Source organism: Streptomyces acidicola (genome assembly GCF_009377235.1).
In the GTDB taxonomy this organism is placed as follows: domain Bacteria; phylum Actinomycetota; class Actinomycetes; order Streptomycetales; family Streptomycetaceae; genus Streptomyces; species Streptomyces acidicola.
This window is the reverse complement of sequence record NZ_VMNX01000052.1, coordinates 1-45556: the sequence shown is the minus strand read 5'-3', so window position 1 is coordinate 45556 and position 45556 is coordinate 1. Positions and strand designations below refer to the sequence as shown.

Below are 45556 nucleotides of genomic sequence, written 5' to 3'. Positions count from 1 at the left end.
TCCCCCAGGGGCTCCGCCCCTTCGACCCCGGGCCGGCGGGGGAGGGTGCGCTGTTCTGGGACCGAGAGTGCGGGACCGCCCCATGGCCTGGATGGCGCCGCGATGCGGCGCGAGGTCCGTGCTCCGTAAGCCTTGGCCGGGGGAGTCTTGGGCTCCGTAGACGAAGCCGCACATGACGAAGACCGCGAGGCACCGTACGACATGTACGGTGCCCGCGGTCTTCGGTTGCGCTGTGTATGCCGCCCAACCCCCGCAGGGACTACGCGGACTTGCGGCTGTCCCTCGGATGTACCGCGATATTCATCGCACCGGAGCGGAGAACGGCCAAGCGCTCCTCAAGGACCTCTTCGAGTTCCTCGCGGGTACGCCGCTCCATCAGCATGTCCCAGTGCGTACGCGCGGGCTTGGCCTTCTTTTCCTCAGGGCCGTCGCCGTCCACCAGGAGTGCCTGGGCCCCGCAGACCTTGCACTCCCACTCCGGCGGGATCTCCGCCTCGACCGAGAAGGGCATCTCGAATCGGTGCCCCTTCTCGCATGCGTACTCCACGGCCTGGCGCGGGGCCAGGTCGATGCCGCGGTCCGTCTCGTAGCTGGTCACCACGAGGCGCGTGCCGCGAAGAGCTCGCTCACTCATGAATCGTGCCTCCCGGGCTTGTCGCCCACAGGACAGGTGTCGCTGTCGTCGTCATCCGGTCAACGTCCGGTCGGCGGTAAAGATTCCCGTTCCGTATCCCGTTCCGGGTCATGCGTCGCCGTCGTAGCCGCCCTTGTTGTACCCACCGGCGCCCGGTTTGTCACATCTGACAGCAGATGTCACCTAGCGTTTCGGCATCTTTGACGCGCAGTAACGGTACGCCTGGCAGGCCAAACGCGTACACTACAGCCCTTTCGCTCCGGGTGCTAAATCCGCTCCGGCGCGGGATTGCCCGCCTCGGTGATCGCCTGCCGCACCGGAACCCGTGCGAGCAGGGCGAATCCCAGGACGAAGAAGGCCACGAGCGAGATGATCGCGTCACGATAACTTCCGGTCAGTTGGTAGGTCAGACCGAACAGCAGCGGTCCCAGCCAGCTCATGCCCCGGTCGCTCATCTCGTACGCCGAGAAGTACTCGGCCTCTTTCCCGGGCGGGACGAGATGGGAGAAGAGTGAGCGGGAGAGGGCCTGGCTGCCGCCGAGGACGAGCCCGATCCCGGACGCCAGGACGAAGAACCAGACCGGTGCTCCCGCCGGAAGGAAGTATCCGGCTGCCAGCGTCAGCGTCCAGGCCACCAGCGAGCCCAGGATCGTGCGCTTCGCGCCGTACCTCCGCGCCAGCCGGCCCATGCCGAGAGCACCCGCCACCGCGAGTATCTGGACCAGCAGCACCGCCCCGATGAGCGTCGACTGCCCGAGGCCCAGCTCCTCGGAGCCGTACACCGATGCCTGGGAGATCACCGTCTGGATGCCGTCGTTGTAGACGAGGTAGGCGAGGAGGAATCCGAGCGTCAGGGGATGGCGGCGCATGTCCCGTACGGTGGCGACGAGTTGACGCAGGCCGGGGACCGTGGCCCTGGTCTCCGGAGCCCGGCGGTCGCGCAGCCTGCGCAGCGGTACGAGGGTGAAGGCGCCCCACCACAGGCCGGCCGAGGCGAGGCAGATGCGCACCGCCATGCTCTCCGAGACGCCGAAGGTGTCATGGGCGGTGAACAGCACCAGGTTCAGCACCAGGACCAGGGCGCCTGCCGCATAGCCGAAGGCCCAGCCCCGGGACGACACCGCGTCGCGCTCCTCGGGCGGTGCGATCTGTGGCAGGTAGGAGTTGTACAGCATCATCGCGACCGACTGTGCGGCGTTCGCGATGACGAGCAGGAGGCCGCCGAGAAGGTAGCGGTCCCCGTCCAGGAAGAACATGCCTGCCGTCGCCGCGGCTCCCACGTACGCGGCTGCCGCGAGCAGTGGTTTCTTGCGGCCCGTACGGTCGGCGGCCGCGCCCGCCAGGGGCATGACCAGGACGGCCAGGATCACCGACAGGGACACCGAGTACGCGAAGAAGGAGCCCGCGCGCACCGGGATGCCCAGTGGGTGGACATAGCCTTCCGTGTCTGCGGCCGACTCGGCGATCGCGGTGAGGTAGGGGCCCAGGAACACGGTCAGGACGCTCGTCGAATAGACAGAGCACGCCCAGTCGTAGAAGTACCAGCCGCGCTGTTCACGCCGCCGCCCGGCGGCCTCGTCGGCCGCGTCCGTCCGCACGGTGTCGGTGCCCACCCGTGTCTCTCGCTTCCCCGTGAACGGGCCGCGCGAGGGCTCAGACCCAGACCCCCCGGTCCTGAAGGACCTTGCGCAGCGTGTCGATGTGATCGGTCATGATGCCATCCACGCCGAGGTCAAGGAGCCGGTGCATGCTGTGCGGTTCGTTCACGGTCCACACATGGACGTGAAGTCCGCGTGCGTGGGCGGCGCGCACGAACCGACGGTCGACCACGGGGATGCCCGACTGGGACTCGGGCACCTGCGCGGCCACCGCCGAGGGGCGCAGGGTGGCCGGCAAGCCCCAGGAGCGCAGCCGGAGCCCGAGGACGCCCCGGGTGCCGTACGAGGTGGCCAGGCGAGGGCCGGCCAGGCGCTGGGCGCGGGCGACGCGCGCCTCGGAGAACGAGCCGACACAGACGCGGTCCCAGGCGCCGGTGCGGGCGATGAGGTCCAGCAGGGGACCGAGGGTCGGCTCCGCCTTCATGTCGACGTTCCAGCGCACCTCGGGGAACGTTTCGAGCAGCTCCTCGAAGAGGGGCACCGGTTCGACGCCCGACACGCGCGCGTGGCGCACGTCCTGCCAGGGCAGGTCCGCGATCCGGCCGGCGCCGTCGGTCACCCGGTCCAGGGTCGCGTCATGGAAGGCGACGAGTTGCCCGTCGGCCGTGGCGTGCACATCGGTCTCGATGTACCGGTAGCCCGCCTCGACCGCGCGCCGGAACTGGGCCACGGTGTTCTCCAGCCCGTCCGCCGCCCCGCCCCGGTGGGCGAACGCTATGGGGCCGGGATGGTCGAGGTACGGGTGGCGTGTCGGCGTGTTCACCTGGGAAGTATCGCTCGCGCGGATGGACCGGCGGCAACGACCGTGCTGCCGGATGCCGTGGGGACGGCGAACACCCGCAGGAACAGCTGGGACAGCGGGCCGATGGACAGCGCGTAGAGGATCGTGCCGACGCCGACCGTGCCTCCGAGGGCGAAGCCGGTCACGAGGACCGCCGCCTCGATCGCCGTACGGATCAGACGGATCGAGCGGCCGGTGCGCTGGTGCAGACCCGTCATCAGACCGTCACGCGGGCCGGGCCCGAAGCGTGCCGCGATGTAGAGACCGGTCGCCACACCGTTCAGGAGGATGCCGCCCGCGAGCAGAGGAACCCGTGCGGTCAGGGTGTGCGCGTCGGGCATCGCCGCGAGAGTGCCGTCCAGCGCGAGGCCGACCAGGAGGAAGTTGGAGATCGTGCCGAGCCCCGGCCGCTGGCGCAGTGGGATCCACAGGAGCAGCACCACCGCGCCCATGACGATCACGATCGTGCCGATCGACAGCCCGGTGAGTTCGGACAGCCCCTGGTCCAGCACGATCCAGGGCGCCAGGCCCAGGTCCGCCTTCACCAGAAGTGCCACGGACGCGCCGTACAGCACGAGACCTGCGTACAGCTGGATCAACCGTCGCCCGAGGTGGCGCCGCGTGGACGGGTCATTGGACAAGACGTGGTCATTGGACAAGACGTTCCCCCCTGAGGTGGTGGCAGTGGCCTGGCACATGACACCCTGTGGCTTGGCAGGACACGCCATCCATGGCCAATTCGGGGAAGGTGGACTGAAAACCATGGCTCAGTGGACTTCGGCAGTGGGTGCGGCTCAGCTCGCGCGGCTGCTCACCTCCCAACAGGAACGCCCGGCAGGCCCGGGCACCCGCCGACCGCCCGCCTATCGCGCGCTCGCCGACGGCATCCGGCTGCTGGTGCTGGAGGGTCGCGTGCCGGTCGCGGCCCGGCTGCCCGCCGAGCGGGAGCTCGCGCTGTCCCTGTCCGTCAGCCGCACCACGGTTGCGGCGGCCTACGAGGCCCTGCGCACCGAGGGTTTTCTGGAGTCCCGCAGGGGCGCGGGCAGCTGGACCGCCGTGCCCGCCGGGAATCCGCTCCCCGCGCGCGGGCTGGAGCCCCTGCCGCCGGAGGCGCTCGGCTCGGTGATCGACCTGGGCTGTGCGGCCCTGCCCGCGCCCGAGCCGTGGCTCACCCGGGCCGTGCAGGGCGCCCTGGAGGAACTGCCTCCGTACGCTCACACGCACGGCGACTACCCGGCCGGGCTGCCCGCGCTGCGCGCGATGCTCGCCGAGCGGTACACCGCGCGTGGGATCCCCACCATGCCCGAGCAGATCATGGTCACCACCGGCGCGATGGGTGCCATCGACGCCATCTGTCACCTCTTCGCCGGGCGCGGCGAACGCATCGCCGTGGAGTCGCCCTCGTACGCCAACATCCTCCAGCTGATGCGCGAGGCGGGAGCCCGGCTGGTGCCGGTCGCGATGGCCGAAGGGCTCGACGGGTGGGACCTGGACCGCTGGCGGCAGGTGCTGCGGGACGCGGCGCCCCGGCTCGCGTACGTCGTCGCCGACTTCCACAACCCGACCGGGGCGCTCGCCGGCGAGGACCAGCGGCGACGGCTCGTGGACGCGGCCCGGGCCGCGGGGACCGTGCTCGTCGTCGACGAGACGATGAGCGAGCTGCATCTGGACCCGGACCTCGACGGTGGCGCCGCGATGCCCCGGCCGGTCTGCGGCTTCGACCCGGCGGGCTCGACCGTGATAACGGTCGGCTCGGCGAGCAAGGCGTTCTGGGCGGGCATGCGCATCGGCTGGGTGCGGGCCGCGCCCGACGTCGTCCGCAGCCTCGTCGCGGCTCGCGCTTACGCCGATCTCGGCACCCCCGTACTGGAGCAGTTGGCCGTGAACTGGCTGATGAGCACCGGGGGCTGGGAGGACGCCCTGGACATCCGGCGCGACCAGGCCCGCGAGAACCGGGACGCGCTCGTCGCCGCCGTACGCCGGGAACTGCCGGGCTGGGAGTTCGAGGTGCCGCGGGGCGGGCTCACCCTGTGGGTGCGTACCGGGGGGCTGTCGGGCTCGCGGCTGGCCGAGGCCGGGGAGCGGGTCGGGGTGCGTGTGCCGTCGGGGCCGCGGTTCGGCGTCGACGGGGCCTTCGAGGGGTATGTGCGGCTGCCGTTCACCGTGGGCGGCGCGGTGGCGGACGAGGCCGCCGTGCGCCTCGCGGCGGCGGCGCGGCTGGTGGAGACGGGCGTGGGCGGGGGCGCGGAGGCGCCACGCACGTTCGTGGCCTGACCCGGTGGGTCAGCCCTCGGCGGCCACCGCCGCTTTGGCCGGGACCACGTCCTTGTCCATCCGTACCGGTTCGGTCTCGGCCGGAACCGGGTCGACCTCGGCCGACACCCCGTCGGCCTGCGCCGGCACCTCGTCCCCCGGAGTGGTCCGGACCGGAAGCAGATCGAGCACCGCCTGACGGAGGCTCTCGGTCGTGGCGTCGTCGTACGGGTCCGGGGTGGCCGGGATCTGGAGGCGGTGGACCGGGCCCGCGCCCAGGCGGGCATAGCCGCGGCCGGGCGGAATGTCCGGGGTGGGCGTGGTGCGCGGGCGCGCGCCCAGGACCCTCTCCAGTTGCTCCGGGGAGGCGGAACCGAGCAGCACGCGCGCGCGTGTGTGCTGCAGTACCGCGTCGGAAAGGGTGTCCAGACCGTCGAACTGTTCGGCCACGACGATCGTCACGTTCGCCGGGCGGCCGTGGCGCAGCGGCACCTGGAGCAGGGACTGCGGGTCCTGGCCGCCGTCCGCGGCGGCCACGTGGCCCAGCGCGCTCGGGCGGTCCAGCAGGATCCACAGAGGGCGCCTGGTGTCGTCCGGCGGCGGGTGGCCCGCCTGGCGGGCGCGGTTCGCGGCGATCAGCCGGCGCTCCGTCTCGTGCGCCGCCCACTCCAGGCTGGCCCGTGCCCCGGCGAGCCCGCACTCGACGGCCAGCATGCCGTCGCGGCCGGTCAGGCAGGCGTACTCGTCGGTGCCGCTGCCCTCGACGATCAGGACGTCGCCGTACTGCAGGGCCTGGATCGCGAGGGAGCGGAGCAGTGTGGTCGTCCCGCTGCCCGGCTCGCCCACCGCCAGCAGATGCGGTTCCGTTGAGCGGGTGCCCGTGCGCCAGACGACCGGAGGGACGTCGCGCTGCTCCTCGCGGTGTTCCACGGGCAGGGTGCGCTGGACATGGGTCGGGTCGGTGAAGCCGAGAACCAGCTCGCCCGGTGCCGTGACGAAGCGCTGGGCGGCGATGTCGGTGGGAAGTGGCGCCAGGACCGTGACCGTGAGTTGGTTGCCCTCCTCGTCCCAGTCGAACAGGTACTCGCGGCCGCGGCCCGACTTGGAGTGCACCACCCGCTCGATCCGCGTGCGGGACAGGGCCTCGCCGTCCGTGAAATACGCCGGGTAGTGGATCTCCAGCCGCTGGACGCGCCCGGAGTCGTCGAAGCCGTACTCCGTGAACGCTTTCTGCCAGTCGCCGCCGTGGGCGTAGAGGGGGTTGGGGTCCTCGGCGGCGGCGAAGTACGGCACGAGGGCCTCGTACAGCGATTGGAGGCGCTGCTTCTGCGCCTCGTCGGGGCCCGTGGGCGCCCCCGCACCCTCCCGGCCCTGCCAGGCTGCCGCCGCCATCAGTCCGATGACGGCGAGCAGCGGTCCGTACGGCACCAGGGCCACCACCAGCACCACCGACGCCACCAGAAGGAACAGCGATCCTCGTTTGTCCTTCGGGGTGTCGGCCCACTGGCGTCGCCCGGCGGCCGCCAGGCGACGCAGTCCACGGGTGATCGTGATCAGCGGGTGGAGGACGTCGGTGGCACCGTCGGCCGCCGTCTTTGCCAGCTCCCGGCTGCGGGCGAGGTGCACACTGCCGTTGCTCAGGATGCGGGGGAGGGGGCGGCGGGCCACTGAGGTCTCCTTGAGGTGCGTACGGGCGGGAGTGGGATCAGAACTTGATGCCGCCTAGGAGGCTCGCGAGGCTCTCGCCCCCTGCCTCGATGCTCGGGGCGATGCCCGTGCTGGCGAGGTAGAAGCCGAACAGCGTGGCCACGATGGCGTGCGAGGCCTTGAGGCCGTCCTTGCGGAAGAAGAGGAAGACGATGACGCCGAGCAGGACGACGCCTGAGATGGACAGGATCATGAGTGCTCTCCTGGTCGAGGGGGACAGTCACCATGAGTTCTTCCATCGTCACAAGATGTATCTATACGATAAAAGGCGCGAATGGGTGAATCACGGGCCTTTTCGCTCGTCTGGTGGAGCCGCTGCTGAGCTGTCCGAGGCGGGACGTTGCGCCTGACGGGGTCTGCTGTGAACTTTGCCTCGGGCGGCTCGGCTCATGTGTGCGCGGAGCCCAGTACTCTGGCGATTCACCCGTACGGCGGCACTGACCTGCCGTCGTACGCTCCCGAAGTCGTCCCCAGAGCCCTCCGGGCTCGTGCGCGCTCGCTGTGAGAGGCGGTCCGTCCCATGAGTGAAGCCCCCGACCCCGAGGTCGTGGAGCTCGCGACGAAGATCTTCGACCTGGCACGCCGGGGCGAGACCGAGGCGCTCGTGGCGTACGTCGACGCGGGCGTTCCGGCCAACCTCACCAACGACCGCGGCGACTCGCTCGTGATGCTCGCCGCCTATCACGGTCACGCCGAGGCGGTGCGCGCCCTCCTGGCGCGCGGCGCCGAGGCCGACCACGTCAACGACCGAGGCCAGACACCGCTCGCGGGGGCGGTTTTCAAGGGCGAGGAGGCGGTCATCCGGGTGCTTCTGGAGGGCGGCGCCGACCCGCTCGCGGGGACCCCGTCAGCCGTCGACACGGCGCGGATGTTCGAGAGGAAAGAACTGCTCGAACTGTTTGGCGCACACTGATCCAACCGTTCTGACCAGGCAGGACACGGAAGACGGGGGAGGCGGTACGGGGCCGCCGGAAATTTCGGTCGCGGCAGGAAGAACCAGCGAGTCATCATGACGTCGTGATTCACGGACACGATGGCTGGGCAGGTGTTGCCGCACCGCGTGGGCCGTGATGCGGTCCGCATGGGCCACCGACGAGAGGCAGAGGAAGATGGTCTACAGCAAGCAAGAGACGGCGGGCGCTCCGACGTGTTGTCACGCGGCCAGGTAGTGCGGATTCCCGGTTGCGTCGACGCTTGATGTGAGGCTGTTTCCCATGTTCGAACCGGTCATAGCGCCCAGCGGTACGCTGCTCGGCCTGCTCCAGCGGGGCCGCGGCGACGGCACGCTGCACGCGCTCACCGCCCCGCGGGCCGAAGCGCTCGCGGCACTGAACCACTGTGTGCTGAGCGACCCCCGCCACGACTGGCAGGTGGAGAACCGCTCCCTGTACTACGCCCGCCTCTACCTCGACCTGCACGGCGAACTGGACGCGATCGAGCGGCACCTCTTCGACGCCGAGGACGTCCTCGACACCTGCGAGTCGCGCACCGGACTCGCCCTCGCGGTCCTCGGGCACCTCGCCTCGTACGGCAGGCGGGACGCCCTCACCCTGCTGCGCAGGTACGCCGCCTCCGGCAGCAACTGGGCCTGGGCCCTCGACGAGCTGGCCCTCAGAGACGACGACGCCGGCCTGCGTGCCCTCGCCGCACCCGTACTGGCGCGCTTCGCCACCGACCCCGAGGGCGAGGCCGAGCTCGCGGCGACCGTCCGCGACGCCTTCGAGCCGCGGCCCTGGCGGCTGTGGGCCGAGGATCCCCGCGCATCGATCGCCACGCGCGTGCGTACCGCCCAGGAAACCGGCTGCTTCGACCGGTGGCAGCGCCAGATGCGGCCGTCGGGGCCCCGACCGGGATGGAGCGTGCGGGCCGTCTTCGAGTGGGCCCAGCAGGGCATCGAGCGTGGCGCCGCACTCCATGTGCCGGCCGCCCGATGCCTCACGGCCGTCGCGGGTCCCGAGGACCGTCCCGAGATCCTCGAAGCCGCCCGCGCCGGCAGTGACGGCGCCCGCAGCACCGCCCTGCGCTACCTGGCCGACAGCAACGATCCCGACGCCCTCGACCTGATCGAGGGCGCCGTGGCCGACGGTTCGGCGGCCGTCGTGGACGCGGCCGTCGACGCCTTCGAACGGATGCGCAGCGTCGCCGCCGTCGACCGGGCGCGCCGCTGGGTGCACCGGCCCGACGTGCTGGGCGCCGCCGCCGGACGCACCCTCGCCTGCCGGGGCGGGGCCAAGGACAGCGACCTGGTCCTGGGCGCGCTCCGGGAGGCCGTGCGCGGGGAGGGACCCGACGCGCCCACCCTGTGGACCCTCGTCGACGGCACCGGACGGCTCGGCATCGTGTGCGCGGCCCCCGTCCTGCGCCACATCTACCGCGAGACCGCCTCCTCCCACCTCCGCGGCCGCGCAGCCCGAGCCCTCGCCGCCACCGACCCCTCCTTCCCGGCAGGCTTCGCCGTCGAGTGCCTGTGGGACTGCGAGGAGTCCACCCGCGAGATCGCCGCCCGGCACGCCGAGACCGGAGACGCACGCGTCGTCGAACAGCTGCGCCGGCTCGCCGCCGATCCCGCCGAGGAGGCGGAGGTCCAGACAGCCGTACGGAGCCGCATCGGACCGGACGCACCCGCCGTGTGAACACCTGGAACACCCGCCGTGTGAACACGCGGGACACCCCACCGCGCGAACGACCGTGTGAACGTTTGAACAACTGCATGAACGGCGGGTGACCTGGGGGAAAGGCCCGAGGAGCCGGAAGGGAGCGGTGCGGAACGCTCACGCGTCGTTCCCCGCCCGGAAAGATCCACGTTGACGCGGCCACGTCCAGCGCGAGGACAACACGGGTATGCGTGTCGTCATCGTGACCGAGTCCTTTCCCCCCGATGTGAACGGCGTGGCCCACTGTGCCCTCCAGACGGCGCGGCACCTCGCCGCGCGCGGTCACGCCCCGCTCGTCGTGGCCCCGGCCACCGCAGCTGGGACCGAGGCCGACGCCCAGGCGCCGTGCCCCGTCGTCCGCGTCCCTTCCCTTCCGCTCCCGGGCTACCCCCAGGTCCGCGTCGCCCTCCCCAGCCGGCGTGTCGCCTCGGCGATCACCGAGCACCGCGCCGACCTCGTGCACCTGGCCAGCCCCTTCGTTCTCGGCGTACGCGGCATGGCCGCCGCCGCCCGGCTCGGCATCCCCGCCGTGGCCGTCTACCAGACCGACCTCGCGGGATACGCCCGCACCTACGTCCACGCGGGCGAGGGAGCCGCCTGGCGGCGGATCCGCTCCGTGCACGCCGCCGCCGACCTCACCCTCGCTCCGTCCAGCGTGGCCCTTCAGGACCTGGAGGCGCACGGCATACCCCGGGTCAAGCTGTGGCCGCGCGGCGTGGACACCGTCCGCTTCCGCCCCGACCACCGCGACGAGGCCCTGCGCCGCGAACTGGCACCGAACGGCGAGCTGATCGTCGGCTACGTCGGCCGGCTCGCCCCCGAGAAGCAGGTGGAGCTGCTGGCCGGAGCCTGCCGCCTCGACGGCGTACGGGTCGTCGTCGTGGGCGACGGGCCCAGCGAGCCCGGCCTGCGTGAGGCCCTGCCCGGTGCCGTCTTCCTGGGCCGCCGCACCGGCCACGACCTTGCCAGGATCTTCGCCTCGCTGGACGTCTTCGCCCACACCGGGCCCTTCGAGACCTTCTGCCAGACCGTCCAGGAGGCCATGGCGAGCGGAGTGCCCGTCATCGCGCCCGCCGCCGGCGGCCCGCTGGACCTGGTGGCGCACGAGCGGACGGGCCTGCTGGTCCCGCCGCGCGACGCGGACGCCGTACGCGACGCCGTACGGACCCTGGCCGACGATCCCGCGCTGCGGGCCGCGTACGGCGCGGCGGGGCGGACGATGGTCGAGGGCCGCACCTGGGAGGCGGTCGGTGACCAGCTGATCGGGCACTACGCCGACGTGCTGTCCGCCCGGACGGTGGTGGCGGCATGAGCGACTCGCTGCGCATCGTCCGGCTGGCGAACTTCGTCGCTCCCGCCTCGGGCGGCCTGCGCACCGCGCTGCGCGAACTGGGCAAGGGCTTCAAGGAGGCCGGGCACGAGCCCGTCCTCATCGTGCCCGGCGACCGCCACACCGACCGCGAGACCGACCAGGGACGCGTCATCACCCTGCCCGGACCGCTGCTGCCCGGCACCGGTGGCTACCGCGTCCTCGCGGACAAGCGGCGCGTGGCCCGGCTCCTGGAGTCGCTCGCACCCGACCGTCTGGAGGTCTCCGACCGGACCACCCTGCGGTGGACGGGCGCGTGGGCACGCCGGGCCAGGGTGCCCGCCATGATGGTCTCCCACGAGACCGCCGACGGGGTACTGCGGACCTGGGGCCTGTCCGAGGAGATGTCCCGGCGTGCCGCCGACGCCCTCAACGTCCGTACGGCCCACAGCTACTCGAAGGTCGTGTGCACCACCGAGTTCGCCGAGCGCGAGTTCGTGCGGATCGGGGCGCGCAACGTCGTACGGGCCCCGCTGGGCGTCGACCTGGTGGGGCGGCACCCCGCGCTGCGGGACCCGGGGCTGCGGGCCCGGCACGCGCGCGAGGGGGACGTGCTGCTGGTGATGTGCTCCCGGCTGTCCGTCGAGAAGCGGCCGGGTACGGCGATCGACGCGCTGGAGGCGCTGCTGCGGCGCGGAAGGCGCGCGGTCCTGGTCGTCGCCGGGGACGGGCCCCTGCGGGCCCGCCTCGAACAGCGGGCCCAGGGGCTCCCGGTGACCTTCCTGGGGCACGTGACCGACCGTGGGATGCTGGGCGCCCTGCAGGCCTCCGCCGACGTGTGTCTGGCTCCCGGGCCCGCGGAGACGTTCGGGCTCGCGGCGCTGGAGGCGATGGCCTGCGGCACGCCCGTGGTGGCCAGCGCCTCGTCCGCGCTCCCGGAGGTCGTCGGCTCGGCCGGGGCCACGGCGGCCGACAACGGGAGGTCGTTCGCCGACGCCGTGGAGTCGCTCCTCGCACGCCAGGAGCACGACCGCAGGGAGGCGGCACGCGCGCGTGCGGAGTGTTTCGGGTGGACGACCGCGGTGGAGGCGTTCCTCGCGGCGCACGACGCGGCCGTGCGGCGTCCCGTTCGGGAGGGCGCCGACCCGGTCAGGGAGGGCGTCGATCCGCTCCGGGAGGGAGTCGTATGAGACCCCTGCGGTTCGTGGCTCTCGGTGACTCGCTGACCGAGGGCGTCGGAGACCCCGCCGGAGACGGCTGGCGCGGCTGGGCCGCCCTCCTCGCCGACGGGCTCGACCCGGCCGTGGACTTCACCAACCTCGCGGTCAGCGGTGCCCAGACGCGCGACGTCCTGGAGCGCCAGACCCCCGCCGCGCTCGCCCTGCGACCGGACCTGGTCTCCATCGTCATAGGCGTCAACGACACCCTGCGCTGCACCTTCGACATCCACGCCGTCGCCGCCCGCCTCGACAAGGCGTACGCGGCCTTCCGCGCCCAGGGCACCGGCCTGCTCACCGCCTGTCTGCCCGACCCCGGGTCGATGCTCGGTCTGCCCGGCTCCCTGGCCCGCCCGCTCGCCCGACGGCAGCGCGCGGTCAACACCGTGGTCCACGCCCTGTCGGAGCGGTACGAGGCGGTGCATCTGCACGCCTCCGAGGGCGCGTGGCTGATGGACCGCGCCATGTGGAGCGCGGACCGGCTGCACCCCAGCGAGCGCGGACACCGGCAGCTCGCCGTCCGCTTCCACGCCCTGCTCGCCGAGGCGGGCATCGCGACGGGCACTGAGCCGTCCGCCGAGCCCGAGTTCCCCGTACCCACCCGGTCGGCGAGCCTGTTGTGGCTGGCCACGAAGGGAAGCGCCTGGGTGGCCCGGCGGTGCACCGATCTGCTGCCGCAGCTCGTTGCCCTCGCCATGGCCGAGATCCGCCACAAGGCCCGCGGCACCAGCGGCCGGCTGGACCTCAGCGCCTCCGCCGCGGTGGCGTCGGCACTGGCCGCGCTGACGGTGGGGGAGCAACCCGAGGCGGCGTGACCCCACGCGTGCGCGACTCAGGCCCGCCGGCGCACGGCGACGAAGCGTACCGGGGTGCCCGGCGCCGCCTGGGCCGTGGCGGGCAGGTCCGCCGGGTGGACGACCGCGATCACCGGGTAGCCCCCGGTGGTCGGGTGGTCGGCGAGGAACACGACCGGGCGGCCGTCCGGCGGGACCTGCACCGCGCCCAGGACCATGCCCTCGCTGGGGAGTTCGCCCGGGACCGCCCGCATCAGGGCGGGGCCCTCCGTGCGCAGGCCGATGCGGTTGCTCGCGGTGGACACCGTGTACGGGTGCGTCGTGAAGGCCCGGACGGCCGCCGCGGTGAACCAGTCGTGGCGCGGGCCCAGCGTCACGCGCAGGACGAGCTCGGCGGGTGGCGCCGGGTGCGGAACGACATCCGCGCGCGCGTGTGCCCTCACCGGCGGCCCCAGGGGCAGTACCGTGCCGTCGGTCAGTGGAGCAGGGCCCAGCCCCGACAGCAGGTCCGTCGAGCGGCTGCCCAGCACCGGTTCCACGGCCACGCCACCGGAGACCGCGAGATAGCTGCGCACTCCGGAGCGGGCGGGCCCGATGTCCAGCAGCGCCCCTCCGGGGACCCACAGGGAGGCTCCCCAGGCCGCCGGGCGCCCGTCCACGGTGACCGCGCAGGGGGCGCCCCCGACGGCCACGGTGACCGTCGAACGCGCCCGTACGGCACACCCGTTGAGCGTGGTCTCCAGGACGGCGGCCTCCGGGACGTTGCCCACAAGCCGGTTGACCAGCGCGGCGGCGGGCGCGTCCAGCGCTCCCGAGCGCGGCACGCCGAGATGGGCGTGGCCGGGCCGCCCCAGGTCCTGGACGGTGGTGAGGGCCCCGGCCCGCACGACGGCGAGAGCACGGTCGGTCATGCGGAGTTCACCGCACTGGTCGTACCTGCCGTGCTCGTCGCGCTCACCGTTCTTGTCGTTCTTGTCGTTCCTGTCTTTTCGACCGGGACGAAACGCACGCGCGTACCCGGTGACAGCAGAGCAGCCGGCACGCGCGCGTGGTCCCACAAAACCGCCTCCGTCGTACCGATCAGCTGCCAGCCGCCGGGGGAGGAGCGCGGGTACACGCCCGTGTACGGTCCCGCCAGGGCGACCGACCCCGGCGGCACGGCCGTCCGCGGCGTCGCCCGGCGCGGCACCTCGCGGGGCAGGCCCGTGAGGTAGCCGAAGCCCGGGGCGAAACCGCAGAAGGCCACCCGGAACTCGGCCGCCGCGTGCATGCGGGCCACCTCGGACTCGGACACGTCCCAGTGCGCGGCGACGTCGGCGAGGTCGGGGCCGTCGTACCGCACGGGGATCTCGACCACGTCCTCCGCGCGCGGGGGCACGGGCGGCACCTCCCAGGAGGCGAGCCGCTCGGCGAGGCGGGACGGGGAGTCCAGACCGTCCAGGAGGACCGTGCGGGCCGCCGGGACGATCTCGGCCACCGCCAGTTCGCCCGCGGCGCGGCGGCGCAGCAGTTCGGCGTGCAGGGCCTGTGCCTCCTCGTCCGTCCCCACCTCGATCAGGAGCGCGCGGTCCCCGGTCGGCAGCGCCCTCATGCGAACGCCTCCACACGGACGCCCGCGGACTCCAGCTCGTCGCGGACCCGGCGGGCGAGCTCCACCGCGCCCGGAGTGTCGCCGTGCAGGCACAGCGAGCGGGCGCGGACCATGACGCGCTCCCCGGAGTGCGAGGTGACCGTCCCGGAGAACGCCAGCCCCACCGACCGCTCGACCACGGCGTCCGCGTCGGAGATCACGGCACCGTCCTGGCCGCGCGGCACCAGCGTGCCCTCGTCGGTGTACGCGCGGTCCGCGAACGCCTCGGTGACCACCGGCAGCCCGGCCTGTTCGGCCAGCTTGAGCAAGCGCGAGGCGGGCAGCCCCAGCATGGGCAGCGCGGCGTCCGCGAGCCGTACGCCCTCGACGACCGCCCCGGCCTGCTCCTCGTCGTGCACGACGCGGTTGTAGAGCGCGCCGTGCGGCTTCACGTACGCCACACGTGCACCCGCCGCACGGGCGAAGACCTCCAACGCACCGATCTGGTAGGCCACTTCGGCCGCCAGTTCGGCGGGCGGCACGTCCATCGCGCGCCGCCCGAAACCGGCCAGGTCCCGGTACGAGACCTGCGCGCCGATCCGTACGCCGCGCCCGGCCGCCAGTTCGCACACCCGCCGCATGGTGGCCGCGTCCCCGGCGTGAAAGCCGCAGGCCACGTTGGCACTGGTGACGACGGACAGGAGCTGTTCGTCGTCGGTGAGCCGCCAGCGGCCGAAGCCCTCGCCGAGATCGGCGTTCAGATCGATCGAGGTCATGGATCCTTCGTGTCTCCTTCTCAGGCCACGTGGTTTCTCAGGCCACGCGGTACTGCTCGTCGCGGGCGTCGGTGACGAACATCTGGCCCGGCGCGTGGGTGATGGCGAACGGCGGGCGGGAGGCCATCACCGCGGCCTGCGGGGTGACTCCACAGGCCCAGAACACCGGGATGTCGTCGGGTTCGGCGTCCACCGGGTCGCCGAAGTCGGGGCGGCCGAGGTCCTCGATGCCCAGGCCCGAGGGATCGCCGCAGTGTACGGGGCTGCCGTGCACCGCGGGGAGCAGTCCGCTCTCCCGCAGGGCGGTCGCCAGGTGCTCCGGCGGCACCGGGCGCATGGACACCACCATCGGGCCGCGCAGCCTCCCCGCCGGCCGACACTGGCGACTGGTCACATACATCGGCACGTTGCGGCCCTGCTCGATATGGCGGATGGGGACGCCCGCCTCGGCCAGCGCCCACTCGAAGGTGAAGCTGCAGCCGATCAGGAACGACACCAGGTCGCCCCGCCAGTGCGCGCGCACGTCCGTCGGCTCGTCCACCAGTTCGCCGTCCTGCCACACCCGGTAGCGCGGCAGATCGGTGCGCAGATCCGCCCCGTCCGCGAGGACAGTGGTCCAGGAGCCGGCCTCCGTGACGTCGAGAACCGGGCAGGGCTTGGGGTTGAGCGTGCAGAACAGCAGCATGTCGTACGCCCAGTCGGCGGGCACCGAGATCAGATTGACCTGCGTGTGGCCCGCCGCGATGCCGGCGGTCGGGCCCGTGAGCCCTTCCCGGAAGCGGGCCCGGGCGCTTTTCGGGCTCCACGCGTGCGCGTGCTCGTCGACGAGGGTCAGGGGTCGGTCCTCCGCCACCGTGACCGTTGCAGAGCGCTCTTCCATGCCGTTCACACGAGTTCCTTCCCACGCGTCTCCGGAAGCCCGAGCAGCGCGATGGCCGCCAGGCCGTAACCGATCGCGCCGAAGACCAGCGCGCCGCCCACACCCCAGCTGTCGGCCAGGAAGCCCACCGTGGTGGGGAAGACGGCGCCCACGGCGCGGCCGGTGTTGTACGTGAAGCCCTGCCCCGTGCCGCGCACGGCCGACGGGTACAGCTCGCTCAGGAACGAGCCGAAGCCGCTGAAGATCGCCGACATGCAGAACCCGAGCGGGAAACCGAGCACCAGGAGCAGGGTGTTGGCGCCGCTGGGGATGTTCGCGTACGCCAGGATGCACAGGGCCGACAGGACCGCGAACAGCCAGATGTTCCGTCGGCGGCCCAGCCGGTCGGTGAGATAGCCACCCGTGAGGTAGCCGATGAAGGCCCCTGAGATCAGGAACGCCAGGTAGCCGCCGGTGCCGACGACGGACAGGTCGCGTTCCGTCTTCAGATACGTGGGCACCCACGTGGCCAGCGTGTAGTAGCCGCCCTGGACACCGGTGGACAGCAGTACGGCGAAGACCGTGGTGCGCAGCAGGCCCGGACCGTCCGCCGTGCCCGGCTTGAAGATCGCCGCGAACGAGCCCTTCTCACTGCTCCTCTCGCGCGCGGCCTTCGCCTCGGGAGCGTCCTTGACCTGGCGCCGCACCCAGACGACGAGCAGCGCGGGCAGCGCTCCGGTCCAGAACATCACGCGCCAGGCGATGTCGTCGTCCAGGAACTGGAAGACCAGCGTGTACACGATCACGGCGAGGCCCCAGCCGATGGCCCAGGAACTCTGGATCGCGCCGAGCGTGCGCCCCCGGTGCCTGGCGCTCGCGTACTCGGCGACCAGGATCGCGCCGACCGCCCACTCGCCGCCGAAGCCGAGCCCCTGGAGGGCCCGGAAGACCAGCAACGTCTCGTAGTTGGGTGCGAAGCCGCAGGCCACCGTGAACACCGCGTAGGTGGCCACGGTGATCATCAGCGCCTTCACACGGCCGATCCGGTCCGCGAGCACCCCCGCGGCCGCCCCGCCGATCGCCGAGACGACCAGGGTGACCGTGGTGAACAGGCCCGTCTGGCCGCTGTCCAGACCGAAGTAGGCCGCGAGCGCCACCATGCTCAGCGGCAGCGTGAAGTAGTCGTACGAGTCGAGGGCATAGCCGCCGAACGCGCCCGCGAAGGCACGCCGGCCACGCGGGCCGAGCGCCCGCAGCCACGCGAACGCGCCGTCATCGGCGCCGGTCTCACCCGCTTTCGGGTGGGTGTCGCCCGTCAGGGACTGAGGGGGAGGAGTCGTGCTCATGGGCACCTCGCAATGAGGGACGGAGGGTGCGTGAGGAGTCGTGCCGTGCCGTGCGGGAGCGATGGGCGCCGTAGCGGTGCGTTCGGCGCCCATCGAGGTGCGTTCCCAGCAAGGTAGAGGATCGTTGAACGATCCCTCAATACCCGTGTTGTTTCGTTCATGTATCTGCGATTGAATCCGGGACATGGCAGAACTGACGGGACTGGCCGACGACCGTGCGCTGTTGGGCCGTACCAGCACCGCCGAGCGGGTTTCGGACATCCTCCGGAGCCGTATAGCCGAGGGGTTCTTCCCGCCCGGGACGCGGCTGTCCGAGGACGGCATCGGCGGCGCGCTCGGGGTCTCCCGCAACACGCTCCGCGAGGCGTTCCGCCTGCTCACCCACGAACGGCTGCTGGTGCACGAGCTCAACCGCGGCGTCTTCGTCCGGGTCCTGACCGTCGAGGACGTCGAGGACATCTACCGCGTCCGGAGCATCGTCGAGTGCGCCGTCGTCCGCGGTCTCGGCGCACCGCCGTACGCCGTGGAGGGGCCGGCCAACGCCGTCGCGGACGGGCAGAGGGCGGCGCACGAGGGTGACTGGAAAGGGGTGTCCACCGCCAACATCCACTTCCACCGGGAGCTGGTCGCCCTCGCCGGCAGCGAACGCACCGACGAACTCATGCGCAGCGTCTTCGCCGAACTCCGGCTGGCCTTCCACGTGGTGGACGACCCGCGCCGCCTCCACGAGCCGTACCTGGCGCGTAACAGGCAGATCCTCCAGACCCTCCAGGCGGGTGAGCGCGACGAGGCCGAAAAGCTCCTCGCGGTGTATCTCGACGACTCACGCAAGGGGCTGGTCGAGGTGTACGGGCGGAGGGTGGCGGACGGAGCGCAGGGGATCGGATGAACGTGGGGGCGTGCCGGAAAGAGGCGCGACGAACTGCGCGATTGACCGCCGACGGCCCGCACCCTGACGACAAACCCGCAGTTCCCCGGCTTTCCCAGCAGAGCGTTTCCGTTGTTGTCAGACCCAGGACCTAGTCTGTGCACCGTGACTTCGCCTGCATCGACGGACCGTGTTCCGCCCCAGCTCAGCGCGGGGCCGCGCCCCGCTCCGGGCCCGGCCGCCGACGAGGGACTGGCGCGGCGGCTGCGCGCGCTCGCCTGCACCGCGCCGCTGCACGACCTCGACGCCCGCAAGGCCGGCCTCGCCGGTGAGTACTCGGTGTACGGCATGGCGGAGGTCGCCCTCGCCGCCATCGACCTGGTCACGCTGAACATGGACTTCGACACGGGCGCGGACCACGACCAGATCGTCGCCCGCCTCATCCCGCGCATCGCCGCCCAGGCCCCGCAGCGCCCCGTCACCGAGCACGAGCGCGTCGCCCGCTGGGTCCTGGAGAACCTGATCAACGTGGGCAGCGTGGACCGCGGCTTCCGGGCCGTCTACGGCACGTTCGCACCCGACGGCACGTATGTGCGCCGTGACTACGACTTCAAGCTGATCGAGGAGGTCCCCGGCTACGGGGGCGGTGTCTACCTCCGCACCACCGACGAAGCCGTCAACGTCCTCGTGGGCGCCCTCGACACCGACGTCACCAGCGCGCAGATCGCCGCCGAGGTCAAGCTGGAGGTCCTGATCAACCGCGGCCGCCTCGCCGACGCCCAGCTCGCCGCCGAGCAGGCCCGCTACCGGACCGTGCAGTACTCGGAGACCCTGCGCAGGGCACTGGACGCCACACGGCGCAACGTACGCGCGGTGGACTGGCTCCAGACCGTCCCGGACATGATCGCCGAGGCCCTCGACCACGTCGCCGACCGCTACCGCCACGAGAACGCGATCCTCACCAACATCCGCAAGGCCCGCGACGAGACCGAGGACCCCGAGCACAAGCGGCGCGCCGCCGAGCTCGTCGACATCGTGAAGGACTGCATCCGCCGTCATACGCAGCTGCAGTCCCGCTTGCTGGAAGCCGGCCCCCTCTTCCGCGCCGAACAGGACCGGCAGGCCTTCGCCACACCCCTGACCACGTCGGGGATAGACCTGTACGGGCACCTGGTCGCACCCGTCCTCCCGCTCCCGCTCGAGCAGGCGGTCCGCGTCACGGACGCGTTCTTCGCGCGCGGCACGGGATTCCGTACGCGGGCCTCCGTGCGCCTCACGGACCTCGTCGATCTGTTGCTGACCCCGCCGGTGGAGCGGGAGCACCTCGGTGCGGAGATGCCCGAGCCCGACCTCATCGCCACGCCGGACGACAGCCGGTTCAGCGAGGAGCAACTGGCTGCCGCCATGGAACTGCTCGACCTGCCCGCGGATGCGCCCCGGCGGCTGTCCGGGCTCCTGCTGGACGCGCGCCGCCAGGATCCCGAACTGCCCTATCTGGTCGCTCTGCTGGCCGTGCACGCGGCCAGCCCGCCGGTCGGTACCGCGTACCGGCAGGGCGAGGAGAAGCTGCTGTTCGCCGTGGACGACGGGACCGAGTTGGACGATCCGGAGTTCGGGGGTGCGGATCTGATCGTGGGGACGGCTCTGCTGGACGCGGTGGGGATGGCGGCGGACAGGACGGAGGCAGCGTGAACGCTCCGCTGAGAGGGCCGGGGTGGTGCGGGATGTCCTCTGGCCGCGGGTTGACCGTGGTCGCTCGTGCCCACGCGGCGGAGCCGCCTGTGTCACAGCCACGCGCCCCCTTGGGGGCGCGTGCCCTCGCCCTCGTATGTCAGGTACTTGAGACCAAGGAGCCCCAACCGTGACCGAGCACGTCGAGTGGAGTGAGCCGGAAGCCGTCGCCGCTCCGGCGACCGCCGCCGTCACCCCCGCCGACGCCGCCGACGCGGCCCGGCTCGTGGCGTTCGGGTTGCAGCCGAAGCTCCAGCCCGCCCGTGACCAGCAGTACGGAGAGCTGCTGCGGCGGTACCGGGAGGACCCGCCGTTCGCCCGGCTCGCCGACGCCGTGGCCGCCGGCCTGGGGCTGGTCGTCCTGGAGGTGTCCCCGCGCGCGGGGATGGCCGTCACCGCGGCCGAGGACTCCGTGTTCGCCGTGCGCATGGGGGACTACGCGCGCCGGACGTCGGCCGACGCGGGGGATCGCTTCCTGCACGGGCTGGCCCATCTCGCCGTAGCCACCCTGGCGTTCCCGCGTCCGGAGGATCTGGCCGACGACGGGTACATCGGACGCATTTCGGTCAACGGCGTCGACGCGTTCGTAAGACAGGCCTGCCGGCGGCTGGAGGAGCGGGCCGAGGAACAGGGGGAGAACACCGACCCCGCCACGGACGCGCCGGGGCTGGAGGCGGCCTGGCGGATCTGGGTCAGACGCAGCGCCACCGGGGCGACCAAGGACGCACGCAGACTGGCGGGTTCGACCACCGGCATCATCGGCAAGGCGGTGGCGTTCCTCACCGACTCCGGGTTCCTGCAGCGGACCGGCGACGACAACGGCGGGACGTACCGGACGACCGCCCGCTACCAGCTCCAGGTGCGCGACATGGCGGGCAGCGCCGCCATGGCCGAGCTGCTGGAGCTGGGCGTCGTCCCGGTGACCGACGGCACGGCCACACTGCTGCCAGCCGAGGACACCGACGACCTGGAGCTGGTGGCCGACGCCGGGCTGCCGTTCCACTCCTGACCTCACGAACCACCGTTACGACTGCGAGAGTTCCACCGCCATGTACGAGCTGTCCCGGGTCCGCCTCTACTCCATCGGGCCTGCCGGTGCGCGCTACGCCGACACCGTGCTGGACCTGCGGGGTGTGGGCCGGCCCGTGCCCGACCCAGCGCCCCAGCAGGCGGAGTTCTTCGAGGAGGAGCCCACCGGGCCGCCGCGCCGTCCGGCGCCCGCGGGGGTGCTCTTCCTGGAGAACGGCGGCGGCAAGTCGGTGCTCCTCAAACTGATCTTCTCGGTGATGCTGCCGGGCCACCGGAACACGCTCGGTGGCGCCAGCTCGGGTGTGCTGCGCAAGTTCCTGCTCGCAGACGACTGCGGGCACGTCGCCCTGGAGTGGCAGCACACGCTGACCGGTGAGTGTGTCGTGGTCGGCAAGGTGAGCGAGTGGCGGGGGCGGCAGGTCTCCAGCGATCCGCGGAAGTTCGCCGAAGCCTGGTACTCCTTCCGGCCAGGTCCCGGACTCAGCCTGGACAACCTGCCCGTCGCCGAGTCCACTGCTGTACGGCCGCCCGTCGAGGGGCAGTCGGGTGCGAAGGGCCGGCGCCGGACCATGAAGGGCTTCCGGGACGCCCTCATGGAGGCGGCCAAGGCGTACCCGCATCTCGAGGCGCACTGGGAGGAGATCCACGACCGCTGGAACGAGCACCTGACGGAGCTCGGTCTCGACCCCGAACTCTTCCGGTACCAGCGGGAGATGAACGCCGACGAGGGCGAGGCCGCCGGCCTCTTCGCGGTCAAGAAGGACTCCGACTTCACCGACCTGCTGCTGCGGGCCGTGACCGACACCCGCGACACCGACGGGCTCGCGGACCTGGTCGGCGGCTTCGGCAACAAGCTGGGCCGGCGGGCCGAGCTGATCGCCGAGCGGGACTTCACGGCGGGGTCCGTCGACCTGCTCGGCCGGATCGTGGACGCGGCCGGGGAGAGGTCACGCGCGCGGGACATCCACGCCGCCGCCGAGCGACGGACCCGGACGCTGGCGCGGCGCCTGTCCGCACGGGCCGCCCGGGAGCGCGTGAGGGGCGCCGACCTCGCCCAGCGGGTCGCCGCCGCCGCGCACGCGGTCACGCATGCCGAGGGCGCCCGCGAGCGCAGCGTCCTGATCGCGGCCGAACTCGCCTACCGGCACGCCTCGTTGGCACTCGCCGTCGCCGAGAAGGCCGCGGCGGCGCAGAAGCGCGAGCTCGCCGACGCCCGTACCCTCCACTCCGCCTGGCAGGCCGCCGAGGCCGTGCTGCGCCACCGCGCGGCCGCCGACCGGGTCGCGCGCGTGGCCGCCGCGATCCAGGAGGCCGAGCGGGACGCGGCCCCGGCGCTCGCCGCCCGCGCCAAGGCCGCCGTCGACCTCGTACGCGCCCTGCACGGCGCCGCCGAGAGCGCCGAGACCCTGGCCAACGAAGGGGAGGAGCGGTCCGCCGCGCTCCAGGAGGTCAGCGAGGCCGCGTACCGCGACTCGACCGCGGCCGCCACCGAGGCCCAGCGCGCCCGCAGTGAGGCCGGGCACCTGCGGCAGCGGCTCACCGAGGTCGAGCAGGAGACCGCCGAGGCCGTACGCGCGGGCTGGCTCGACGACAGCGCGCCGGACGCTGATCCCGCGCGGGCCGCGCTCGCCGCGAGCGACGCCGAGAAGACGGCTGTCGCCGCCTGGGACACCGCGCGCGAGGCGTCCCGCCGCGCCTCCGAGCGCGCCCGGGAAGCGGCCGCCACCGAGTCGCGGGCCGAGCTGACCGCGGCCCGTGCCGCGGACGCGGCGACGGCCGCGGAGCGCGCGTACGACGCGGAGCGCCGCACCGCCGAGGCGCTCGCGGGGGAGGAACGGCTGGCGGAACTGTTGGGTCTCGGAGGCGGAAAGGGCGTGCGCAAGCCGGTACCCCGGCCGCGGCGCGACGACGCGACGACCGTGGATCCCACGGGCACCGAGTCCCGCGCCACCGGCGAAGGTCCGCTCACCCCCGAGGAGCTGGACCGCTGCGCCGACGACCTCCGCGAACTCCTCGACGAGAACGTCGCCTCCGCCGAGCGCCACCTCTTCGAGCTGCGGACCGCCGCCGCCGACGACGCCCGGATCCTGGGTGCCCTCGGCGACGGCGGGCTGCTGCCGCCGGGCCCGGACGTGCTGGCCACCGTCGAGTTCCTCGGCGAGCACGGCATCCCCGCGCTGCCCGGCTGGCGTTACCTCGCCCAGGCCGTCGATCCCACCGATCACGCGCGCGTGCTGGCCGCGCGGCCGGAGCTCGTCGACGGTGTGATCATCACCGACCCGGACTCACACGCCCGGGCCCGTGCGGCGCTCTCCGACGCGGCCCTGCTGCCGAGGTCGGCCGTGGCCGTGGGTACGGCCGCCGCGCTGCTCGCGCCGACCCCGGCGCTCGACGACGAGCCCAGCGGTGTCTTCAGTGTCTTCGATGTATTCCTCGTCCCGCCGAACCCGGCCATGCACGACGAGCACGCCGCCGACGAGGAGCGGCAGGCACTGCGCGCGCGGGCGACGGAGCGGGACGAGGAGATCCGCACCCTCGCGGCACGGCTCGGCAAGGACCGGGAACTGGCGGCACGGCTCGCCTCCTGGCGCACGGGATGCCCGGCCGGACGGCTCACCGAGCTCGCCACGGCCGCCGGGGACACGCGAGTGTTCGCCGAGGAGTCCGAGGCAGAGCTCGCCGAGGCGCGCACCGTGCGAGCCGAGGCCGAGGAAGCCGCCGCCGAGGCCGCCCAGGTGCGCGACGAGCGGCAGGAAGCCGCGCAGAAGGCCCGGCGCTCCGCCGACGCCCTCGCCGGACTCGCCTACCGGCTGCGCGAGCGCTCCGGCTGGCAGGTCAAGGTGCGCGAACTCGCCGACGAGGCCACCGAGTCGGAGACCCGCGCCCAGGTCTGCCTGGAGCGCGCCCGCGCCGCCGACGAGGACCGCCGCGCCGCCCAGCGCGGCGCCGACGACGCCCGCCGTACGGCGCGCGCCCTACGCGCCGAGCGCGCCGAGATCGCGGGTGCCCCCGACGACGTACCGGACGACGGCACGGGCGCGCCGGAGGCGTCCCTGCCCGCCCTGCGCGAGGCGTACCGCGCCGCTTCCCAGGTGTACGAGAAGGTCGGCGTCGGCGCCGATCTACGGGCCGAGCAGGCCCGGGCGGAGAGCGACGAGAGCGCCGCGCGCACCGAGCTCGACCGGCTCAGCAACAAGGTCCGCAACCGCGCCGAGCAACTCCTTCAGTCACCCGACGGTTCCGACGGGCCCTCCCGGCAGGCCGCCGCCGCACGCGCGGAGGAGCTCGTGCAGCTCCTGGAGACCCGCATGTCCACCGCGAGCGAGCAACTCGGCCGGCTGCGCGGCGAGGCCGAGCGGCACGCGCCCGAGGACGGCGAGGCACACACCGAGCCGCCCGAGGAGCTGGTCCCGCGCGACGCGGACCACGCCCAGGCCCTGCTGCGCACCGCCACCGCCGAACTCGCCTCCCACACCGAGGCCTTGGCGCAGGCCCGCGAGGCCCACGCCGAACTGCTCGACGCCCACCGCGCCGCCGAGGACGCGGCCGGCGGCTTCGACGAGACGGCCGCTCTGCTCCGCGACCTCCTCCGTGAGCATGCGAGCGACGAGGAGCAGGAGCAGCCCGAGCCGTACCCCGGCGGCCCCGAAGAGGCTCGCAGGGCCGCGGCCGAAGCCCGGCGCTCGCTGCGCGGCTGCGCCGCCGATCTGTCCGCCGCCGAGGCCGCCGTGCGCGAGGCCGGCGACATCCTCGTACGGCATGCCAACTCCACGCGCTACGAGCAGGTCCGTACGCCCGCCCGCCAGCAGATCCGTGAGCTGCCCGCGTCCGCGCTGCCCGAGCACGCGCAGAAGTGGGCGGACGCCTTCGCGCCCCGGCTCCGGGTCCTCACGGACGAGCTGGAGCAGCTGGAGCGCAACCGGGACTCGATCGTGGACCGGTTGCGGGGTCTGGTGGAGTCGGCCCTGGCCACCCTGCGGTCCGCCCAGCGGCTGTCCCGGCTGCCCGAAGGGCTCGGCGAATGGTCGGGACAGGAGTTCCTGCGCATCCGCTTCGAGGAGCCCGACCAGGCCACCCTCACCGAACGGCTCGGCGAGGTCATCGACGAGGCCACCCGCGCCGCCGTCAAGAAGAACTCCGACCTGCGCCGCGACGGTATGTCCCTGCTGCTCAGAGGGGTCGGTGCGGCCCTCCAGCCCAAGGGCGTCGCCGTCGAGATCCTCAAGCCGGACGCCGTGCTGCGCGCCGAGCGCGTGCCCGTAGGCCAGATGGGAGATGTGTTCTCGGGCGGCCAGCTGCTCACGGCCGCCATCGCCCTGTACTGCACGATGGCCGCGCTGCGCAGCAATGACCGGGGCCGGGACAAGCACCGGCACGCGGGCACGCTGTTCCTGGACAACCCGATCGGGCGGGCGAACGCGACATATCTGCTGGAGCTCCAGCGGGCGGTGTCGGACGCGCTGGGTGTCCAGCTCCTCTACACCACCGGGCTGTTCGACACGACCGCGCTCGCCGAGTTCCCGCTGGTCATCCGTCTCCGCAACGACGCCGACCTGCGAGCCGGCCTCAAGTACATCCGGGTGGAGGAACACCTCCGCCCGGGACTGCCGGAGCAGCCCCGGGCAGGAGAGGCGGCACACAGCGAGATCACGGCGACGAGGATGTACAAACGACCGGCCGGCGCCCCGTGATCCACGCCGGCCTCAGGCGTCGGCTTTCAGCAGATCCGCGCACTTCTCGCCGATCATCATCGTCGTGATGCACGGATTGACCGTGACGAGATCCGGCATCACCGACCCGTCCGCGACCCGCAGACCCTCGACCCCCTTGACCCGCAGCCGCGCATCGAGCGGGGCCGAGGCGTCGTCGTCCGCACCCATCTTCACGGTGCAGGACGGGTGGTAGACGGTGTTGTGGGTCTTGTGGATGTAGTCGAGCAGCTCCTGGTCGGTCCGCACGTCCGGCCCGGGAGCCAGTTCGGCGCCCGCCCAGCCGCTCAGCGCGGGCTGCCCGGCGATGCGACGCGCCAGACGAAGCCCGTATGTCAGCACCCGCGCATCGTGCTCGTGAGTGAAGTACCGCGGGTCGACCCTCGGCTTGTCCCGGTAGTCGCGGGTACGCAACCGCACCGTCCCCCTCGACTGCGCGCGCGTGACGTTCGGCGTGAGGCAGAACGCGTTCTCCGAGGTCGGGTAGCCGTGCCGTGCGGTGTTCATGTCGAACGGCACCGAGCCGTAGTGGAACATCAGGTCGGGCCGGTCGAGGCCCGGTTCGGTGTCGTAGAAGATGCCCGCCTCCCACCACTGGCTGGAGGTGGTGGTCATCGGCCGGCGGGCTTCCCACATGATCACCCCCTCGGGGTGGTCCTGGAGGTTCTCGCCGACGCCCGCGGAGTCCACGACGACCTCGACACCCACCTCGCGCAGGTGCTCGGCGGGACCGACGCCCGACAGCATCAGTAGCTTCGGGGTGTCGATCGCGCCGCAGGAGACGATGACCTCGCGCCGCGCCCGTACCGTCCGGGTGTGGATCAGGTCCGGGTCCAGGTACTCGGCGCCCACGCACCGGCGGCCCTGAAGCACCAGCTTCTTGGCGCGCACCCCGGTCCGTACGTCCAGGTTGGGCCGCTTGTCCATGACCGGGTGGAGGTACGCCACCGAGGAGGACTGGCGGATGTTGTTCTCGTCGGAGTTGATCTGGAACCAGTTGGCGCCCCGAATCACGGTCCGTCCGGTGTTGAGCGCCGTGGTCGGGATGCCGGCCTGGGCGCATGCCTTCAGCAGGGCGGTGCCGCACGGATCGTCGCCCTTCAGGGTGCGCAGCTTCACCGGGCCCGTACGGCCGTGGTGTTCGCCGGGCGCGTCGTTGTTCTCCAGCCGCCGGTAGAGCGGGAAGAGGTCGGCGGCGCTCCAGCCCGTACAGCCCGCCGCCGCCCAGTCGTCCAGGTCCTCGGCGGGTGCCCAGAAGGCGATGCAGGAGTTGTGGGAGGAGCAGCCGCCGAGCACCTTGGCGCGGGCGTGCCGCATGAAGCTGTTGCCGCTGGCCTGTGGCTCGACCGGGTAGTCCCAGTCGTAGCCGGACTCCAGCAGGCCCATCCAGCGGTCCAGTCTGAGGATGGCGTCGTCGCCGACGTCGCTGGGCCCCGCCTCCAGGACGCACACGGTGACGGACGGGTCCTCGGAGAGCCGGGCCGCGACCACGTTGCCCGCGGTGCCGCCGCCGACCACGACGTAGTCGAATTCGTCTGCCTGCATGGGGAGTCGACCTCCTTGAGTAGCCCTGCCATCACTCGGGCGCCGGCGAGGCGGCGGGCGGGACGGCGGGGGCCACGTCGCCCTGAAGCCGGTGCTCCGCCAGCACGCCCGTCCTGTGCCGCTGCACGAACCAGTAGTAGGCGAAGCCGCCGCCCGCGATGATCGCGACGAACAGGACCGCACCCCATCGCAGGTACCAGTGGAACGGGGCGGTCGCGTTGTAGACCGAGGCCCGGGGCCAGATCAGGTTGAGCGTCATGGCCGCCCCCCACACCACTGCCAGGACGTTGACGAGCACACCCCAGCGGCCCAGCGAGAACCGGCCGTCGCCCGCCGGCTGCCACGTCCCGCGCAGCCGGGCCAGCAGCATCGGCACGGTGACGCCCAGGTAGGCGAGGTAGATCATGATGATGCCGATGCTGGTGACGACCGTGAAGATCTGCGGCTGGCGGATGTTGACCACGAGGATCGCCAGCGCCAGGAGCCCGATGATCACGGTCGGCAGCACCGGCGTCTGGAAGCGCGGGTGGCACTTGGCCAGCCGTGAGGACGCGGGCAGGTTGTTGTCGCGGGCCATGGCGAACGCCAGCCGGACAGCGGCCGTGTGGACGGCCAGGGCGCAGACCGTGACCGCGATCAGCACGCACCACAGCATCGCCTTGCCGGCCGTCGGACCGAGCACGTCGAGCACGACGTACTGCAGGCCGTCCGTGGACAGCTTCTCGCCCTTCAGGCTGGAGACGCTCATCAGCGCCAGCAGCAGGATCAGCCCGCCGAGGACGAAGGAGGCGACGATGGCCCGGATGATCGCGCGCGGTGCGTTGCGGGTCGGGTCCAGGGACTCCTCGCCGAGCGAGGCGGCGGTGTCGAAGCCGTACATGACGTACGCGGAAGCGAGCGAGGCCACGAGGAACGCGCCCAGGTATCCGGCGCCGTAACCCGCCCCGGTGCCGTTCGTCTCCATGACCACCTGCGGACCGCGCGTGATGTGCACCGCGAACAGCACGATCAGGACGATGGTGGCGATGAGCTCGATGAAGACGCCCGCCGTGTTGATGGTGGCCATCAACTTGACGCCGAAGGCGTTCACCAGCGTGGTGAACAGGATCAGCACGGCGGCCAGGATCACCGCGTTCGTCGCGACGTCGTACGTGCCGGTGCCGTCCCCGACGATCTGGAACACGTCGGAGATCTGCGGCAGCGTCAGCTGGTAGGCGAGCGCCACGGCCGAGATGGACACGATCGAGGCGATCAGCATCATCCAGCCCGCGAGCCAGCCCAGGTGCGGGTTGCCTATTTTCTTCGACCAGTTGTAGACGGAGCCCGCCACCGGGTAGCGGGCGGCCAGCTCGGCAAAGCAGAGCGCGACCATGAACTGGCCGGCGAAGACCATCGGCCAGGACCACCAGTAGGCGGGGCCACCGCTGCCGTAGCCGAAGTAGAAGAGCTGGAAGGTGCCGGTCAGGATGGAGATGTAGCTGATGCCGGCGGCGAAGGTGTGGAAGTTGCCGAGGGTGCGCTTCAGTTCGGGCCGGTAACCGAACTCGGCGAGTTCGGCGTCGTCCTGGCCCCGTGGGCCTCTTGGGTGATCGGTTGTCGTCATGAGCTGACTCCTGGAGGAGGGAGGGGGAGCGGCTCGTGCGGGCGCCGTGATCAATGAAGGGGTTCTACGCGGGGCTCCTGGTGGTGCGCGAGGCCAATGGGCGGATTGTTACGAAGAGTTGAGCGAACATCGGGCGAACCAACCCTGCGGCGAGGGGTCGGTGTTCCGCCAGATGTGCTTCGCCTCGCGGTACTCGGCGAGCCCCGACGGCCCCAGTTCGCGACCGAAGCCGGACTGCTTGAACCCACCCCACTCGGCCTGCGGGACGTACGGGCGGTAGTCGTTGATCCAGATCGCGCCGATCCGCAGCCGGGCCACCACCCGCTGTGCCTTCGCCTCGTCGGTGGTCCAGACGGCGCCCGCGAGACCGTAGACGGTGGCGTTGGCCAGCCGCACCGCCTCCCCTCCGGACGCGCGCCCCCGCACCGCAGGACCGCGCCCTCCTCCAGGCCCCTGGCGACGTACGCCTCGACCTTCGCGCGGTGCTCCGCTGAGATCAGCGGCCCGGTCTGTGCCCGCTCGTCGAACGGCCGCCGAGCCGGATCTCCCTGGTCCGGCGTACGACCTCGTCGACGACAGCGACAAGCGACCCGCCGGCGGGACAGCGGATCTCCCGGGTGCGCCCATCGAGAGCGCCCACCCGGCTGCCGTCAATGAACAGGTCCGGCACCGCCGCCTCCCAGCCTCCGGATCAGCCACTCGTGGAAGATCCCGATGTGGTGCTCGCTGGGCACCAGCACACCGCCCTTCCGGTACGCACGGGACGCCATGGCGGGCTGCGTCCGTTCGCACGCCGCGAAGTCCTGGGCGTTGACCCGGTGGAACAGTTCCACCGATTTCGTCACATCCGCACCGGACTCGACGACCTCCGGCGCGTACAGCCAGTCGCACTCGACGACCGTGCGGTCCTCGGCCATCGGGAACATGCGGTGCAGGATGACGTGGTCCGGGACGAGGTTGATGAAGACCGCCGGCTTCACCGTGATCGCGTAGTAGCGGCGGTCCTGATCCTCGGCGACGGCGGGCAGCTTCGCGAAGCCCTCGCTGCCGTCGACCGTGAAGCCCTGGATGTCCTCGCCGAACTCGGCGCCGTGGCCCACGTAGTACTGGGCCGCGTACCCTTCGGCGAACTCCGGGAGGACATCGGTGAGTTCGGGGTGGATCGTCGCGCAGTGGTAGCACTCCATGAAGTTCTCGACGATCAGCTTCCAGTTCGCCTTCACGTCGTAGACGATGCGCTTGCCGAGGGCGAGGTTCTCGGTGCCGTAGTGCTCGATGGCCGCCGCGTCGCCGAGCCGCTCCACGGCCGCGCCCGTCACCGTCTCCTCGAAGGAGGGCGGCTCGTCGGCCAGGCACACCCAGGCGTAGCCGAGCCACTCCCGCAGCGTGACCTTGACCAGGCCGTACTCGACCCGGTCCACGTCCGGCATCCTGACCAGGTTCGGGGCGGCCACCAGCTTGCCGTCGAGGTCGTACGTCCAGGCGTGGTACGGGCACTGGAGGGTGCGCCGGACCTCGCCGGCCTCCTCCACGCACAGCCGGGCCCCGCGGTGGCGGCAGATGTTCAGGAAGGCGCGCAGTTCGCCCGTGCGGGAGCGGGTGATCAGGACGTTCTCCCGGCCGACCTGCACGGTCCGGAAGGCTCCCGGCCCGGCGAGGTCCGCGGAGCGGATCGCACAGAACCACATCGACTCGAAGAGACGTTCCTGCTCCTGCCGGAAGATCTCCGGGTCGGTGTAGTAGTGACCCGGCAGCGTCGCGATCAGGCTCGCCGGGAGCTGGTGCGGGACGGCCGGAATCGCGGTGGTGACCGGGCTCTCGGTGGTGACCGGGCTCTGGGCTGCGACCGGGGTCCCGGGGACGAGAGGGCTCTCGGGGGCGGGGGTCGTCGTCACGTGCGTACTCCTCAGGCGGGCGCGGCGGCGAGGCGGGTGGGGTCGAACAGGCCGATCGGGTGGGCGGTGGCGCCGGTCAGGGCGAGATCGGCGACGATCTCCCCGACCACGGGCACGAACTTGAAGCCGTGCCCGGAGAACCCGCACGCCACGGTCACCGACTCCGGGTGCGCCGGGTGGCTGGAGATGACGAAGTGCTCGTCGGGGGTGTTGGAGTACATGCAGGTGGCGGCCTTGAGGAAGGCGCCGGGCAGGTCCGGGATGCAGCGCGACATATGGTCCGCCATGGCCCGGACCTCGTGGTCGTGGACCGTCCGGTCGATGGTCTCGGGAGTGGTGACCTGCCCCTTGCGGAAGAAGGCGACCTTGGCGCCGAGGTCGGGCCCGTCGATGGACGGGAAGCCGTAGACCTGGACTCCCTCCGCGTCCTCCCAGATGTAGACGGGGTGGTTCTCGGGCACGAACGGGCCGACACCGCCCCGTGGCTGGAACCAGTACATGACCTGCCGCTCGATCGTGAACGGCACCCCGAGATCGGTGAGCAGCCGCGGCGCCCACGCTCCCGGGCAGATCACCAACTGGCCGGCCGTGTACGTGTCCTCGGCGGTGTGGACGCGCACACCGTCCCGGTACGGTTCCCAGCGGACCATGGGCTCCTCGAAGTGCAGGTCGGCGCCCTGCCGGGTGGCGAGCTGGAGGTGGGCTGCGACCATGTTCTCGGGGCGGACCAGGCCGGCTTTCTTCTCGTAGAGCGCGACCTCGTCGTCCTGGGGCGTGAGCGTCGGGAAGCGGCGGCGGATCTCGGCCGCGTCCAGCATCTCGTGCGGCAGGTCCCACTGCTGCGCGGAGCGCACGGAGCCGGAGACGGTACGGGAGTCCGGGCGCCCGACCATCACGCCACCGCACAGGACGGCGATGTCCCGGCCGGTCGCACGCTCGACCTCCTCGTACAGCTCGTACGCGCGCAGCAGCAGCGGGACGTACGCAGGGTCCTCGAAGTAGGACTGCCGGGTGACCCGTGAACCGCCGTGGCTGGAGCCGCGGTTGTGCACCGGGCCGAACTTCTCCAGGCCGAGCACGCGGGCACCGCGCGCCGACAGATGGTGGGCGGCGGCACTGCCCATGCCGCCGAGACCGACCACGATCACGTCGTAACTGGGGGACATCAGGGGCCTCCTACCGGCGGATCCGGGTCATCTTCGGGTCGAAGAGGGGCTCTTCGGCGACGGTCGCGGGGACCTTCTCACCGAAGTACTCGATGTGCACGGCCGTCCCGGTGGCGAGCGGGGGCAGCCAGGCGTACGCGATGCAGCGGCCCAGCGTGTAGCCGTACGACGCGCTGGTGACATGTCCGACGGGGGCGCCGTCCACGTGGACGGGCTCCTTGCCGAGGACGACGGAGGCGGGGTCGTCGAGGAGGAGCGGGGTGAGCCTGCGGGTCGCGTCGGGCAGGTCCCGCAGCGCCTCCTGCCCCACGAAGCCGTCCTTGTCCATGCGGACGGCGAAACCGAGGCCCGCCTCGAACGGGTGGTGCTCGTCGGTCATGTCGACGCCCCAGGCGCGGTAACCCTTCTCCAGCCGCAGGGAGTTGAAGGCCGAACGTCCCGCCGCGACCACGCCGTGCTCCCGGCCAGCCTCCCAGAGCGTGTCCCACAGGCGCAGGCCCAGGTCGGCGCTGGTGTACAGCTCCCAGCCGAGCTCGCCGACGTAGCTCAGGCGCATCGCGGTGACCGGGACATGCCCGATGTATGCCTCCTTCGCGCGGAAGTAGCCGAAGCCCTCATGGGAGAAGTCGTCGCGGGTCAGCGGCTGCACGAGTTCCCGGGCGAGCGGTCCCCAGACGCCGATGCAGCAGGTGCCGGAGGTGATGTCCTTCAGGTACACGTCCTCGGGGGCGTGCCGGAGTAGCCAGTCGAGGTCGGCGGGGGAGTTGGCGCCCACCTGGAAGCGGTTCGGGGCCAGCCGGGCCACGGTCAGGTCGGAGCGCACGCCACCCGTCTCGTCCAGGAGCAGGGTGTAGGTGACGGCGCCGGGCTTCTTGCGGAGGTTGTTGCTGGTCATGCGGTCGAGGAAGGCGAGGGCACCCGGGCCGGTGACCTCCAGGCGGCGCAGCGGCGTCATGTCGTACAGCGCGACCTTCTCGCGTGTGGCCTTCGCCTCGGCCGCCGCGATCGGTGACCAGTAGCGGGCCGACCAGGCGTCCCGTTCGGGGAGCCCTTCAGCTGCGTCCACGAGCGGGGCGTTCGCCTCGTACCAGTGCGGGCGCTCCCAGCCGCCGCTCTCCAGGAAGAAGGCGCCGAGCTCCTGCTGCCGGGCGTGAAAGGGGCTGACGCGCAGCGGGCGCGGGTCCTCCATCGGCTGGAGGGGGTGCAGGACGTCGTACACCTCGACGAACTGCCGGCAGCCGCGCTCGCGGACGTACGACGGTGAGCGCTGGGCGTCCTCGAAGCGGGTGAGGTCGCATTCGTGCAGGTCGATGGAGGGGCGGCCGTCGACCATCCATTCGGCCACGGCCCTGGCGACCCCGGCGGAGTGGGTGACCCACACGGCCTCGGCCAGCCAGAAGCCCCTCAGCGTCCGGGACTCGCCGAGGACCGGCATGCCGTCCGGGGTGAAGGAGAAGACACCGTTGAAGCCCTCCTCGACCCCGGCCCCGCGCAGGGCCGGCATCAGCCGGCGGCAGTCGTCCCAGCTGGGAGCCCAGTCGTCCTCGGTGAAGGGGAACGAGGAGGGCATGTCCATGCTCTGGGTCCTGGCCTCGTCATAGGCGAGGACCGCGAACGGGTCGACGGGGAGGGGTTGGTGGGCGTAGGAGCCGATGCCGATACGGTCGTGGTGCTCACGGAAGTACAGGTCGCGGTCCTGGAAGCGGAGGATCGGATTCGAGGCTTCGGCCGTGGTCCCGGCCAACTCGGGGAGCGGCTGGGTCTTCGCGTACTGGTGCGCGAGCGGCTGGAGGGGTACGTCGACTCCGGCCATACGGCCGATGACCGGGCCCCAGAAGCCGGCCGCAGAGACGACGTGGTCGGCGGGGAACGTGCCCCGGTCGGTGACGACCGCTGTGACCTTGCCGTTCTGCTGCTCGATGCCGGTGACCGTGTGGCGGTCCAGGAAGCGGGCGCCGCGGCCTGTCGCCCGTTCCTCCTGCGCGCGGGCCGCGAGGAGCGCGCGGGCCAGACCGTCGTCGGGGGTGTGGAAGCCGCCCAGGACGAGCGACTCGTCGATGAGCGGCCAGAGCTCCTTGCAGCGGGCCGCGCTCACGACCTCGCCGCGGATGCCCCAGGAGGCGGCGTAGCCGGCCCGGCGGTGCAGCTCGGCCAGGCGCTCGGGGGTGGTCGCCAGTTCCAGGCCGCCGACCTGGTTGAAGCAGGAGACTCCGTCCACTTCGAGCGAGCCGAACTTCTCGACGGTGTACTTGGCGAACGCGGCGAGCGTTTTGGACGGGCTGGTCTGGAAGACGAGGCCTGGCGCGTGCGAGGTGGAGCCGCCCGGGGCGGGCATGGGCCCCTGTTCGAGCACGGTGACGTCGGTCCACCCGCGGGCGGTCAGCTCGTCGGCCAGGGAGCAGCCGACGATGCCGGCACCGACGATGACGACCTTGGGGCCGGGCGGGCGGGCTTCGGGAGCGGAGCCGTTTCCGGGAGCGGAGCTGTTCTGGGGAGCGGAGCCGTTTTCGGGCGTGCTGGACATGCCCCTCCTTGCCGGGGTGGGGAGTGAAGGCGCTGGGGGAATCGCTCAGGCGGCGGGAACGTGGGGCCGCTCGGCGGCGATCGTCGTGTCCTGGCCGTGCCCGGTGTGGACGACGGTGTCACCGGGCAGTGTGAGGAGCCGCTTGCGGAGGGAGGCCTCGGTGGTGGGACGGTCCGAGTACGAGCGGCCGGTGGCGCCCGGGCCGCCGTGGAAAAGAGTGCCGACGAGGACCGAGCCCCGCGCCGTCACAGGACCACCACCGACCGCAGCACCTCGCCCCGGTGCATCTTCGTGAACGCCTCCTCGACCTCGTCGAGGGTGATCGTCTCGCTGACGAACGCGTTGAGGTCCAGCAGCCCGTACAGGTACTGGTCGATCAGGAACGGGAAGTCGCGGCTCGGCAGGCAGTCCCCGTACCAGGACGACTTGATGGCGCCGCCGCGTGAGAACACGTCGATCAGCGGCAGTTCGACCTTCATGTCGGGCGAGGGGACGCCGACCTGGACGAGCAGGCCCGCGTGGTCACGCATGGAGAACGCCTGCTTGAACGTCTCGGGGCGGCCCACCGCGTCGATCGCGATGTCGACGCCGAAGCCGTCGGTGAGCGCGCGGACTGCCTCGACCGGGTCCGTACCACGGGAGTTGACGGTGTGCGTGGCACCGAACTTCTCCGCCTGGTCGAGCTTCTTGTCGTCGATGTCGACGGCGATGACCTTCATGGCGCCGTTCAGGCAGGCTCCCGCGATGGCCGCGTTGCCGACGCCGCCGCAGCCGATGACGGCGACCGAGTCGCCTCGCCCCACCTGGCCCGTGTTGACGGCGGCGCCGTATCCGGCCATCACTCCGCAGCCGATGAGACCCGCGGCCTCCGGACGGGCCGCCGCGTTGATCTTCACCGCCTGACCGGCCGCGACCAAGGTCTTCTTGGCGAAGGCGCCGATGCCGAGCGCGTTGGTGAGCGGGGTGCCGTCGAGGAGCGTCATCGGCTGGGTGGCGTTGCGGGAGTCGAAGCAGTACCAGGGGCGGCCGCGGCGACAGGAGCGACAGCTGCCACAGGGGGCGCGCCAGGCCAGGATCACGTAGTCACCGGGTTCGAGGTCGGTGACGCCCTCGCCGACCGCTTCGATCGTGCCGGCCGCCTCGTGCCCCAGCAGGAACGGGAAGTCGTCGGTGATCGCGCCCTCCCGGTAGTGGAGGTCGGTGTGGCAGACCCCGCAGGCCTGGACGGTGACGAGCACCTCTCCTGGACCGGGATCGGGGACGACGATCGTCCGCACCTCAACGGGTGCGCCCCTTTTTACAGCGACTACGGCACGGACCTCGTGGGGCACGACAGGCTCCTCTGCTGTTGCGCAGTACACGATGGGTTGCGCGATGAGAGACATATTGAGAACGGCGTCATGGAGCCGTCAAGGGGGTGGGGTTAACCCTTGGCAAAAGGAGTGGGCCGGGCGAAACCTGTCGGACACACGGCAGCGCGGGACCAGGAGATTCCTGGTCCCGCGCTGCGTTCGACGTCCGCCGTGGCCTCCGTCGGACGTCGTAGTCGTGTTGTGCGGTCCCTGTCGGATGCGCCCTCGGGAGCGGATACGCCCTCAGGAACCGTGCGGCGCCCGAAGGGCTGGATGCGTCTTCAGAAGTCCTGGCGCGCCTTCAGAAGCCGTACCCCATGCGCCGGGACAGTTCGGCCCCGGCCGTCACGGTGCGTTTGGCCATCTCCGGCAGCCGGTCCGGGGTGAGGCGGTAGACCGGTCCCGAGACGCTGATCGCGCCGATCACCTTGCCGTCGTGGGACCGCACGGGCGCCGCCACCGCGGCCAGACCGAGCTCCAGCTCCTCGACGGTGACGCCGTAGCCCTGCTCGACCACGGCTTCCAGCTCGGCGCGGAGCATGGATGTGCCCGTGATCGTGCGCTCCGTGAAGCGCGGCAGCGTGCGGGCGAGGAAGCCCTCGCGCAACGTGGGCGGCATGTGCGCGAGCAGGACCTTTCCGCTGGACGTGGCGTGCAGGGGAGTGCGCCTGCCCGGCCAGTTCTGCGCCGTGACGGACGCGGTGCCGCGGACCTGCATGATGTTGACCGCCGCGTCGTCGTCGAGCACCGCGATGTTGGCGGTCTCGCCCAGTTCGTCGGCGACTTCGCGGCAGACGGGAACGCCTTCCTGGGAGATGTCCAGGCGCACTGCCGCCGCCCCCGCGAGGCGCAGTACGCCGGCGCCCAGGTAGTACTTGCCGCGGTCCTTCTCCTGGGCCACCAGGCCGCGGTTCTCCAGCACGCCGAGCAGCCGGAACGCGGTGGACTTGTGCACGTCCAGCTCGTCGGCGATCTCGGTGACGCCCGCCTCGCCGTGCCGGGCGAGGATCTCCAGCACGCTCACGGCGCGGTCCACCGACTGGACGGCGCTGCCCGAGCCCCTGCCGTTCTGCTGCCTCTCCGGATTCTCGGCGTGCTCCTCGCTTCGCTCAGGTCGCTTCTGCGTGGGGGTCATGGGTCAACTCTCACCACCTGACGGCCCTCTTTGGGCCGCATCTGCGGGAAACTCTTGACGCGATGGTTGTCCCGCCCGGATTCTGTTGCGCATAGCGCTCCTTCGTGCGCTATATGAAACATCATTTTACCGAAGAGTCCCGGACCGCCAAGGTCCCGCACAGCCGGAACCACAGCAGATCCGCAGATTCGCTCCGTCCTGACCCTGCGGAACACCGCTGCACCTCTGGACCAACGACGGTCCGCACTCTCTGACTGCATGGACCAACAAGGTCCCGGACCGCGCGTCCCGGACCTGGAGGGGGGCCACGTGATAACCGTCTGCCGTCTTGAAGACCTCCCCATGGGCGAGTCCGTCCGTATCGACACCACACCGCCCATCGCCGTGTTCAACGCCGACGGTGAGCTCTACGCCGTCGACGACACCTGCACCCACCAGGACGCCTCCCTCTCGGAGGGCTGGCTGGAGGGCTGTCTGGTCGAATGCCCGCTCCACGCCGCGTCATTCGACCTCCGCACGGGGAAGCCCACCTGCCTTCCCGCCCGCCGCCCCGTCCGTACGCACCGGGTGAGCGTGGAGGACGGCGTCGTCCATGTGCACCTCACCATCGAGGAGGGGACGGCGGCGTGAGCGACACCACCGTGAGGGGCGCCGCTCACACATGGCGCGTACGGCCGGAAGGGCACGCCTCATGAGGACGGTGACCGTCGTCGGAGCCTCGCTCTCCGGGGTGTACGCGGCCCGCGAACTGCGCGCTCAGGGATTCGACGGGCGGCTGGTGATCGTCGGGGAGGAACCACACCACCCCTACGACCGGCCGCCCCTGTCCAAGGACTTCCTCACCGGGAAGGCCGACGAGGAACAACTCGCCCTGACCGACTCCGAGGAGGTCGCCGAACTCGACGCCGAGTGGCTGCTGGGCGTCCGGGCCCGAGGGCTCGACGCCAGAGGCCGCACCGTACTCCTCGGCGACGGCCGCACGGTCTCCACGGACGGCGTCGTCATCGCCACCGGAGCGTCGGCGCGCCGCCTCCCGGGCGACGCACTCACGGGCGTGCACACCCTGCGCACCCTTGACGACGCCCGCGCCCTGCGTGACGAACTCTCCGACGGCCCGCGCCGTGTGGTCGTCATCGGCGGCGGCTTCATCGGAGCGGAGACCGCCTCCTCGTGCACGGCCCTCGGCCATGACGTCACCGTCGTCGAAGCGGCCCCTCTGCCGCTCGTGCCCCAACTGGGCCCGGAGATGGCCGCGGTGTGCGCCACGTTGCACCGCCGCGGGGGAGCCGCCCTGGTGACCGGCACCGGGGTGGCCCGACTGCACGCCGGCGCCGGCGCCGGTGGTGTCACGGGTGCCACGCGCGTCACCGGTGTCGGTGGTGTCACTGGTGTCGAACTCTCCGACGGCCGCCTCCTCCCCGCCGACACCGTGATCGTCGGTATCGGTGCCACCCCCAACACCGGCTGGCTGGCGGGCTCCACGCTCGGCCTGCACGACGGCGTTCTCTGCGACGACGGCTGTGCGACGGGGCTGCCACAGGTGGTCGCCGTCGGCGACGTCGCCCGTGTCGGCGGCAGGCGTGTCGAACACTGGACATCCGCCACCGAGCAACCGCGCGTCGCCGTGCGGAACCTGCTTGCCGGACGCACGGTGGAACCCGTCCGCTCGGTCCCCTACTTCTGGTCCGACCAGTACGGAGCCCGCATCCAGTTCGCCGGCCGACGCAACGACGGCGACACCGTCCGCGTCACCGAGGGCGCACTCGCCGAAGGGGGCTTCCTCGCCGTGTACGAACGCGACGGCCGGGCGACAGCCGTACTCTCCGTCGACCGCCCCCGCCCCTTCATGCGGGCGAGACGCGCACTGATGCGAACGGCAAGCGAGGCGGAGCCGGCCGTGCCGTGACGGGTAACCGGCGGCACGGGTCACAGGCGGCAGGGTCTCGCCGGTCCGGTGAGCTCTACGAGTGCGACAACTGCCCGGCTCGGGCCTGCCGCCGACGTATTCGCTCCTGACTCCGTGCCGCGGACCGCTCCTGCCGGCGCGCCCTGCGGCGCTCCCGGCGCAGGGCACGAGCCGTGCTGCTGGGGACCGACACCACCCCGTTCCGCTGGTTCCACACCTGTCGTGTCACCCACACGTCCAGCACACCCCAGGTCGCCACGACGGTGCTGGTGACACTGCTGAGGACCATGGGGAACGCCAGCCAGGAACCGGCCATTGTGCACAGGAACGCCACCATCGCCTGGATCAGGGTGACCGCGGTGATGAGCACCGCGCGCACGGCTGCCGTCCGCACCGGATCCGGCAACCGCCGCTTCCGCGCGGGCTCCTCGATCCATAAAGGCCGGTAGTACGGCCGGCCCTCGGCGCCGCTCCGTTCGCCCTGCCCGCCCACCGGGTCGCTCTGCCGGAGCGCGGCACCCGACGGGACGCCCGGATCCGAGCCGATCTCCCGGCCCTGCTCCCTCTCGGGCGCCGTCACGCCGTCTCCGGGCGCCACGCGCCGCTCCGCCGTGCCCATCAACTCTGTCCTCCCCACCGCCGGCAGACAGCTCCCTCTCCGGGCGCACCAGGCCCCGGCACCCCTCCGACTGCCCGGCTTACGTCGATTTACGCCGCCTGAGCGCGGCATGCGCGCCGACGGTCGATGCTGCCCCCAAATCCTGTACAGAAAGACGACCGACACTCGAAGAAGATTCCCGGCGAACGATGGATTCCGGCCAACCGGCAAAGTTCTCCGACGGGATGTGATCGCCCCCAGTGCCGACAGCGGGAGGCAATCTCCCGTAATGAACGGACAACTCCCCATGTCTCGTTCCCCGCACGCGCGGTGCGCGCCCGGACTGCCCTTCGAGTTACCTGTGTCCCAGTAGTAGGCTCACGCAAGTTTGTTGACGTACGTGTGTGCCCCCGGTGCGGAGGGGGCCGAGCTGGGGGAGGCCATGCGCTTTCGCGGGAAGTCCATCCGCCGGAAGATCGTGGCGCTGCTTCTCGTGCCCCTGCTGTCCCTGGCAGGCATCTGGGCCTTCGCCACGTACCTCACGGTCCGTGATGTCAATGAGCTCTTCACGGTCTCCTACGTCGTCGAGGAGGTCGGCTACCCCACTGAGGACACCGTCCGGGTCCTCCAGGAGGAACGCCGCCAGACTCTCGTCTACCTCGCCGACCCTCGCGCCTCCGAGGCGCTGACCGCACTGAAGCGCAGCCGTAACGCCACCGACAAGGCCGTCGCCACCATCCGGGAGAAGTCGGAGGACGGCGACGTACAGGACGAGATGGGCGAGGCCACGTCCACACGCCTCACCGCGATCCTGGACGCCCTCGACGGCCTCACCTCCCTGCGCAGCAGCGTCGAGCAGGGCACCGTCAACGTCTCCCAGGCCCTCGACCTCTACAACCGCCTCGTGGACCCCTGTTACGTCCTCCTGGCCAACCTCCAGGTCCTGGACAACGTGGAGATGGACAAGGAGGGCCGCGCCCTCGTCAACGTGGCCCGCGCCCGTGAACTGCTCTCCCGCGAGGACGCCCTCCTCGGCTCCGGGCTCGTCTCGGGCAGCATCACGCGTGACGAGATCCGGGACGTCTCCGACCTGATCGCCCAGCGCACGCTGATGTACGAGGCCAACCTGCCGCTGCTGCCCGCCACGGAACGCGACCGCTTCGAGGGGTACTGGAACAACGCGGGTACCGGCCCCCTGCGGGTGATCGAGCAGTCCGTCATCAACGCCGAGCCCGGCAAACCGGGCGGGGTCACCGCGAAGACCTGGGACAGCGCGGCCGGAGATGTCCTCGACGAACTCGCCGCCCTCAACGTCCAGGCGAGCGACCGGTTCCAGGAGCGGGTCCGGCCCCTCGTCGTCAACGTCGTCCTCAAGGCCGTCATCGCCGGTGTCCTCGGCCTCCTCGCCCTGCTGTTCTCGCTCTTCATGTCGGTGCGCATCGGCCGGTCCCTGGTGCGCGATCTGCGGCGGCTGCGCCAGGACGCAAGCGAGGCCGCCGGTGTCCGTCTGCCCAGCGTGATGCGGAGGTTGTCCGCGGGCGAGAAGATCGACGTGGAGACCGAGGCCCCACGCCTGGAGTACGCCAAGACCGAGATGGGTGAGGTCGGCCAGGCCGTCAACACCCTCCAGCGCGCCGCGGTCGAGGCCGCCGTCAAGCAGTCCGAACTCCGCGACGGAATCTCCGAGGTGTTCGTCAACCTCGCCCGCCGCAGCCAGGTCCTGCTCCACAAGCAGCTCACCCTCCTCGACACGATGGAGCGCCGCACCGAGGACACCGAGGAACTCGCCGACCTGTTCCGCCTCGACCACCTCACGACGCGTATGCGCCGCCACGCCGAGGGTCTGGTCATCCTCTCCGGCGCCGCACCGTCCCGACAGTGGCGCAAACCCATCCAGCTCATGGACATCGTGCGCGCCTCCGTCGCCGAGGTGGAGGACTACGAGCGCATCGAGGTCCGCCGGCTGCCCCGCGTCGCCGTCACCGGCCCGGCGGTCGCCGACCTCACCCACCTCGTGGCCGAACTCCTGGAGAACGCCACGGTGTTCTCGCCCCCGCACACCGCCGTACAGGTCCTGGGTGAGCGCGTCGCCAACGGCTTCACTCTGGAGATCCACGACCGGGGTCTGGGCATGGCGGCCGAGGCCCTCCTCGAAGCGAACCTGCGGCTCGCCGAGACCCCCGAGTTCGAACTGTCCGACACCGACCGGCTCGGCCTGTTCGTGGTCAGCCGGCTGGCCCAGCGGCAGAATGTCCGCGTCTCGCTGCAGCCCTCGCCGTACGGCGGCACCACCGCCGTCGTCTTCATCCCCGACGCCCTGCTCACGGACGACGTTCCGGACACCAACGGCATCGGCTTCCGTCTCGACCGGGCGCATCCCTCCAGGGAGGCCGAGCTCGAGGCGGAGCGCCAGGCGGCCCTGGCCGACGTACCCGTGCGGCTCCCCGGCCTCCCGGCCGTCCTGCTGGACGGCCCCATCGAGCTGGAGGCCTCGGTCGACATCGGCGCGCCGGTCGGCCTGGACGCCGCGTTCGGAGCCTTCCCGGGCGCCCTCGACGACGAGGACGGCGAACGCGGCGGTCTGTTCCGGCCCCGCCGCTCCATCGCCGGTGTCCCCAGTGAGCAGCCGCAGCAACGCGAGGGCCGGGGAGAGCCCGCCCGCCCCGGTGCCGCGGACACCGACCAGCCGGGCGACCCCGCACCGCTGCCGCGGCGCCGTGTGCCCAAGCTCGTCAGCTCCCACGGCCGCCCCGTGGCGGAGAGGTCCCGACGCGACGACGAGGAGGTCCCGGAGAGCCGCGAGCCGGCGCAGGCCGGCCCGGAGGAGCCGAAGCCGCTGTCGGCCCGACGGGGTGACCGGCCGGGGCTGTCGGCCCTCCGGGCCGCAGACAGCAGGGATTCCCTCCCCCGCGCGGCCGACGAGCCGCCCGTGCTGCCCCAGCGCCGTCGTACGACCCCGCCGGGCCCTGCTGCCGGGGGCACCCCGGGCTCGGACACCACGCGCGGCGAGGCAGAATCAGGAAGCATGCCGCTTCCCCGACGCGTCCGACAGGCCAACCTGGCCCCGCAGCTGAAGGACGGCCCCGCACAGCGCGCCGCCGACAAGGCCGGCCCGGACCGGGCAGACGTCGCCCAACGCGACGCCGACGAGGTTCGCAGCCGTATGGCCTCGCTCCAGCGGGGCTGGAAGCGCGGCCGCGAGGAGAACGCCGCGGGCGACGACGCCCGGGACGGCGCAGCACCAGGAACGACTAAGGGGGACGGTCGATGACCGCACCGCAGGGCCCAGGGCCCATCGCCGCCGGCTCGCAGTCGAAGGAGCTGAACTGGCTCCTCGACGATCTGGTGGAGCGCGTCGGCAGCATCCGCAAGGCACTCGTGCTCTCCAGCGACGGGCTGCCCACCGGCGTCTCCAAGGATCTGACCCGCGAGGACAGCGAGCACCTGGCGGCCGTGTCCTCGGGTTTCCACAGCCTGGCCAAGGGCGTCGGACGCCATTTCGAGGCGGGCAACGTCCGGCAGACCGTCGTCGAGCTCGACGACGCCTTCCTGTTCGTCACGGCCGCCGGCGACGGCAGCTGCCTCGCCGTCCTCGCGGACGCCGACGCGGACATCGGGCAGATCGCGTACGAGATGACGCTCCTCGTGAAGCGTGTCGGCGTACATCTGGGTGCCGCTCCGCGCACCGATGTGTCCTAGGGCGGGTAGTGGGATGTCATGAACGGAGACGGTCAGGGAAGAAGCCACTGGTTCGACGACGAGGCCGGACCCGTGGTCCGTCCGTACGCCATGACGCGGGGCCGCACCAGCCATGCGGTCCAGCACCGCCTCGACCTCATCGCGGTGGTCGTGGCGGAAAGCCGGGCGGACGACCAGGAGGCGGACCACTCGCTGGCCCCTGAGCATGTGCACATCGTCGAACTCTGCCGTGACACCCCACAGTCGGTGGCCGAACTCGCCGCGGAACTTGATCTGCCTGTCGGAGTGGTACGCGTCCTCGTGGGCGACCTCGTGGACGAGGAACTGGTCCACGTGACACGCCCCGTACCTCCTGCGGAGCTGGTCGACGAGAGTATTCTGCGCGACGTGATCAACGGCCTCCGGGCGCTCTGAGCAGCGCGGAATCGGAGTGGAGAAGTGACGGGCTGGCAGTTCTGGGTCGACCGAGGCGGCACCTTCACCGACATCGTCGCGCGTCGCCCGGACGGCCGCCTGCTCACACACAAGCTCCTCTCCGACAATCCCGCGCGGTACGCCGACGCGGCCGTCGCCGGTGTCCGTGAACTTCTCGACGGCTCCCGGGACCCCGTCGACGCCGTCCGCATGGGCACCACGGTCGCCACCAACGCCCTCCTGGAGCGCAAGGGCGAGCGCACCCTCCTCGTCATCACCCGCGGCTTCCGCGACGCCCTGCGCATCGCCTACCAGAACCGCCCCCGTATCTTCGCCCGCCGCATCGAGCTCCCCGAGCTGCTGTACGAACGCGTCATCGAGGTCGACGAACGCATCGCCGCCGACGGCACCGTGCTCCACGCCCCCGACCTGGACGCGCTCGCGGGGCCCCTCAGGGAGGCGTACGACGGCGGGATCCGCGCTGTCGCCGTGGTCTGCATGCACAGCCACCTCCACCCCGCCCACGAACAGGCCGTCGGTGAGCTGGCCAGGCGCACGGGCTTCCCGCAGATCTCGCTCTCCAGTGAGGTCAGCCCGCTGATGAAGCTCGTCCCACGCGGGGACACGGCCGTCGTCGACGCCTACCTGTCGCCCGTACTGCGCCGCTACGTCCAGCACGTCGCCGACGAACTCCGGGGCGTGCGGCTGATGTTCATGCAGTCCAACGGCGGGCTCGCCGAGGCCGGACAGTTCCGCGGCAAGGACGCCATCCTCTCCGGGCCTGCGGGCGGCATCGTCGGTATGGCCCGCATGTCGCAACTCGCCGGCTTCGACCGCGTCATCGGCTTCGACATGGGCGGCACGTCCACGGACGTCTCGCACTTCGCGGGCGAGTACGAACGCGTCTTCACCACGCAGATCGCCGGGGTCCGGCTGCGCGCGCCCATGGTGGACATCCACACCGTCGCGGCGGGCGGTGGCTCCATCCTCCACTTCGACGGCTCCCGCTACCGCGTAGGGCCGGACTCGGCGGGCGCGGACCCGGGGCCCGCCTGCTACCGGGGCGGCGGCCCGCTCACCGTCACCGACGCCAACGTCATGCTCGGCCGCATCCAGCCCGGCCACTTCCCGCGCGTGTTCGGCACCGACGGAGACCAGCCCCTCGACGACGCGCTCGTCCGCGACCGGTTCGCCGTCCTCGCGCGTGAGATCCGCGACCGGACCGGCGACGACCGCACGCCCGAGCAGGTGGCCGAGGGCTACCTGCACATCGCCGTCGCCAACATCGCCAATGCCGTGAAGCGGATCTCGGTCCAGAAGGGCCACGACGTCACCCGCTACGCCCTCACCACCTTCGGTGGTGCGGGCGGCCAGCACGCCTGCATGGTCGCCGACTCGCTCGGCATCCGGACGGTCCTCGTCCCGCCCATGGCCGGTGTGCTCTCGGCGCTCGGCATCGGCCTCGCCCACACCACGGCCATGCGCGAACAGTCCGTCGAGGCCCCCCTGGAGCCCGCCTCGATGCCGGGCGTCCTGCGGACCGCCGACGACCTGGAGGCCGCCGCCCGCGCCGAACTCCTCGCCGAGGACGTCACCGAGGACCGCATCCGTGTCACACGCCGCGCCCAGCTCCGCTACGACGGCACCGACACGGCCCTCACCGTCGAGCTCGCGGGGCCCGCCACCATGCGGCAGGCCTTCGAAGAACGTCATCGCGCCACGTACTCCTTCACCCTCGACCGCCCCGTCGTCGTCGAAGCTCTCTCCGTGGAAGCCGCCGGCATCGCCGAACCCCCCGATCTCTCCGCCCTCGCCCCCTATGAG

General features: G+C 71.8%; 35 protein-coding genes and 2 pseudogenes. 16 read left to right on the top strand and 21 right to left on the bottom strand.

Annotated features, from left to right (window positions below):
• Positions 1–259 precede the first annotated feature (259 nt).
• The 4 genes from FPZ41_RS16590 to yczE form a co-directional block, all read right to left on the bottom strand.
• Complete coding sequence (locus FPZ41_RS16590) at positions 260–634, bottom strand: RNA polymerase-binding protein RbpA (RefSeq protein WP_003977404.1); 375 nt, start codon at positions 632–634, stop codon at positions 260–262.
• 266 nt (positions 635–900) lie between these two features.
• Positions 901–2247: an MFS transporter gene (locus tag FPZ41_RS16585; RefSeq protein ID WP_322620320.1), complete on the bottom strand. Its 1347-nt coding sequence runs from the start codon at positions 2245–2247 to the stop codon at positions 901–903.
• A 40-nt stretch (positions 2248–2287) separates the two neighbouring features.
• The gene (locus tag FPZ41_RS16580; protein WP_322620319.1) at positions 2288–3055 is read right to left on the bottom strand and encodes a glycerophosphodiester phosphodiesterase; all 768 of its coding nucleotides are present in this window, start codon (positions 3053–3055) and stop codon (positions 2288–2290) included.
• Entirely contained in the window at positions 3052–3771 is a 720-nt protein-coding gene (yczE, locus tag FPZ41_RS16575) for a membrane protein YczE (RefSeq protein WP_194236116.1), read from the bottom strand. The genes FPZ41_RS16580 and yczE overlap by 4 nt, the downstream gene beginning before the upstream one ends.
• A gap of 64 nt (positions 3772–3835) precedes the next feature.
• On the opposite strand from yczE, the gene FPZ41_RS16570 reads away from it, so the two are divergent.
• Positions 3836–5347 (top strand): SCO1417 family PLP biosynthesis transcription factor, encoded by a 1512-nt coding sequence (locus tag FPZ41_RS16570; RefSeq protein ID WP_152863379.1) that lies wholly within the window; start codon positions 3836–3838, stop codon positions 5345–5347.
• Between the two features lie 9 nt (positions 5348–5356).
• Here the strand turns inward: FPZ41_RS16570 and FPZ41_RS16565 are convergent, their stop codons facing one another.
• Together FPZ41_RS16565 and FPZ41_RS16560 are read right to left on the bottom strand one after the other, a co-directional pair.
• Entirely contained in the window at positions 5357–6994 is a 1638-nt protein-coding gene (locus tag FPZ41_RS16565) for a hypothetical protein (protein ID WP_322620318.1), read from the bottom strand.
• A gap of 37 nt (positions 6995–7031) precedes the next feature.
• Entirely contained in the window at positions 7032–7226 is a 195-nt protein-coding gene (locus tag FPZ41_RS16560; RefSeq protein ID WP_131562356.1) for a hypothetical protein, read from the bottom strand.
• A 327-nt stretch (positions 7227–7553) separates the two neighbouring features.
• On the opposite strand from FPZ41_RS16560, the gene FPZ41_RS16555 reads away from it, so the two are divergent.
• The 5 genes from FPZ41_RS16555 (at position 7554) to FPZ41_RS16535 (ending at position 13028) form a co-directional block, all read left to right on the top strand.
• Positions 7554–7946, top strand: coding sequence for an ankyrin repeat domain-containing protein (locus FPZ41_RS16555; RefSeq protein WP_131562358.1), 393 nt, complete (start codon positions 7554–7556; stop codon positions 7944–7946).
• A 301-nt stretch (positions 7947–8247) separates the two neighbouring features.
• Positions 8248–9666 carry a HEAT repeat domain-containing protein gene (locus tag FPZ41_RS16550; RefSeq protein WP_152863377.1) on the top strand — a complete coding sequence of 473 codons (1419 nt, stop codon included), beginning with the start codon at positions 8248–8250 and terminating at the stop codon, positions 9664–9666.
• A 208-nt stretch (positions 9667–9874) separates the two neighbouring features.
• Entirely contained in the window at positions 9875–10999 is a 1125-nt protein-coding gene (locus FPZ41_RS16545) for a glycosyltransferase family 4 protein (RefSeq protein ID WP_152863375.1), read from the top strand.
• Complete coding sequence (locus tag FPZ41_RS16540) at positions 10996–12186, top strand: glycosyltransferase (protein WP_152863373.1); 1191 nt, start codon at positions 10996–10998, stop codon at positions 12184–12186. Before FPZ41_RS16545 ends, FPZ41_RS16540 begins: the two co-directional genes overlap by 4 nt.
• A complete protein-coding gene (locus FPZ41_RS16535; protein ID WP_152863371.1) occupies positions 12183–13028 on the top strand; it encodes an SGNH/GDSL hydrolase family protein in 846 nt (281 codons plus the stop codon). The genes FPZ41_RS16540 and FPZ41_RS16535 overlap by 4 nt, the downstream gene beginning before the upstream one ends.
• A gap of 17 nt (positions 13029–13045) precedes the next feature.
• Here the strand turns inward: FPZ41_RS16535 and FPZ41_RS16530 are convergent, their stop codons facing one another.
• From FPZ41_RS16530 to FPZ41_RS16510, 5 genes are read right to left on the bottom strand one after another with little or no spacing between them, the layout of a single operon-like run.
• On the bottom strand, positions 13046–13918 hold the full coding sequence (locus FPZ41_RS16530; protein WP_152863369.1) for a 5-oxoprolinase subunit C family protein: 873 nt from the start codon (positions 13916–13918) through the stop codon (positions 13046–13048).
• The gene (locus FPZ41_RS16525; RefSeq protein ID WP_152863367.1) at positions 13915–14598 is read right to left on the bottom strand and encodes a 5-oxoprolinase subunit B family protein; all 684 of its coding nucleotides are present in this window, start codon (positions 14596–14598) and stop codon (positions 13915–13917) included. Before FPZ41_RS16525 ends, FPZ41_RS16530 begins: the two co-directional genes overlap by 4 nt.
• A complete protein-coding gene (locus tag FPZ41_RS16520) occupies positions 14595–15353 on the bottom strand; it encodes a LamB/YcsF family protein (RefSeq protein WP_152863365.1) in 759 nt (252 codons plus the stop codon). Before FPZ41_RS16520 ends, FPZ41_RS16525 begins: the two co-directional genes overlap by 4 nt.
• Positions 15354–15390: 37 nt before the next feature.
• Entirely contained in the window at positions 15391–16233 is an 843-nt protein-coding gene (locus tag FPZ41_RS16515) for a putative hydro-lyase (protein WP_152863387.1), read from the bottom strand.
• Positions 16234–16238: 5 nt separating this feature from the next.
• Positions 16239–17558, bottom strand: a complete 1320-nt coding sequence (locus tag FPZ41_RS16510) for an MFS transporter (protein WP_152863363.1) — start codon at positions 17556–17558, stop codon at positions 16239–16241.
• 184 nt (positions 17559–17742) lie between these two features.
• On the opposite strand from FPZ41_RS16510, the gene FPZ41_RS16505 reads away from it, so the two are divergent.
• The 4 genes from FPZ41_RS16505 to FPZ41_RS16490 all read left to right on the top strand — a co-directional run bounded on the left by FPZ41_RS16505 (position 17743) and on the right by FPZ41_RS16490 (position 25877).
• A complete protein-coding gene (locus tag FPZ41_RS16505; protein WP_152863361.1) occupies positions 17743–18447 on the top strand; it encodes a GntR family transcriptional regulator in 705 nt (234 codons plus the stop codon).
• A gap of 144 nt (positions 18448–18591) precedes the next feature.
• The gene (locus FPZ41_RS16500) at positions 18592–20118 is read left to right on the top strand and encodes a hypothetical protein (protein ID WP_322620317.1); all 1527 of its coding nucleotides are present in this window, start codon (positions 18592–18594) and stop codon (positions 20116–20118) included.
• Between the two features lie 169 nt (positions 20119–20287).
• On the top strand, positions 20288–21166 hold the full coding sequence (locus tag FPZ41_RS16495) for a hypothetical protein (RefSeq protein ID WP_322620316.1): 879 nt from the start codon (positions 20288–20290) through the stop codon (positions 21164–21166).
• Positions 21167–21206: 40 nt separating this feature from the next.
• The gene (locus tag FPZ41_RS16490) at positions 21207–25877 is read left to right on the top strand and encodes a hypothetical protein (protein WP_152863359.1); all 4671 of its coding nucleotides are present in this window, start codon (positions 21207–21209) and stop codon (positions 25875–25877) included.
• Between the two features lie 12 nt (positions 25878–25889).
• On the opposite strand, the gene FPZ41_RS16485 is transcribed toward FPZ41_RS16490, so the two are convergent.
• The 9 genes and pseudogenes from FPZ41_RS16485 to FPZ41_RS16445 all read right to left on the bottom strand — a co-directional run bounded on the left by FPZ41_RS16485 (position 25890) and on the right by FPZ41_RS16445 (position 37115).
• The gene (locus FPZ41_RS16485; protein ID WP_152863358.1) at positions 25890–27440 is read right to left on the bottom strand and encodes a GMC family oxidoreductase; all 1551 of its coding nucleotides are present in this window, start codon (positions 27438–27440) and stop codon (positions 25890–25892) included.
• 31 nt (positions 27441–27471) lie between these two features.
• Entirely contained in the window at positions 27472–29043 is a 1572-nt protein-coding gene (locus tag FPZ41_RS16480) for an APC family permease (protein ID WP_152863356.1), read from the bottom strand.
• 108 nt (positions 29044–29151) lie between these two features.
• Positions 29152–29647: pseudogene (locus FPZ41_RS16475) on the bottom strand (aldehyde dehydrogenase family protein); the annotation flags it as partial.
• Between the two features lie 46 nt (positions 29648–29693).
• The gene (locus FPZ41_RS16470; RefSeq protein WP_322620322.1) at positions 29694–30842 is read right to left on the bottom strand and encodes an aromatic ring-hydroxylating oxygenase subunit alpha; all 1149 of its coding nucleotides are present in this window, start codon (positions 30840–30842) and stop codon (positions 29694–29696) included.
• A gap of 107 nt (positions 30843–30949) precedes the next feature.
• Entirely contained in the window at positions 30950–32104 is a 1155-nt protein-coding gene (solA, locus tag FPZ41_RS16465) for an N-methyl-L-tryptophan oxidase (RefSeq protein ID WP_152863354.1), read from the bottom strand.
• Between the two features lie 10 nt (positions 32105–32114).
• On the bottom strand, positions 32115–34628 hold the full coding sequence (locus FPZ41_RS16460; protein WP_152863352.1) for a GcvT family protein: 2514 nt from the start codon (positions 34626–34628) through the stop codon (positions 32115–32117).
• 45 nt (positions 34629–34673) lie between these two features.
• Positions 34674–34859 (bottom strand): annotated as a pseudogene (locus FPZ41_RS16455) (MBL fold metallo-hydrolase); the annotation flags it as partial.
• A gap of 14 nt (positions 34860–34873) precedes the next feature.
• Positions 34874–35959, bottom strand: a complete 1086-nt coding sequence (locus tag FPZ41_RS16450; RefSeq protein ID WP_322620315.1) for an S-(hydroxymethyl)mycothiol dehydrogenase — start codon at positions 35957–35959, stop codon at positions 34874–34876.
• 322 nt (positions 35960–36281) lie between these two features.
• Positions 36282–37115, bottom strand: coding sequence for an IclR family transcriptional regulator (locus tag FPZ41_RS16445; RefSeq protein ID WP_152863348.1), 834 nt, complete (start codon positions 37113–37115; stop codon positions 36282–36284).
• A 309-nt stretch (positions 37116–37424) separates the two neighbouring features.
• On the opposite strand from FPZ41_RS16445, the gene FPZ41_RS16440 reads away from it, so the two are divergent.
• Positions 37425–37745, top strand: a complete 321-nt coding sequence (locus tag FPZ41_RS16440; RefSeq protein WP_322620321.1) for a bifunctional 3-phenylpropionate/cinnamic acid dioxygenase ferredoxin subunit — start codon at positions 37425–37427, stop codon at positions 37743–37745.
• 61 nt (positions 37746–37806) lie between these two features.
• Entirely contained in the window at positions 37807–39021 is a 1215-nt protein-coding gene (locus FPZ41_RS16435; protein WP_152863344.1) for an NAD(P)/FAD-dependent oxidoreductase, read from the top strand.
• Between the two features lie 55 nt (positions 39022–39076).
• Here the strand turns inward: FPZ41_RS16435 and FPZ41_RS16430 are convergent, their stop codons facing one another.
• Entirely contained in the window at positions 39077–39640 is a 564-nt protein-coding gene (locus FPZ41_RS16430) for a hypothetical protein (RefSeq protein ID WP_152863342.1), read from the bottom strand.
• Positions 39641–40061: 421 nt separating this feature from the next.
• Between FPZ41_RS16430 and FPZ41_RS16420 the strand changes: the two genes are divergently transcribed.
• From FPZ41_RS16420 to FPZ41_RS16405, 4 genes are all read left to right on the top strand, one after another.
• Entirely contained in the window at positions 40062–42890 is a 2829-nt protein-coding gene (locus FPZ41_RS16420) for a sensor histidine kinase (protein ID WP_152863338.1), read from the top strand.
• Positions 42887–43318 (top strand): roadblock/LC7 domain-containing protein, encoded by a 432-nt coding sequence (locus FPZ41_RS16415; protein WP_152863336.1) that lies wholly within the window; start codon positions 42887–42889, stop codon positions 43316–43318. The genes FPZ41_RS16420 and FPZ41_RS16415 overlap by 4 nt, the downstream gene beginning before the upstream one ends.
• An 18-nt stretch (positions 43319–43336) precedes the next feature.
• Complete coding sequence (locus FPZ41_RS16410; RefSeq protein ID WP_131564033.1) at positions 43337–43732, top strand: DUF742 domain-containing protein; 396 nt, start codon at positions 43337–43339, stop codon at positions 43730–43732.
• Positions 43733–43756: 24 nt separating this feature from the next.
• Positions 43757–45556, top strand: a 1800-nt coding sequence (locus FPZ41_RS16405; protein WP_322620314.1) for a hydantoinase/oxoprolinase family protein, incomplete at its 3' end; no start/stop codon positions are given.

What these genes read in the sequence shown, in the direction of transcription:
- FPZ41_RS16540 (WP_152863373.1), top strand. Translation starts at nt 10,996, where the DNA reads ATGAGCGACTCGCTGCGCATCGTCCGGCTGGCGAACTTCGTCGCTCCC.
- FPZ41_RS16445 (WP_152863348.1), bottom strand. Translation starts at nt 37,115, where the DNA reads ATGACCCCCACGCAGAAGCGACCTGAGCGAAGCGAGGAGCACGCCGAG.
- FPZ41_RS16590 (WP_003977404.1), bottom strand. Translation starts at nt 634, where the DNA reads ATGAGTGAGCGAGCTCTTCGCGGCACGCGCCTCGTGGTGACCAGCTAC.
- FPZ41_RS16435 (WP_152863344.1), top strand. Translation starts at nt 37,807, where the DNA reads ATGAGGACGGTGACCGTCGTCGGAGCCTCGCTCTCCGGGGTGTACGCG.
- FPZ41_RS16555 (WP_131562358.1), top strand. Translation starts at nt 7,554, where the DNA reads ATGAGTGAAGCCCCCGACCCCGAGGTCGTGGAGCTCGCGACGAAGATC.
- FPZ41_RS16420 (WP_152863338.1), top strand. Translation starts at nt 40,062, where the DNA reads ATGCGCTTTCGCGGGAAGTCCATCCGCCGGAAGATCGTGGCGCTGCTT.
- FPZ41_RS16505 (WP_152863361.1), top strand. Translation starts at nt 17,743, where the DNA reads ATGGCAGAACTGACGGGACTGGCCGACGACCGTGCGCTGTTGGGCCGT.
- FPZ41_RS16530 (WP_152863369.1), bottom strand. Translation starts at nt 13,918, where the DNA reads ATGACCGACCGTGCTCTCGCCGTCGTGCGGGCCGGGGCCCTCACCACC.
- FPZ41_RS16480 (WP_152863356.1), bottom strand. Translation starts at nt 29,043, where the DNA reads ATGACGACAACCGATCACCCAAGAGGCCCACGGGGCCAGGACGACGCC.
- FPZ41_RS16490 (WP_152863359.1), top strand. Translation starts at nt 21,207, where the DNA reads ATGTACGAGCTGTCCCGGGTCCGCCTCTACTCCATCGGGCCTGCCGGT.
- FPZ41_RS16570 (WP_152863379.1), top strand. Translation starts at nt 3,836, where the DNA reads ATGGCTCAGTGGACTTCGGCAGTGGGTGCGGCTCAGCTCGCGCGGCTG.
- solA (WP_152863354.1), bottom strand. Translation starts at nt 32,104, where the DNA reads ATGTCCCCCAGTTACGACGTGATCGTGGTCGGTCTCGGCGGCATGGGC.
- FPZ41_RS16560 (WP_131562356.1), bottom strand. Translation starts at nt 7,226, where the DNA reads ATGATCCTGTCCATCTCAGGCGTCGTCCTGCTCGGCGTCATCGTCTTC.
- FPZ41_RS16430 (WP_152863342.1), bottom strand. Translation starts at nt 39,640, where the DNA reads ATGGGCACGGCGGAGCGGCGCGTGGCGCCCGGAGACGGCGTGACGGCG.
- FPZ41_RS16535 (WP_152863371.1), top strand. Translation starts at nt 12,183, where the DNA reads ATGAGACCCCTGCGGTTCGTGGCTCTCGGTGACTCGCTGACCGAGGGC.
- yczE (WP_194236116.1), bottom strand. Translation starts at nt 3,771, where the DNA reads ATGTGCCAGGCCACTGCCACCACCTCAGGGGGGAACGTCTTGTCCAAT.
- FPZ41_RS16515 (WP_152863387.1), bottom strand. Translation starts at nt 16,233, where the DNA reads ATGGAAGAGCGCTCTGCAACGGTCACGGTGGCGGAGGACCGACCCCTG.
- FPZ41_RS16550 (WP_152863377.1), top strand. Translation starts at nt 8,248, where the DNA reads ATGTTCGAACCGGTCATAGCGCCCAGCGGTACGCTGCTCGGCCTGCTC.
- FPZ41_RS16510 (WP_152863363.1), bottom strand. Translation starts at nt 17,558, where the DNA reads ATGAGCACGACTCCTCCCCCTCAGTCCCTGACGGGCGACACCCACCCG.
- FPZ41_RS16525 (WP_152863367.1), bottom strand. Translation starts at nt 14,598, where the DNA reads ATGAGGGCGCTGCCGACCGGGGACCGCGCGCTCCTGATCGAGGTGGGG.
- FPZ41_RS16460 (WP_152863352.1), bottom strand. Translation starts at nt 34,628, where the DNA reads ATGTCCAGCACGCCCGAAAACGGCTCCGCTCCCCAGAACAGCTCCGCT.
- FPZ41_RS16410 (WP_131564033.1), top strand. Translation starts at nt 43,337, where the DNA reads ATGAACGGAGACGGTCAGGGAAGAAGCCACTGGTTCGACGACGAGGCC.
- FPZ41_RS16415 (WP_152863336.1), top strand. Translation starts at nt 42,887, where the DNA reads ATGACCGCACCGCAGGGCCCAGGGCCCATCGCCGCCGGCTCGCAGTCG.
- FPZ41_RS16485 (WP_152863358.1), bottom strand. Translation starts at nt 27,440, where the DNA reads ATGCAGGCAGACGAATTCGACTACGTCGTGGTCGGCGGCGGCACCGCG.
- FPZ41_RS16545 (WP_152863375.1), top strand. Translation starts at nt 9,875, where the DNA reads ATGCGTGTCGTCATCGTGACCGAGTCCTTTCCCCCCGATGTGAACGGC.
- FPZ41_RS16520 (WP_152863365.1), bottom strand. Translation starts at nt 15,353, where the DNA reads ATGACCTCGATCGATCTGAACGCCGATCTCGGCGAGGGCTTCGGCCGC.